This is a genomic window from Klebsiella sp. R445, assembly GCF_051131755.1.
GTDB lineage: Bacteria > Pseudomonadota > Gammaproteobacteria > Enterobacterales > Enterobacteriaceae > Klebsiella > Klebsiella lignicola.
In genome coordinates, this window is record NZ_CP180446.1 from 3,785,788 (window position 1) to 3,842,933 (window position 57,146).

Sequence of the window (57,146 nt, forward strand, 5' to 3'; positions counted from 1 at the left end):
CGGGATCCCTTAATTCATTTACGCTATTCGCCAAAGGCGTTTTTTAGCCATTGGATGTCGTTTCCGGTGAAGGCTACCACATCGAAACGGCAATCCACAGTGTCAAAGCTCCCATTATGTCGGGAGAGCCACAGACGGGCGGCCTGCAGGAGCCTTTGTTGTTTTCTTTGCGTGACGCTGGCGGCAGCATCGCCGTAGCTGGCGTTACGACGATAGCGCACTTCCACAAACACGGTGGTCACACCATCGCGCATGATGAGGTCAATTTCGCCGCCTCGCTCGCGGGCGTTGGCGGCGACAAACCGAAGTCCTTGATCTTCCAGCCATCGACGCGCCTGGTTTTCCCAGGCGTCGCCGGTCTGTTTGGTTAGTTGGCTGAGACGACCTGTCCGTGCTGGTACTTGAGCCATGACAATTTCCTGGTGATCACACAGTCAGGCGTGGCCGTCAGATCGCCGGTATTGCCGTTCAGCTCGAAGCCCGGAGTCTGGCGCATCTGGGAGAAATGGTTCGCCAGCGACCAGGCATCCGCGCCCATCGCATACAGGCGAGCCAGCGAATAATCGTTGCGTACGGCTGAGAGCGCCTGCTGCATCAGCGCCGGATTGCTGCCGGCCAGCATCGGGATCTCGCTAAACTGCAACCCTTCCATTTCCAGACGGAAATCAGGACCAGCGGTACCCTGAGCGCTACGGGAGCTGGCGTACAGGGTGGCACCGCTTTGGCTGCCGTTGCGCAGGGCGATCATCGGTTTGATGTAGCCAATCTGCTCTGGTGTGGCGAGGATCCAGGTTGCATCGACGCCGCCTGAGCGACTAACCGGCACATCTTCCGCGCTGCCGAGAGTGCTGTCCTGCGCTGACGGCAACGTTGACACCGGCGTACCGGTCAATGAAATGCCGCTGTTCACGCTGGATTTCAGCTCGGAGGTGGAGCCGAAACGCTGCTGCAGGACGGTCCCGCCGCCCAGTTTTAGCCATTCGTTAGCGAAAGCGCTTACCACGCGATCGCCGAGAGCGCCGCGCGGCGCCAGCAGCAGCGGCGTTTGTTTACCTTGATCGTGGATATGACGCGCCGCATCGCGGGCTTCATCTTCCGGCGACAGCGCGAAATAGCAGATATTGGCGCGGTTCTCGACTTTCTCCGGCTGGTTCAACGCCAGCACGTTCAGCGAGGTATTGCTCTTGATAACATCTTCGACGTTATTTTTGAGCAGCGGCCCGACGACGATGGTCGCGCCGTCCTGCTGCACCTGCGCCAACAGCTGGCTCATCGGCTGGGAGCTGGTGTCATAAATTTTCAGCTCTGCCGACGGGTTGGCCGGGGTTGCCGCCACGCCCTGAACCGCAGGCGTAGTGACCGCAGGTTGTTCGGTGGTCGCGGTGGCGTCGCTGGTGGTGGATGGCGCTGGTTGTGTTGTCGGCGGGGCCTGGTCAGCGGCTGGGGCCTGCACCGGCGCCTGGGTAGTACCGGTGGAGGTCAGGTCGTTTACTTCGGCCTGAGAAGGGCTGACGACGTCGTTGGTCGTGACATTCGCCGCCTGGGCGACCTGCGCAGGAACGGCGCTGCCGGCAACGGCAGGCGCGCCATTTTTAGCGGCTTCAAAACCTTGCTGAATAGTACGACCAAATACAGCGGCCTGGCCGTTTAAGGGCAGCAGCAGGGCAATCTTATTGATCGAGGCCGGCTGATAATTTTGCATATTCACCAGCGCCGTCGGCAGCATTTTGGCGCCCGGGTTCTGCGGATAACGGGTCTGCCAGTCTTTCACACCGGCTTTGAGCATGGTGGGATCGTTGCGGTTATCGAACCACATACGCTGCAGATCCAGCCACCCTTGCAGGACGTTTTCATCGGCGTTGATCACCAGGGCGTTGGCCTGATCCTGGGTCATGGTGGTGAGCGCTTTCCAGGTCGCGTCGATATTCTGCTGCTGCTGTTTCGGCTGAGTCAGCAGCGGCTGCTGGGCGATGAGCGCCCGCAGTAACGAAATAGACGGACGGCCCTGGCTGGCATCGATTTGCGCCTGCCAGTAACGTGACTGCTGATGTTGCTCCAGGCTGGCCGGATCAAGCTTGTCCAGCAGCGTCTGGGCGCCCTGGAAATCGTTCATCGCCAGTTTCACTTCCACGGCCAGCAGAGACTGCTCCCGGGCCTGTGCCGCATTGAGATTTGACGGCAGCTGGTTGAACAGGTCAACGGCCTGCTGCTTTTTCCCTTCCTGCAGCAGCGCATGAATGGCGAGTAATTGCCAGTTGGTCTTGCTATCATTCGAGCTTTGCTGCATTTGTTGCAGGTAATAACTGGAATCTGCCTGTGCTGTACCCTGTAAAAACGCCGTGCTTTGATCCGGGGTATGGGTGCCGCAGCCAGCAAAGATCAGAGCGGCCAGCATTACGGGCAGACAACGCGCGGGTTTAGAACGAAGAAATGTTGACGGTACCATATGTATCCAGTGATATTTTTTTGGCTCAATGCTCAATATTAATTCGGCAATACGGACGAGACAATGAAACAACACGAATCAGCAGATAATTCTCAGGGACAGCTCTATATTGTGCCCACTCCGATAGGAAATCTGTCTGATATCACGCAACGTGCCCTGGAAGTGTTGCAAGCTGTTGATTTAATTGCGGCAGAAGACACCCGTCATACCGGTTTGTTGCTCCAGCATTTTGCGATTAACGCCCGTTTATTTGCGTTGCACGACCATAATGAGCAGCAAAAAGCTGAAACACTTCTGGCGAAATTGAAAGACGGGCAGAACATTGCGCTGGTTTCGGACGCCGGGACGCCGCTTATCAACGATCCTGGCTACCATCTGGTACGCACCTGCCGCGAGGCGAATATCCGCGTGGTCCCGTTGCCGGGGCCGTGTGCGGCGATCGCGGCGCTGAGCGCGGCGGGCTTGCCCTCGGATCGTTTTTGCTACGAAGGCTTCCTGCCCGCCAAATCGAAAGGCCGTCGCGATACGCTGAAGGCGCTGGAAGAAGAGCCGCGCACCATTATCTTTTATGAATCTACGCACCGCCTGCTGGAAAGCCTGGAAGATATCTGTACGGTGCTGGGCGAATCCCGCTACGTGGTACTGGCGCGCGAGCTGACCAAAACCTGGGAGTCGATCCACGGCGCACCGATTGGCGAGTTGCTGGCGTGGGTGAAAGAGGATGAGAACCGTCGTAAAGGCGAAATGGTGCTGATCGTCGAAGGCTTTAAAGCGCAGGAAGAGGCGCTGCCCGCCGATGCGCTGCGCACCCTGGCGCTGCTGCAGGCGGAACTGCCGTTGAAAAAAGCCGCCGCCCTGGCCGCCGAAATTCACGGCGTGAAGAAAAACGCGCTGTATAAATATGCCCTGGAGCAGCAGGGGTAGGAGAGCGGCCCGGCAAAACCGGGCCGGTTCGCTTATTTCACCGGGGGTGCTTCAAAGACCAGTGTTTGTAACGGCTGTAGCGTCACCACGACGGCATCCTGGTCATTCTCCGGAAGCGTTGCGTTGCTGCCATAAACAGCTTTCATCGTGAAATGTTGAACCCCTAATCTCCGCAAATCACTCTGCAATTTTGCACAACTGAATCAGGCAGACGGCATTTATGTTCAGCTCGAGATCGACGGCCCATTGCGTACTCAGGCGCTCATCTCTGACGCTCAGGGTAGGTTCAGAACGCTGATTGATGTAAGCCATCGTTTCAGTATCGCGATCGTAGCTGGTCGGATGCAAACCGTACTGGTAATACAGCGCGCCATTTTTCTGATCAAAAAGCCATGTTTTGATTCTCCATATCCCGCAATCAGGTAGCTCTATCTGAAGTGAGTAGCGCTTACTATAATCGTTTAGCAGATGCTGCTGAACGGACAACAGCGGATTGATTGTGACCGGATTGAGCAACAGTACCGACAGCTTCTCTCTCTGACGTGTAGCCACCCAGCCAGGCCCAGAGCCGAAAACATCGCCATCAATACGCTGCTTAAGAGCCAGAATGTGAAAGACAGGACGCCTCGTATTGGCGCTAAAGAATAGCGAAAGGCTATTATTTTCAATAAAATTTGCGGCGCTGACTTCATTTTGCAACTGGGAGTTTAGCCATAATCCCAGCATCTGAACTTCTTGCGGCAGCGACAGCAGAATATCCATCAGCAGTGCACCGCGGAAAAACAGACCGTTGGTCATAAGTGTATTGCCTGTTAGTGTACTCCATGACTGTAAATAGAGTGGCCGGGCAATTCCCTGATTGCTAAGATTCCGCACCAATTCTTCCAACTGCTTAATAATGTATTGATTTTCTGGCGGATTGTATTCAGGTGCAGAGACTGGATCGAAACTTTCGTTCACCGCGACGGAGATGCCGATAAAATCAGCTTGCTGTAACAGATTCCCTGGAAACATATTGCTCTGGTGCCAGGCTATTCCAATGCGGCAGCCCGGCAATGCCTGGCGAATCTGTCTAAACAGCGCATCACAAAGCGCAGCACGGTTTTCCGGGGTGAGTAGTTGCGTTCTATCGATATCAAGAATAAATGTCCAGCGCTGGACGCTGACGTCTCCAAGTAACATCCGGTTATGTTGAAGAAATGCGGCCAGCCTGGCACTGTATGAACTGAGCGACAGCGATCCGGGTTCGAATTGAATGCGAATGACCGGCGAAACATCCAGCTTCTGAAGAAACTGACAAGCCAGATCGAGATCGCTCCAGGGAGACCAGGTCGGATTAATTTCGCCCGTCAACACCGTAGGTCCATCAAGGCCGCCGGTTATTGGGTCACCAACCTCAACGTCAAAGGAAGAAACGTTGCGTTTTAGCTGAAGCAACTGCTGTTGGACATGTTGTTTCAGCAACTCGCTAAAGCTATCTACCGCAATAATATAGTGTCGTGTCCGCGTTTTCTCACCGCCATGTGTTGGCTGCAGAGAAATATGCTCTCGTCTAACCGCATTCTTGAATTTTGTCTGTGCTAGCAAAGGCTGCGTATACTGTACCAACAGCGAGAATAGCTCCACTGGGTTGACTTTTTTCTTTTGATCGGGTGACGCGTGAGTTGTCTCCTGCCAGCTTACTTTTCCCGTTTTAACACCAGCGCGCCAACGGCCTGGTGAAAGAGCATAGCGATCGCGAAAGAGTTTATTAAAACGCTGCAGTGAACTAAACCCGCAGTCAGACACTACCTGACCAATGGTATGGCGCGTTAGTGCCAGCTCCTGTGCGGCCTGCCTCAGCCGCCGTTGAATAAGCCAGGTGCGGAAATTAACTCCCGTCTCTTGTGTGAATTGCCTCGAAAGATGGGCGTGACTGACATGCAACCAATCAGCCAACTGATATAGGCTGATATTATCCGTGAAATGATCTTCAATCCATGCCACTGCTTTCGCGATTCTAGGGCTAAGAGACGAACCGGTATTCCCCTCCGGGAGTGGAGTTTTACTGTACTGAAGTAGCAGACAAAACACATCAAGAAGCTTTTTGTTGACCTCCAGAGGCCAGATTTCACTGCTTTTCTTCAGCCAGAGCACCGCTACCTCGCATAGCTGCGATCCGATACGCTTTATTACATCTGGTGCAGTACTGTCTGCAATATGAAAATAAGCGTTCGAAAGTACCGGAGAACGAGCCAACAGCCACAACAGGGAGATATCCACGATCAAAACAATGTTGTCGGCATCGCTGATAATTCGGTATTCGGTATTCGGATTGATAATCTGCACATTCCCTTTGTACAGCCTCTGTGTTGCACTGGTCGCCATTTTCAGCTGGATCTCGCCTTTCAGCACCATAACCAACCTCGATTGCCCAACCGTTCGACCGCTGCAGCAAATCACATTCCAGAACTGCACATGAAAAAATTCCGCTTGTTCCTTCATTTTGACTCCTGGGTCTCCCTTTTTTTCAGATTATCAAATTCATATACATTCTCTTTTGATTTGGGTACAAGATCGAAGAAATAAGCCATAAACATAGTGCGTCAATACGTCACTTCTACCGCTTTTTTAACACCATAAATTGTATAACCATGAAAGGAATGATGATGAATGGCATATAACCCTGAAGGAGAAAATAACTATGTCTTTACAGAATTTTATAGAGACTCATCATTCTGAGTTTATTAATCTGCGGCGTGATATTCACCAACACCCGGAAATTGGCCTTGAAGAGATTCGCACCAGCGATATTGTGGCAAACTTACTGGAAAGTTGGGGCTATGAGGTCACTCGCGGATTTGCCAAAACTGGCGTGGTCGGTACGCTGCGTTCGGGAAACGGCATGGGAGTGTTGGGACTACGTGCTGAGATGGATGCTCTGCCAATGCAGGAGAATTCAGGCAAGTCCTGGAGCAGCACTGCAGACGGTAAGTTCCATGGCTGCGGGCACGATGGTCATACCGCAACATTGCTATTTGCTGCAAAATGGTTTGCGCAAACCCGCCGCTTTAACGGCACGCTACACCTGTTTTTTCAACCTGCCGAAGAGTTACTTTTTGGCGGCAAAATGATGCTGGACGATGGCGTATTCAGGCAGTTTCCTTGCGATGCCATTTTCGCATTACACAACATGCCGGGTCTGAAGGAGGGGAGTTTCCACTTCCGTAAAGGGGCGATGCTTTCATCATCCGACACGCTACAAATAGAAGTAAAGGGCGTTGGCGGCCATGGTGCTATTCCGGAAAAGACTATCGATGCAACGGTAGTCGCTTGCTACATCGTAACAGCATTACAAACGATCGTATCCCGTAATATCACACCGTTCCAGCCGGCGGTGATAACAGTAGGCAGTTTTAACGCAGGTAGTGTTGCCAACATCATTAATGATAGCGCCATGCTTAAGCTTAGCGTGAGAACGCTGGATCCTGATATCCGGCAGTTGGTGCTTCAACGTATCACTACTGTTGCCAAGGCTCAGGCTGAAAGCTTTGGTGCTACAGCCGTGGTTAGTCACATTCACGGTAGCCCTGTACTGGTTAATGATGCCGACATGACCGATTTTGCCATCGGAGTGGCTCGCGAACTATTTGATGAAAGCCTAATCATTGCAGACGGTAAACCCATAATGGCGAGTGAAGATTTCGCCTTTATGCTGGAAGAAAACCCTCGTGGAGCCTATTTCTTAGTGGGTGCCGGTGAAAGTTGTTCAGTCCACAATCCCGGCTATGACTTTAATGACGAGATAATGAAACCTGCAGTGGCATTCTGGGCTACGTTAGTTGAAAAATATCTGAAATAAACGATCCACTATCTACGCAGATAAAAACAATAAGCCTGCAACTGCATTTGGCAGATTTATTCTGCACCAGATTTATATTTTTAAGTTAAGGTCAATTCCATGAATAAGACTGTACTGAATTATCAGGGGAACGGAAGATTAATCCTTGGTATCGTTCTGCTGGTATTAACATTCTGGATGTTTGCACAATCCATGCAGGCTGCATTAATTCCAATTATTGCAAAGGACTTTAATATCAGTGACGATCCAGCCCAAATGGATTTACTAAACCTTGCTGCCTCTATCACCCCCCTTTTTTCTGCCGCATGCATCGTGGCTGCTGGTGGTCTTGCGGATCGCTATGGCCGAATGCGCTTTTCAATGATCGGTGTGATACTGAGTGTGATTGGATCTCTCATCGTTGCCACGGCGAGTAATGTTGAAATATTGATTATTGGTCGTGTACTTCAGGGGATTTCCGCTGCCTGTATTATGCCCGCAACCATTGCACTGATGAGAACCTACTTCGAAGGGAAGAGGCAGGCTACAGCGCTGACCTGGTGGTCGGTCGGCTCATGGGGTGGGTCGGGCTTTTGCGCCATACTGGTCGGATTGATAGAACCGAATTTCGGCTGGCAGGCTATTTTTTGGCTTAGCGCCATTGTAGCCATTATTGGTTTGATATTAATGGTCGGTACACCGGAATCAAAAGCACAGGTAAACGATAAAAAATTTGACACCCTGGGTTCGGCTATTTTTATTGCTTCGTTGATTTGTCTGGTTCTTGCCGTTTCTCGCGGGCGTAGTTGGGGATATGGAGACATCAGATTTGTCGGCACGTTGGCAATTGCTGTTATTGGTCTGGTGTCCTTTTATTTTGTCGAAAAACGGGCCCCGGAAAAGGGTATTTCTCAGCTAGTAGATTTTACACTGTTTAAATCACGCGGTTACTTTGGCGCCACGCTTTCAAACTTCTTGTTAAATGCGGTTGCCGGGGCAATGGTTATTGTGAATATCTATATGCTACAAGGCCGAGGTCTGAGCACTGGCGATGTGGCAACAATGACCATTACCTACGCCGTAGCCGTGCTTGTGTTGCTGCCCGTGGGGCAAAAAATCCTGTTTATTTTTGGTGGTCGCCTGCCCATGGTAATAGGGACTATTGTCACATTTATGGGCGTGATGCTGATGTCGTTTACCAGCATTGATGACCTGTCTCTTTACAAACTGCTGGTGAGCGTAGGTTATGCTATGTTCGGTCTGGGTTTGGGGATCTACGCCACGCCCTCTACCTATACTGCAGTTTCAGCCGCACCCCAGGAAAAAGCCGCTGTGGCAGCCGGTATCTATAAGCTTGCCAGTTCAATGGGGGGGGCAATGGGGGTCGCTCTCTCTCTGGCAGTGTACTCAGCTTTCCCTGATGTGCACGAGGCCGGAGCTGCGGGACTGTGGTTGAACGTTGGTTTTGGCGTTATGGCGCTGATTTCCATTCTGTTCATTGTGCCATCAGAAAAAAAGAAACTCACCCTGACCGCAGCACAATAATAATAGTCCTTGTAACAAGGAGGCCGAAGCCTCCTTGTCTACATTCCGACAGTTTCTTACGCATCCAGACATTTCCCGTGCTTTCATGAGTTGCATTTTCCCGCAGAGCTACGCGCGATCTTAAAAAACCAGAGTTTAGAATCCATACCGAAGCCAGGCAAAGAGAACATTGCCATTATTATAAGTTCCTGGAATATAGGTGAATTGAACATTAATATTTTTATAACCTGCTGAGAAAATAGGAAGCGCTATCGGTAATGGAATATAGTTTGCAAAATCCTTCCGTGCAGTGATACCTGCAGTTAGTCCAAATCCAAGACGATAATTTTTTTTATCATCAAGATACCAGATGGTCTCCCTTGCATAACCAACAATAGGTTGCCATTCGTTGTGTGAATCCTTAAACATCATAGCAAACAAAGCATTCCAGTTACCTTGAGCATTATAACCAGAAATACCTACCCCACCACCCCATGGCATTTCATTATACTTATCGGTTTTATCCTTGTCATACATAAATCGATTATGCCAACTGATAAATGGCAAATAAAAATCGTAGTGCTGCGGTCGTTGCCAAACATTTGATACATCATCGACAAACTGACTCCACCAACCCGTTTCAGACGCCACGTAATCAACATGTTCAGCAGCATAAGCAGGTACACCCCCTGTTAGCGCTATCGCCATTAATATTTTTAAAACGTAGTTCTTAACACAACTCCACGCCAAAACGATTGCTCCCAAATAATAACGACCTAAGTGACCGTTCTCATTTTACTGTATGGTTTTTTATAAAATATGAGCAAGAAGGAAAGAAGGCTGACTAAGTCAGCCTTTCAAAGTATAACTCAACATAACTTTATGCTAAGGCTTTATCTTTGAGCTTCTTATATTCGCTTTCCTTTATGATCCCTTGGTCCCACAGTTTCTTCGCTTCGATAATTTGCTCTACCGGTGATTGACCAACCATTCCCTGTACTGTGGCACTTATTTTTCTTGCGTGTACGCGCTGCCGCTCATTCATGCCTTTGCCACGAACAATAATATAAATCAACGAAGTCACTAACGGAATAAACAGTAAAAAGATGACCCATATGGTTTTATAAAAACCATTTAGCGTATTATCACGGAAAAGATCCGTAATGATTTGAAAAAGAATAAAAAGAGCTGCAATAAAAAAGAATAAGGAAAATGTTGTTGCTATAACATTCCAGAATGTTATTAAATGATATGTCATTTAAATCACCTCAAAAGAAAAAGCATCCTCTATTATATAGAGAGCTTTGGTAATTAAATTATTTATGCAGACTTGTTTAGTTCTGTGCCAGCATCGGAGAAATGATAACATTCCCCCCCTGCGAGAGAACATTCACACGTTGACCAACAAAGAATTGTATCTCCCCCATTCTCTGAACGACTGCAAAATCACGTCCTTCGTCAGGGCGGATAATTAACTCTACGCCATCGCTTCGGGTCCATCTATTTTGCACCGCATTGCCGGTAACAGCACCCGCCACAGCTCCTCCGGCAGTGGCCAGGCGACGCCCGCTTCCACCACCGAGGCTATTACCGGCAAAACCTCCGATTACCGCCCCTCCTACAGTACCAGCCACATTATTGCTACTGTCATCCTGAATTATCACTGGTCTTACCGATACTACACTCCCCTGGAACAACTGCATTGCGTGTCCGGTACGAGCAGCATTTATTCTGTTTGCCGAACCTGTCTGCGTATCTGCACAACCCGCTAATATGATTAATCCTAAGAGAGGTAATATTTTTCTATAGAACATTTTTCAATCCTTAATAATCTACCGCATCGCGAATTAACGGACAGGTCATGCAATGACCGCCACCGCGACCACGACCTAACTCGCTGCCCACAATTTCAATCACTTCAATACCTTCTCGGCGTAAGCGTGTGTTGGTCTGGGTATTCCGGTCGTAAGCCATCACCACACCAGGTGACATCGCGATCACGTTGTTTCCACTGTCCCATTGCTGTCGCTCGGCATCATACAAATTACCTTCCGTTTCAACGACGCGAAGTTTATCCAGGTTCAACGCACCTGCAACCACACTAGTTAGCCCATCCTTATGATGTTCCAGGCGCATACCTGAAGGCGTATCGGCTTTGTATAGAGAAAATACCTGAATCTTGTCGACAATCCCGGGATACAATGTCACCAGATCCTTGTCGCAAAAGGTAAATACTGTATCTAGATGCATAGCTGCACGTAGCTTAGGCATTGCTGCAATGATTACCCGCTCAACATCACTTTGCGGGTTGGAGAACAGTGACGAGGCTAATTGGGCAATGGCCTGATAGGAAGAACGTTCGCTCATACCAATCAGTACTGTTTTATTACCTATTGGCATGACGTCACCACCTTCTAACGTCGCTGACCCGTGGTAACGGGTAGGATCCCCCCACCAGACGTTGATATCCTCCATAGCAAAATCAGGGTGATAACGGTAAATAGCACTGGTAAGAAGGGTTTCTTCTCGTCGTGCTGGCCAATAGAGTGGATTGAGCGTCACACCGTTATAGATCCAACTGGTTGTGTCGCGTGTATAGAGCGTATTAGGTAACGGTGGCAACAGATATTCCCGCAATCCCGTTGCTTCACCAATCAGTTCCAGCTCTTCTTTATCGCATTGCCAGTTGCTTAGCAGGTCATGAGTAGACAAGCCTCCTATCATTATCTCTGCTAAACGACGTGGGAGAAGATTATCCAGATAGGAGCGCGTTTCATTTATCAGCCCCAGAGGGATTTCATCAGCCACAATTTGTTGGTCAAGCAGCCAACTACGAGCCTTTGGAATAGCCAACGTTTCTGCCAGCAAATTATGCATCTCAACAACTTCAACATCGCATTCACGCATATTTACGATGAAATCGTGATGGTCACGGCGGGCGCGTTCTACCCACATGACATCATCAAACAATAATCGGTCACAATTACCAGGGGTCAAGCGGCTATGCGCAAGTCCAGGGGCGCAGACCATTACCTTGCGCAATTGACCAACTTCCGAGTGAACACCGTAACGGGTATTTTTCATGGGTATCTCCATTATGATAATTAAATAGTGATGTTTCCGCTAAGGATGCCGACAATACCAGCCAACGCAGCGAAAATAATTAGAATGAATAACGAACGTTCTTTTCGCGTGAAGACAGAACGTAGCTGTTCTCGTTTGGCAATGAAATAGAGTATCGAACCTGGTGCATAGATAATGGCGGAGAGCAATAAGTATTTCAGGCCGCCAGCATAAATCATCAGGCAGGCATAAATAGTAGCCAATAACGCTATAATCAAATCTTTGCGATGTCCCTGGGGGTTACACATATATGTTTCACGAGTAACCGTCAGTTTCAGACCATAGCCTGCAACCAGTAAGTATGGGACGAGAGTCATCGCGCTAGTCAGCTCCAGAGACAACTGAAAAGCGTAGTTGCTAAACATCGTAATTATCAGAAATACCTGAATTGTGATATTAGTTAACCATACTGCAGAGGAAGGCACCGACCATTTGTTTTCTCGAGAAAAAATATCTGGCATACTTTTGTTTTTTGCGGCCGAAAAAATCACTTCTGCAGCTAACAGAGACCAGGACAAATAGGCACCCAACACAGAAACAATTAAACCCAGACTGATAACGATAGCACCCCAACGACCGACAATGCTTTCCAACACTCCCGCCATCGAGGGTTGGCGCAACTCGGCCAGTTCGGAACGAAGCATTACGCCGAATGAAAGCATAGTAACCAGCATTAAAAGGCACAGCACACCGATGAATCCGAATAACGTGGCCAGGCCGACATCTTTGCGACTTCGTGCATATCGAGAATAAATACTCGCACCTTCAATGCCCAGAAAAACAAATACCGTAACCAGCATGGTACTACGTACTTGTGAGAATAGAGATGGTGCATCAGAAACATTTCCTGGAGCCCCACCCCAAAAATTAAGCATGAACATATCGCTGCGGAAGGCGAAAAACAGAACCACGACAAACAAAAATATGGGGATTATTTTTGTGCAGGTTACAAGCGTATTAATAAACGCAGCCTCTTTTATCCCGCGCAGTACTAAAAAGTGGAACGCCCATAAAATAATAGATGATACCGTAATAGCCGGTAGTGTATTGCCTTCACCAAATATAGGGAAAAATGCACCTAGTGTGGATTTAATCAGAACAAAATATGATACATTACCAATACATGTGCCTGCCCAAAACCCTAGAGCAGAAATGAAACCAAGATATTCACCAAATCCTGCCTTGGCATAACTAAAGACGCCAGCATTAAGATGCGGCTTACGTTCGGCCAGGTTCTGGAATACAAATGCCAGCATCAACATACCACCACCGGCTATAGCCCAGGCGATCAATGCTCCCAACCCACCAGTTGCACGTCCAAATGTAGTAGGTAAAGAAAATATTCCGGCACCTATCATCGCCCCCACAACAAGTGCGGTTAGCGAGCCGAGCGATAGCGTATTATTCGCTGGCTTACTCATATATTCATCCCCTCATCACGCTAATTTCTTAACGTGAAAAAAGTAAAATAGATTACTTGACAATATTCAACAGTCATTTAAATTGAATATAAATCAGTATGTTGCTCATAAAAATAGAATCATGATGACAGTTCAAAACAACAACATAAAAATCATGCTCAGAGATAAATTCCATTAACGTGGGCCACCCACAAATAACAAGGTGGCCCATGCTAGTTAGAATTTGTATGCTGCACCAATATAGGCACCATCCAATAAAGTATGGTTTGCTGTTGAAGATTTCCCATTGACACCCATATAACGGTATCCTAGTTTGACGTCTAAATTATCTTTCGCTTTCAATGCCAAACCAGCATCAACTTCAGTGTAGTTTTCTACAACGTTATTTAATCCACGAGGGGCGACATAACCCTCACCATATGCGTAAACATTTTCACTAAGATGTACACGAACACCTGCGCCAATAGGCACGGCAAACCCATTATCACCTTTGCCTGGTGCGATATACATTGCTTTCAAACCTGTATATAAATCGAAATGATCGCGAGAAATCTGATAACCGATACCGATACCACCGGCATTCGGACCACTTTCGTAGTTTTTAGTCCAACTTCCTGTATAGAAAAGACCATTATCTTCCGGGGCAAACTTCGTATTCAGCTCCAGATACTCTGTACCCAGGCTCGCCCCCATTTCCAATGCTTGTGCAGAAAAAGACATAACAGAGAGAAGGGAAAGCGCAGCAACAGTTTTCTTTAACATAAGTTATTTACCTTATAAAAATAAATTCAAGTCAATTAACGAATTATCTAGTAGTCGGACAGATTTTAGGGGCGTAACTTATACACAAATAAAACGAGAGTATTTGCAGGAATTCATTACAGGTTGTACCTGCAATAAAATTGATCAATATCAAACCAGGTTGATTTCACACCATTTCGTTTAATATATATATAAATTACATCCTTACTCTCATCACCCAATACAAAAATGCATATTTAAAAGTGAGTTAGCTTTGAGTGAAATTCATGCCAGACGCATAAAACAAAAGAAATACGTGAGGATATTCCTCATATTCAATGCAATTCTTGCATTGTTCTTTGGGATCTTGGTTAAATTCGGCTGGGTATCATTTCCCAATACTTCAACATCTTTAACAAATGTTGTGTTTTGGTCTGGTGCAATTAAACACGCCATACTACTTAGTGGTATTTGGATTTTTGTTGATATTATGTTTGCTGCATTGCTTTATTATCAAATGAAACTCGAAAGCAAAAAATAAGGAAATTCCATGTTATTCACATCATGGCTCTTAGCAATAATAGCCAATGAGTTACTTCTCTGGGAAATTAGCTACTTAAATATAATTTCGCCTCTGGTATTTACCACCCTGGGTGGTATGTATCTGTATCAACGACAGAGAATAAAAAGCAAAATATGGATTGATGAGAATATGAGGAAAATAGAGTCACTGAACCTCAAGATTTTATTTCTTGTCGCTATGCTTACCCTGTTAGCTGTCTCAGTGAATATGAAATTCATGCTCGGCGTATTTAATTCATTAAATTAGCGCGTGTTTTTAGCATCATGCAAATTTACATTGTGAATTTAAACTTAGAAAACAGAAACTAACATCTGATTTAATAAAAACCACTCATTTATTTGGTGAATGATCATGATAAAAAAAGTAATCCGCTGGGGGTTAATTTCAACTAGTGTTGCTCTATTATTATTGGTGGGCACTTTAATTGCTAGAATATATGAAACTGAGAACAAGCTTCCCCTTGAGCTTTGGCATACATTTATCCCCACTGAAATGCGCCAGCGCGAAATTGATAGATCAGACTGGAATGCCTATCTGGAAGCTGAAGACAGGATTTTTACCGAAATAAAACATAACGTAGTGAGCAAAACGTTAGATAGTGGCGATACTGAATTTAATCGTTATAACAGCCACAGCCCGGTCTATCCAGAAAGCTTCACGGATAACTGGAATCGTTCCTATACGCTATATCCGGAGCAACCAGTGAAAGGTTCGGTGGTATTGCTGCATGGCCTGACTGATTCTCCTTACAGCTTACGCTATATAGCAGACCATTATTATCAAACGGGTTATGCAGTGGTCGGCATACGATTACCGGCACATGGTACATTGCCCAGTGCACTTACTGATATTGAATGGGAAGACTGGCTAGCAGCTGTGCGACTTGCAGTCCGCGAAGCGACAAGTCGAGCAGGTGAGCACCTCCCATTGCATATTGTAGGTTTTTCCAATGGTGGCGCTCTGGCAATGAAATATACACTGGATGCATTAGAGGATACCCGGTTAATCATGCCGCAACAGGTAGTTCTCATCTCTCCAATGATTGGCGTTACACAATTCGCCCGCTTTGCTGGTCTTGCAGGTCTGCCGGCTATTATGCCCGCATTTGCTCGCGCAGCCTGGTTGAACATCGTGCCAGAATTCAACCCGTTCAAGTACAACTCTTTTCCGGTTAATGCAGCACGGCAATCGTTTCTTCTGACTCAGGTGCTGCAAAAGCAGATAATCAACGCTAGCAGACAAAATAAGCTACATCACCTGCCACCAATACTCACCTTTCAATCGCTACTGGATTCAACAGTAAGCACCCGAGCGGTAGTGCGGTCTTTGTACGATTATCTGCCTGATAACGGCAGTGAACTGGTGATTTTTGATCTCAACCGCACGATAAATTTTCGCACATTGTTCAGCCGCTCTTCAGATATGGCACTTTCACGTTTACTGCCGCCCGCAGTACGACAATACAGCACTACCCTTGTCACCAATGACGGCATAAAAAATGGGCCAATGATCGCGAGGACCACAAAAGCGGGAAGTGTATTAATGCAGGACCAAAGGCTAAATTTAATTTACCCGGAGGATATCTTTTCGCTATCACATGTTGCTTTACCGTTTCCCGTCACGGATTCTCTGTATGGCCGGGAGCCTTCACAACCTAATCGCTACGGCATCAGTTTTGGCACACTTGTAGTACGCGGTGAAAGTTCAGTTTTGCATATAGGCATGGATACACTAATGCGGATATCTTCTAACCCTTTCTTTGACTATATGGCACAGCGGATTGAGGATGGTATCCGCCCTTTGCAGCTTCAGCATTGAAAAAATACCCTTTACCACGAGACGTAGCGATAATATTTTGACCATAACCAGCCAATTTCTTACGTAACCGACCGATAAGAATTTCTACTGTATTACATTCCCGGGCGATCCAGTCATCATAAATATGACACATAATCTTTTGCTTGGTCATAATTTTATTAACATTCTTCATCAGCAAATAAATTATTTTATATTCGTACGAAGTGAGTTTGATATCCTCACGTTCAGTACGTAATACTTTACGACATAGATCGAGATTTAACGCCCCGCAGGTGATAATCTTCGACGGTAATAAGCTATTCCGCCGCATTAAACAATGAATGCGAACGATTATCTCCTCGATGCGACAAGGTTTTTCGACATACATATCTGCTCCGACATTAAATGCCGTTACCTTCTCACTCAACCCATTTAGAGCACTTAATACTATTATCGGTGTCGTTATATTGTTATTACGCCATTTGCGAATGGTGACATTACCATTTACATCAGGCAAATCAATATCTATGATAATTACATCAGGGTTGTTTACACATATGTAATACTCGGCCTCTTTAGCATCGCTTGCACAGTCAACAATATAATTAGCATCTTGCAACTGTGAACTTAAATGATGTCTTTGAATATCGCTATTTTCAACAAGTAGAACTCGCATATAACCCTCTGTTTTATTCCTCATCAAATGATCCACACATCATCTTTTTTTGCGCATAAGAAATCCCATATTACAATCATGTAGATTAATAATATAAATTACGCATAAATATATCTAACAAAAATATATCGTGAATGATGTTCCCATTACGCAAGCTCTGCTCTCACGTATTTAAATGATGAAGTGATGAATTCAACATCCGGTCATATGCAGCTCCGTATAACCAAATGTTATGTGCTATAAGCTTCGCAACTTAAGTGAATAGAGGCAATACCTTAACGCCAGGTACACTAAATTCGGCAGATTACCCTGGAGGTTCAAAAATATAATAAAATTATTTAAACAAATTACACATCAGTAATGTTTTAATGCTAAAAATCACATATTATCAGGGATAATATCCTGAAAATGACCTCGTAAACGCCAGTAACAGGATTAAAATATCGGCAATCGTGCTTCACATGAGGGGGGCTGGAAGGGGTGTTAAATGATTTTTTTGGGAAAAAAACCTTAAGTTAACAATGTAAACCAAAAGTTCTAACACATCTTAAAAAAATTTACTGAAAATTAATGACGGCAAATAAATATAGTTCGCTGCTGATCGCTTATCTTCCAGGTAGCAGAATCAATTTTCTCTACTTTATAAAGTAATATTGGTTGACTGGAGACCAAATGTTCGATCAAAGAGGGCGGCACAGTTTCCTTCAAATTAGAAACGACGCTGTTTCTGGTAACTTCGTGGTATCCATTTTGTGTCTTTGATGACATAGTCATATTGACCAGACGGTCGAGAAAATACTCTTTCCCTTGAAATTTTATTGTGCCGTACTCAGTAACACGCATCTTTAAATCATCCTGAATATGAAAGACAAATTTAATAGATGCACGGAGGATATCTTCACGCTCTTTACTTTCTCCGCTGTTAACATATATCATTGCGGTACAGTCCATCGGAACAGGATCATGCTGCTCATAAAATTTAAACCAAATAACAGCACTAAACAGAGCAGCAACAAATGCTATCACTGAACTAATTATTGTTATAATTGATATAGTTTTTGCACTCATCATCAGCCTCTTTTTTTTCATCGCCACATAAAACCACATGAGTCTCGTAGGCACGATTACTTATTGGTATTTTATTATCATCAAAATAGATATTTTTTTTCTGAGTCTTACAGTTTTCTGAAATCCTCAGCCCGAGTGGTGACGTGAAAAAACTATCAACATGCTTAACGTTGATTTTTTTATCATTTAAAAAAACTTGACAACTCCCAATGTTTTTATATTTGACTAAGTCAACATTATCCTGGCTGGAGTGATGAATGCTAAAGTAAAGTAGGGTGATAAACAATAGGGCACAAAACATACTAATATAACATCGTATTAATCCCGCCTTCTTATTAACTGCCGTTGAAATAGTGACATCCTGCCCACTGATGATGTCTACTTTGCCGTGAAAGATATATCCTTGCTTTGGAACTGTTTCTATTTCAACCGAAACATCAAACTCCTGAAACGCTTTCCTAAGTAAAGAAATGTTCCTGTTAAGATTATTATCGGATGCGACCAGCCCCATATCATCCCAGACATTCTCTAATAATGTCATACGACTAACTTGCTGCCCATTGGAAGAAATTAGCTCCGCAAGTAATTTCGACGTAGCAACTGCAAGTTGAGTTTCTGTACTTTTATCCTTTAGTGTTCTCTTCTCATCATCAAAGTAAAGTGTATCATTAAGCAGATACTTCATATCCTCAGTCCAATTAATAGAAAGCACAGGTTATTTTAGTTTAGCGATTCACATCATGCAATTACTTATTTTTCATGGGATTTCCACCAGATTGTTCGGCTAGCAATGAATTCCGTGTCGGAATCACCTAAAACTACCCAGCCTGTGCGTACTGCTGCTTAGAGAAGAATACGATCGTGAGGGTTGTTCAGGGATTCATGCGGTCACTCGCTGCTATATTCCGTCAGCCAGCACTCTGCCAGCTCGGTTAGCATCTTGGTCACTGGTTCATCACGCCGGGTGTCGGGCTGGTAAAAATACACCGTTGCTGCTCAGCGATAACGTCTTTCAGGGCCTGGCATTCATGGCTGAGATCGGCAAACATCTGTTTGAGACGACGATTTTCGTCCTCGAGATCTTTCATTTTTTTGATATCAGAGGCTTCCATACCGCCAAACTTCGTTTTCCAGTTGTAATAGCTGGCTTCAGAGATACCGGTTTCACGGCAGACATCCTTTACGGTACATCCGGTTTCGACGGACTTCAGAACGGCAATGATCTGGTGTTCGGTGAGTCGGGCTTTACGCATGGTGATCTCCTCAGAGGACATAATCAGTATGTCGGAAGATCTCTAAAAGTGAATGGCTCGATTATGCGGGATACTTACAGTCTCTCCAGAGGAAATTTGATAACTTTACTAGTGAGAACATTCAACATTCACAGATAATTAGATGTTATAAGTTGTTATCACATTAAAAATAATCTCTAACCCACAGCCAATTGACTTGTATCAATTGAAATATTCATGATGACATTTATATTATTGGCTGTTTTTTGATTCAGCCTGACAGGCTTACGTAATTACTTACGCATTTACATATACTCTAAAAAACTTACGTTTACTTTAACAAGAGAGCTAATCCCTTTGTCATTTTTTTTTGTTACTTTTATCATTAAAACTATTTTATTGAAACTAGTGTTTCTCATAGCTATGGTCGCCAGAATCATATCCTTGTTTCACAACACAAATCTCACTCGGGGTTTGGTGCTCTCTTTTCACTTTCTGAAACGATTCCTCACCCAGGAAAATGATGTGGTCGGTGCAAAAGGATGGGGGGGAACTAAAAACATCTCTATATGTTACCCCCCTTCTTTTATGAAGCTAACATACAGACTAAAACTCCCTAATGACAACAGTTCATTACCATTCATGTTGCGGAAATTTATCATGAAAACATTTTACTCACTTACAAAAACAGATTATACCATTGATTTTAAAGGGCTATTAAATTTAAGAATATTGTCACTGGAAATTCCCCGTCATTTATTGATACTATTAATAAAACAAATTGTTGAAGTCAAATGGGGCTTGTATTCCTTATCACTTAAACTTCGTGTTATTTGCATGGGTTTACTTAATGTGCTTGCCAGGTTCACTTTTATTGATGTAAGCAATCAAAAATCACATCACTCATACGCCACTATCAGAGCATTTAAAAAGATTATATAAGGGAGTTGAAATGCGTATTGTCAATTTAATTGCATTACTAATATTGGTGTTCCCAGGAATCACCCTGGCAGCAACATGTAGCGTAACGGCTAAAACTAAAACTAATACATTATCAGGAACTATTACGGTCCCGAGAAATGTATCGCCAGGTGACGCAATAGGTGGTTTATATGGCCCATTTAGTGGTGGAACCAGTTCTGTATCTTGTACCGGTATACCGTATTTATATGTGTCTTTTGCTTCAACGCAACAATTATCATCTTTTACTGATATATATAAGACCAATATTCCTGGAGTGGGAGTGAAAGTCTGGAGCTCATTCAGCGGTAAAGTAATGGTTGGAAACGCAGATAAATATTGGTATAGATCGAATGCGAGTTCTGGTTCCTGGTGGTTAGCAAGTGTTTATTTACAGTTTTATGCTATCGACAGTAATATAGGACAAGGAAAAATTTCTTTGTCTTCCCCTTTTGTAAGAAGCAGGGCAGGCGATTATCGGACGACCTATTCTTACTTATCCTTTAACTCATCCCTCACTATTAATCCAGAGAAGGGGTGTTCAGTGACAAATTCCAGCCAGACTGTTACCTTATCCGAGGTCAAAAAAAATGAGTTACGTAATAGTCCAGGCAGGCATTCGGACGGAAAAGGCTTTAATATCGGGTTGAATTGTACACCTCAGACAAAAGTGTCAGTGGCGTTTGAAGGCCCCACTATGTCTGGCCATGATAGCGTCCTCGCTAATCAAACTACCGGTAACAATTCTGCCGGTTCATCCGTTGGGATCCAGATGTTATATGACAATAGCCCTGTTATTTTAGGGAAACCTTTACAGGTTGTCACTGATGCGCAGTCATCAGAAACGATACCGTTCACAGCACACTATTATTATAATGGAGGGGCAGACATTCAGGCGGGTAACGTTACAGCCGTGACTACATTTACATTCACTTACCAGTAAATGTCCAACTGGACTACCCGGTTTTTACCGCAGGTTTCCGCGCTTTCATGCAGATCGCCATGAACCCGGTGGTAGCCGTACACGCCTGCGCTCGGTGAATACGAGTCACAGATGAGCGCCAGCAGGCGCTGGTTATCTTTATTCCTCGCAGCGACCGGGTTATGCAGCCACGCATACAACTCCACCCGGGCGACACATCGTCATGACACCCCATACAGAACCTGGCTTGCGGCAGACTTCGGGCACGGACGTACCCGGTTCAGCCTGCTTCAGCCAGTTGCGCACGGTCCCAAAGTCGACACCCGGAGCAATCGGTAATAATGAAACGCGTTCTGGTGAATTCTGCAGGGGAATGATGCTGTTCATCTGTTATTTTTCACGTAGCGCACGCACTGGGTATGGATACAGGCATTCTGGCCTGAAACGCCGGCTCCTGCCATGCCAATAAATCGCAGCACGCGGATCCTTTTTGCGCTCAGATCCCTGCTGAAGCCAGTCATGGCAAGGCCTGCAGACAGTTTGGTCATTTTGGGGAGAATAGGGGTAATGCCAGGACAGATGGAAAAGTTCTGAAGAAGGGGGGCTCTATACAAAATCTGATGGGTAATAACCCCTGTCATTTTGTCAGCTTTCACGCAACTAAATGGGGGAAATGTTCTGTCAATAAAGATCGCTGTCTTCATCCGGGATGTAGACACCAGATGTGGAGAATCATTTCTAATTCGACTAAACTCAATGTTTAGATGAGCCCAGCTGTTATTAAACATTCTATAATTAAAACTGTCTTTTGTTTTTTGTAGGAAACGAGACGAAACAGTCGTCTTATAAAAATGTCATATATATATTTTTTAATTCTGTATGTTCTTGATTTTAAAATTAAATTTTTAATTTATTTTTTTATCACTTGATGGGCATGAAAGAGCCTTGTTAATATTCTTAAGTATTAATTTTTGATATTTATTGCTATCATCTTAAACAAGACTTGATTTTTATCTATGTATGGTACGCATGGGACGAAGATAGATATTCCTATATTATTTTCGATAATAGATTGTTTCCTCCATATTTATGGATAGGGTTTTCTGTTTTAAGCAGGGCAGTGAATTAATGCCTCACTAATTATGTAAACATGGTCGTTTAAGTATAAATAAGGTAATGTATGAGTAGATTAGCACAACGAATTAGAAAAATAAAAAACGCACAAGCAAAAGAAAACGAGCGATGTGAGCTTGTAAATAATTCAGCATCTGTTCTATATACCTCGATTATTGATTTTTTCAAAAAAGGGAATGTAAAAATTAAAGAGGGCAAGCATGGCATATCATCAATTGCAACTTTGCATATCGATGACTACTTGTTCCATTTGTCATGGAGGTTTGTCCATGATGGCATCATTCACATGTCATTTTATTGTGATAACGCCATGAACAGAAAGATTTTTATTCGGTTGCATTATTTTAGGTTAATCGACAAATGGTTTATATGTAATTCAAGTATAAGGAAATATAAGTATCTACTCAGAGAAGCGAAACCAGAAACTATAGAGAAAGTAATTGCAGATTTAATCCGTGAAAATTAATGCTTTCTTGTCTTGGGAGTGGTGACCATCGACCAGTCATAATAATATTAATCGAGACATTTCTTTAAATGCCTCAGTATTTTACTATTGATAGTCAGGGTGCCTTAAATATCTCAACAAAAAACCTTCACAGTGCCGTTTTTCTCTTAATTTTTTATTAATTAGATTGTCATGCCATTGAATCTAAAGGGTTTTTTATTTGATGTTTTTATTAGTAGGAGATTTAATTTCGTATCCATTAAGATGATTTCGTGGATTAACTTCTCACGCAAAAATACTGTTTGGTGCATTGGTTTTTGACAAGAAGGTCAAGAAGGTCTTGGCCCTTAGCATAAGCCGCATTTATTTAAACATCCTTAATTGTTATTACAAGGAACCATAAAAAATGGTTAAGTTGAAAAAATTAGTTTTTATTCCTCTGGCGATCTTCTCTCTGACTTCTGCAGTGGCTTTTGCTGCTACTACTGTAAATGGCGGTACCGTTCATTTCAAAGGTGAAGTTGTCAATGCCGCCTGTGCGGTTGATGCTGGTTCTATTGATCAAACTATTCAGTTAGGCCAGGTTCGTTCAGCGAAACTTGCTACTGCTGGCAGCACCAGCTCCGCTGTCGGTTTTAACATCCAATTAAATGAATGTGATACTACCGTTTCAAATAAAGCCTCTATTGCGTTCTCCGGAACTTCAGTTGATTCCAATTCTGATGTCCTGGCTTTACAAAGCTCCGCTGCCGGTAGTGCAACTAATGTTGGTGTGCAGATCCTTGACAGCACGGGCACTCCGTTGACTCTGGATGGCGCGTCATTTAGCGCGGCAACCACGCTAAATGACGGCACCAACATCATTCCTTTCCAGGCTCGTTATTATGCTACTGGTGTGGCTACGGCTGGTACTGCTAACGCAGACGCTACTTTCAAAGTGCAGTACGAGTAATCCAAACATAGGACAGGGAAGTATTTTGGGCCAGGATGGCCCATTTCCACAACAGGGGGCCTGGGGTGATATCGATGCAAGGAGTAAAGACAGGTCTGCTGATGTTTTTGCTACCTCCAGTGCTGCTGGCCGGCGATCGCTTGAATATGACCTCAGCAGGAGGAAGCATGCGTTTTCAGGGCGTTATCATCGCTGAGCCATGCCGTGTTGAGGCAGGGGATCAGAAAATGGCGGTCAATATGGGGCAGCTCAGCAGTAATCGCTTTCATTCTCTTGGGGAAGAAGTGAATCCCGTACCGTTTGATATTCACCTTCGCGATTGCAGTGCCACAGTAATTCGACATCTCAATGTGTCGTTTCATGGGGTAGCTGACGGTAAAAACCCGAACGTGCTATCGGTTGGTGAAGGACCAGGTATTGCCACTGGTGTAGGTATCGCGCTGTTCGATAAACAAGACCTATTGATTCCACTGAATAGTCCGCCAGATGCATGGAGGAGGTTGCGAAATGGTCCGAGCTCTATGCATTTCGTAGCCAGGTATCGGGCTACGGGAAAACAAGTAACAGGGGGCGCGGCAAGCGCGCAAGTTTGGTTCTCTCTGACCTATCAGTAATTAACCAGCAGACATGCCAGAAACAGGAAATAACGGTGAGTACAAAAAGGGTTAATGTGAAAAATATACTGGGGATGATGCACGGATTACTGATGATAGCCGCATTATCATATTCCTCCTGGGGGCAGGCTGGCGTAGCGCTAGGTGCTACGAGGGTTATCTATCCGGCAGGACAAAAACAGGTACAACTTGGCGTTACCAATAATGATGATAGCAGCACCTATCTGATTCAGTCATGGGTGGAAAATGCAGACGGCGACAAAGATGGAAGTTTTGTTATTACACCACCACTGTTTGCCATGCAAGGAAAGAAAGAGAATACCCTGCGTATTATTGATGCCACTAATAACCAACTGCCGCAGGATCGCGAAAGCTTGTTCTGGATTAACGTCAAAGCTATTCCTTCGATGGACAAAACGAAAATCAGCGAGAACATCTTGCAGCTGGCTATTATCAGCCGCATCAAGCTCTACTATCGCCCAACGAAACTGGCGCTGTCACCTGATCAGGCGGCAGAAAAATTGACCTTTAGTCGTAGCGGCTCATCGTTGGTGTTGAATAACCCAACCCCTTACTACCTGACGGTTACCGAACTTAATGCCGGAATCCGGGCTCTGGAAAATGCATTGGTGCCGCCAATGGGTAATGCATCCGTTAAGCTTCCTCCGGATGCCGGTAGCGACATCACTTATCGCACAATTAATGACTATGGCGCATTGACTCCACAAATGAAAGCCGCGTTGCGTTAACACAGGAACGGTTCGGCGACAGGACCACTCTGTACATAACAATAAGAACTGACAGCCGGGTGACTTCAGACCGGAGGGACTATGTCACATCTCAAATATGGACTGGACCGTTTTGGTTCCCGAAGCGCCAGGCAACAATCTCGCTACAAGAAAGCTTTTGCTATGGTGACAATTCCCATGGTGATCTGTTTTGTTTTTCCGGTTTGTCAGGCGCAAGCTGAGCTCTATTTCAACCCTCGATTTCTGGCCGATGATCCCGCTGCGGTAGCGGATCTTTCCAGTTTTGAAAACGGGCAAGAGGTTCTCCCAGGAACTTACCGTGTGGATATCTATCTTAACGACGGCTTTATGGCTACTCGCGACGTTACTTTTAAGCACGGCGAAAACGGTCACGGGCTCAGCCCTTGCCTGACCCGTAGTCAGCTGGTTTCTATGGGGGTTAACACCGCAGCGGTCATCGGGATGAACGCACTGGCTGTCGATGCTTGCATGCCTCTGACTACTATGATCGAAGATGCAACTACCCGGTTCGATGTCGGGCAGCAGCGCCTGTATCTCACTATTCCTCAGACCGTTATGAGGAACCGTGCGCGCGGATATATTCCACCAGAGTTGTGGAATGACGGCATCAATGCCGGACTATTGAACTACAACTTAACAGGTAACAATGTTCATCATGATGCTGGTAGCAGCAATTACGCCTATCTAAACCTGCAAAGCGGTCTTAATCTCGGAGCCTGGCGGCTGCGCGATAATTCCACCTGGAGCTACAGTAGCGGCAGAGGCTCCAGCAATGAAAATAAGTGGCAGCACGTTAACACCTGGGTGGAACGTGGTATTACGCTGCTTCGCTCACGCCTGACGCTCGGTGATAGCTTTACCAACGGTGATATCTTCGACGGCATCAATTTCCGCGGAGCCCAACTTGCGACCGACGATAATATGCTTCCGGACAGCCTGAAGGGCTTTTCGCCGGTGATCCACGGCATAGCCCGCAGCACAGCCCAGGTGTCGATCAAACAAAACGGTTATGAGGTTTATCAAAGCACGATGCCGCCAGGCCCGTTCACTATTAACGATTTATACGCAGCGGGTAATGGGGGGGATCTGCAGGTAAATATTAAAGAAGCCGACGGTACTAACCAGGTTTTTAGCGTTCCATGGTCAACGGTGCCGGTTCTTCAGCGTGAAGGGCATACCCGCTACGCGCTGACCGCAGGTGAATACCGAAGCGGTAACGATTTTCAGGAGGCACCGAGGTTCTTTCAGAGTACGGTACTACGCGGCCTGCCCATGGGCTGGACGCTATACGGTGGTTCGCAACTTGCTAGTCGCTACCGTGCCTTTAACCTCGGGGTTGGTAAGAACATGGGGGGACTCGGTGCTGCGTCGCTTGATCTTACCCAGGCCAACGCTACGTTATCCGATGACAGCGATCATCAGGGGCAATCAATCCGTTTTCTTTATAATAAATCGCTGAGTGATATCGGCACTAATATCCAGTTAGTGGGCTATCGCTACTCCACTAAAGGTTATTACAGCTTTGCTGATACAACATACCGACGAATGAGCGGTTATGACGTAGAGACTCAGGATGGAGTGATTCAGGTGAAACCTAAATTCACCGATTACTATAATCTCGCCTACAACAAACGCGGTAAGGTTCAGGTCAGTGTCACCCAACAACTGGGGCGTACCGCCACGCTTTATTTAAGTGGAAATCATCAGACTTACTGGTCGACCGGTAAAACGGATCAGCAATTACAGGTTGGGTTGAACGCGGCAGTTGACGATATCAACTGGACTCTGAGTTATAACCTGACCAAAAACGCCTGGCAACAGGGTCGTGATCAGATTCTGGCAGTCAACGTCAATATTCCATTTAGCCACTGGCTGCGCTCCGACAGTAAGTCTGCGTGGCGACATGCTAGTGCCAACTATAGCATGTCGCATGACCTGAACGGTCGGATAACCAATATGGCGGGGCTTTACGGCACGTTACTGGAAGACAATAACCTTAGCTATAGCATGCATACTGGTTTTGCCAATGGCGGTGACGTCGGGAGCAATGGGACCGGCTATGCCTCGCTGAACCATCGCGGCGGCTATGGTAACGCCAACGTTGGCTACAGTCGCAGCGATGGTTTAACACAGCTGTACTATGGCGTCAGTGGTGGGGTACTGGCGCATGCCGACGGCGTGACATTAAGCCAGCCGTTAAACGACACGGTGGTTCTGGTGAAAGCTCCTGGCACCGATAACGTAAAGATCGAAAACCAGACCGGGGTCAGAACTGACTGGCGCGGCTATGCGGTGCTGCCATACGCCACCGAGTACAGGGAAAACAGAGTAGCACTGGATACCAATACCCTCGCCGATAACGTTGATTTGGATGAGGCGGTGGTGAGCGTGGTGCCGACGCATGGCGCGATTGTGCGGGCAGACTTCAAAACCTACATCGGTGTTAAGTTACTGATGACCCTCACCCGGGACGGCAAACCAGTACCTTTCGGGGCGATGGTCAGTTCAAATAGCAACCAGGGCGGCAGCATTGTGGCCGACAACGGGCAGGTCTATCTGAACGGAATGCCGCTCACTGGCAGCGTGCAGGTGAAATGGGGAGAAGGAGTGGACTCCAGCTGTGTGGCCAGCTATAGCCTGCCAGAAGAGAGCCAATGGCAGGCGCTGAGTAAGCTATCAGCAGAGTGCATTTAAGGAACTGATGATGAATAAACTATCGAATTTGTTGGTCACTGTGCTGATGCCGGTCTGCGCTAACGCCTTCTCGGCGGACAGCACCATCACCATTAGTGGCTACGTTCGTGATAACGCATGCGCGGTCGCGGTCGAGTCAAAAGAGTTCACTGTCGACTTGATGGAGCATGCTGCCAAACAGTTCAATGCAGTAGGCGCTACCACGCAACTGGTACCATTTCGCATCGTACTGTCACCTTGCGGTAGCTCGGTGACGGCGGTAAAGGTCGGTTTTACCGGAACCTCTGATAACGACAATACTGAACTGTTAAAAATTGATGGCGGTGCGTCTGCGGCGACAGGTATGGCGGTGCAGATCCTGAATAGTCAGAAGACAATACTACCGGTCAACACTCAATCCTCTTCTCTCTCGTGGACCTCACTCATGCCTGGGCAGACAAATACACTAGGCTTTTACGCCCGTCTGATGGCGACCCGCGTGCCGGTCAGTGCCGGACGCGTGTATGCCACCGCGACCTTTACGCTTGAATTCCAATAATCGGGGCTAAGATGAAAAAAACTTATACCAGATGGCTTCTGACAGTTTTTATGGCGTTAAATATTACGACATTACAGGCCGCTGACATCACTATTACAGTTAACGGCAAAGTGGTAGCCAGGCCATGCACGGTCTTCACTACCAACGCTAACGTTGAATTAGGCGATCTCTATACCTTCAGCCTGGCCTCGGCTGGCAGCACTTCCGCCTGGCACAGCACCGTGCTCGATTTAACCAACTGTCCGATTGGCACCTCTCGTGTGGTCGCCACCTTCAGTGGAACAGCAGATAGCACCGGTTATTACAAAAACAAAGGTACTGCGGGCAATATCCAACTCGAACTACGGGACGATAGCGACACTACACTCAACAACGGCGCAAAAAAAACGGTACTGGTGGATGATAGTTCGCAATCAGCCCGTTTTACGTTGAAGGTCAGAGCATTATCTGTCAACGGTGGTGCCACCCAGGGAACTATTCAGGCAGTGATTAGCGTTACCTATATCTATGCCTGAATCAGGAGAGTTTTTTAATGAAAAAAATCATCGTTATGCTTACCACAATGCTATTAATGGGATGGTCTATTAACGCCTGGTCCTTTACATGTAAGACTCGGAGTGGTCAGGCTGTTGGTACCGAAGGTTCAGGAACAAATGCTAATGTCTACGTTAACCTGACTCCTTCAGTCTCGGTTGGTAGTAATTTAGTGGTCGACCTGTCGTCGCAAATTTTTTGCCATAATGATTATCCAGAGACACATACAGATTATGTTACCCTACAGCAAGGGTCCGCTTACGGCGGTGTACTATCTAGTTTCGCCGGTACCGTCCGATACAATGGATACTCATATCCATTTCCGCTTAAGGCGGAAACAGCTTATGTTGTTTATAATTCAAGGACAGATAAACCATGGCCCATCGCACTTTATTTGACGCCTTTAAGCACCGCCAGCGGAGTTGCTATTAAATCAGGCTCACTTATTGCCAAGTTAGTTCTGCATCTACGCAACAATTTCAATGAGCATGTTACGTTTAACTGGATGATATATGCCAACAATGATGTGGTCGTACCGACCGGTGGTTGCGATGTTTCATCACGAAATATAACTGTAACGTTGCCCGATTATCCAGGGACGAAGCCATTACCTGTAGCTGTTCACTGCGCGAAAAATCAAAATCTAGATTTCTATCTGTCTGGCACTACCACTGATAGTGCTAATTCAATTTTTACTAATACAGCACCCACCACGCCAGCGCTAGGGATTGGCGTACAGATATCTCGTAATGGGGAGGTTGTATCAGCTAACAGTAAAGTGTCGTTGGGTACAGTGGGTACATCCCCGGTAAACCTGGGGTTAACCGCTACCTATGCTCGTACTGGTGGTCAGCTTACCGCTGGTAATGTAACGTCGCTTATTGGATTGACGTTTGTTTACCAATAAATTCAAAGCCTTGTTAATTAAAATGTCGATTTACTATGGGTGATTGAAATGTGGAGATGGATGGGGGGTGACTACGCTGCCGTAAATTTTATGTGATTGGGAAGGGGGTATTTAAATTGGTATAGACAGCCATGTTCTGCATCACATCAAAACCCCTCTGTTATGGAGAAGAAAGAAGGACTGCATAGCATAGCTGGCTATTATTAATAGGTGGTGTTATTAGTAATCAATGCAAATAAAATACGGCGTTCGAGATGTGGAGAAAACCCATGCCCCAGAGTTTATCTTTTCAATGTTAACATAGTAGTACAAAGGGGTTTTTTTAATGAAAAAGTCAGGCAGAAATTGACTCAACAATTTCGCCTCGTCAGCACTCACATCAAACACGTTACTTTTGGCTTGCTCAAAAATAAACCCAGTGCCTTTTTTATAAAATGAAAAATTCTTTTTTATATTTACATTGGTTTTATTTTTGTCACTATCCAGAATAAATCCATTAATATTGACAAAACCTTTTCCGGATGACAGGTTAAAGCTAAACGAAGCCTCAAGAACATTTTTGCCTGAGTGAATTTTGGTATTTGACGTACAAAGAATAGAACTTTCTTTGTCTTGAATATGCATTTGCAATCCGGCGCCAAATAGCAAACATGCTATAAAAATAGCTATGTAAAAAAAACGTTTATTTTTACTTGTCACTCCCCCCCCCAACACCATCTAAATAATAATTTGACAAACACAACGCTTTCCCGTTATCTGCAGCAAAAAAAAGAGGTTTATTGCATCGAATTAACGATACTTTATGTGAAGGTGGATAATTAATTATATACACCCACTCTGGCTTGGTACAGTTAATATTGTTTTCCTCAATAAACCTGTAATAAAATGAATCAGGCATAAGTGTTTTGTTTCTGAATACGTTACATTTTCCTGCATTAGATAACTGAATGTAAACAGGGGCAACATATGTTGGGATTTTCTCTTTGTAAAAATAAGTAGTTACAAAAGATGATAAGGAGATTGAAATGGTCACCATCAACATCATTAATATTGCCACTTTTACATAAAGCAATGGTTTCTTTTTAGTTGAATCTATATTGTTGTCAAGTGGGAGAGTAGCGTTATCACTCGATTTATGCTGTGTTTCATTATCCTCTCGAATCATCTTTATATCCGGAGAGTCTTTAATCATAAACCCACGTTTAGGGATGGTTTTAATAAAATCATCCGCAATACCGAAGCTTGACAAAGCTTTACGCAATATAGAGATATTCTGGTACAATGTGTTAGATGTTGCATTAACGCCACGAACTTCCCATACTGCTGAATAAAACTCAGCATGAGAAACGACTTCGCCTTTGTTTTCCAGTAATAATAAAAAACACAGACTTGCAGGTAAAGCAAGCATAACTCGAGAATCAATATCATCACACCTGGATACACAATGAAGGTCTGGTCTGTAGATAATATCATCCTTTAATAGGACCTTGATGAGATTCATTATTATTCCGGAAATTAAAGGTTGTGATAATAATCTTTAATTATAGATGTAAGGATTTTTTTTGCAATTAAAACAAACCTTTTGCACATGTTTTTTAAAAGGATTTACTCATTATTTGAAATCTAAATCATTCTTTATAACATTAAAAAATAGCCGGCTGTTTATAATGAAGGTCATATAGAATTTAATAAAGCTAGAGTAATTAAACTTCATTGCAATATCATTCCTGACTCTATAGATGGATTTTTCACTAAACTGAAATGATTTGGCTATTTCACGTATTGGCCGTTGATTCGCAATCATTTTAAGAACAATAACTTCCCGCACTGTTAACTTCGGTGTTATACCTGCGCTAACCTCACTGAGTTCAATGTTAATAGTATGTATTATGCTGTTTAAACTAATGTTGCGGTGTTCCAGATGCTTGAAGTTTATCCCTCCCCACTGTCTGTTTACCTTAAAAGCATTCATAAACAAATGCATTAATAAGGGTTCGACAAATACAAAATCAAGATTCAAACAGGGGTTGGATTTTCTTTTTGAAGAATAAATATCCTTAAGATAATCCAGAGTTTCCAGAGAAATAAATTTCCTGGATGCATAAACGATGATGTCACGATTAAAGTCAAAACAATTAATAACATCTGTATTTAGTTCAGTAAATGAGATAAAGTCAATAACATCAACCATTAAGTCCAGTTTATATCTCATCCCTTCCGACAACCATACATTGTCGCTAATGAAAACTATCCGTTTTCTTAATGAAAGATTAGATACAATTACCAAAGGAGCATCCTGTTCTGTGTTGAGCTCTTCCATAAATGTTTTCATCGTTATTGGTATGTGAAATTAAATGTTGTTGTTGCGGTAACATTACCAGCCTGAATATCGGCTCCACCATTGTAATAATAGTGTGCGGAAAAAGGTAATTGCTCTGATGATTGCGCGTTCGAAAGCACCTGTAATGGCTGCCCTAATGTAACAGGATTGTTGTCATACAACATTTGGATCCCAACGGATGCGCCAGCTGAACCATCACCAGTAGTCTGATTAGCGAGGACGCTATCCTGGCCCGGCATGGTGGTTCCTTCAAACTTAACAGATACTTTTGTCTGTGGTGTACACTCCAACTCGATATTAAAGTCTTTTCCGGATGGGTACCTTCCTGGGTTATTTAGCAATGCATTTTTTTTGACTTCTGACAATTCAACTGTATTATTCGGATTATTTACTTTGCATGTTTTCGCTGGAATAACCATCGGGTTGTTTAAAACAAATGACCAAGTTATAGGCCATGACCACTGCAGAGGACCTGAAGAATTCCCCATATTAGAGCGTTGCTCTACTCTTAAGCTTGCTATTTCTGTTCCGGCAGGAATGTTTATACCTGCCTGACTTGTTGGATTAATTTGGCGCATGCCGATTGCTAATCTTAAAGGAAACCAACCTGTTGGCGGTGGTGAGCATGCAGTATCTAACCATACACATCTATATCCTACTGGCATAAGATATGTATCGTTAAATATTTTCACAAACCCTTTATATCCCAAGTTTTTGAGTTCAGGTGAAATGTATGTTGATGTACTTGTAGTTCGCAGCGCATCCTTGTAGGAAGCAATGCCACTGCAAGAAACATTTTCACTTAGGTCTTTTATTATAATATCATCTGTTGCGTTAGACAGATTGACATCAACATAAACAACTCCTCCAGAAGGAACACAACGAAAAGCCATCGCTGCATTTGGTAAAATAACAAAACACAATATCAGACATTTGATGATATTCACTATAACCCCTTTATTATAAACATTGGGCATTCAGGTTCTGGATACCCGTTGCAGCATCTTCACTTTTAACTTGATATGTTGCCTGGCATTTTTGCCCGGCTCCTTTGCCCCATTTAACGTCCAGAGTCCCACTCTTATCCAGCCCGCTCAGATATACCTGACCACTATCCCCCACAATAAATCCCTGGTCGGTATTATCACCTCCATGCGTGACTGTCGCGCCAAAGGGTACTGGTCGTCCGTCCGACCGCGCCAGCACCATCAACGCTCTGACACCTACGCTTGCCTGGTATGTTGCTTTCGCCACCGCACCACGGGTCGGGATGACGGTTTGCGTGTTCACTGCAACTTCCGTGTCATCGCCCATCGTTTCAGTATTTAGTGCGATAGTATTTCTGCGGTACGGGCTGGTATATGGCACGACCGTGTACCCTCTGAAATCTGTTTTTACACCAGTCTGATTACTTACGGAGACTCCTTTCGCCCCAGGAGCCGCAATCAAAGTTACCGTTTCTCCTAGCGGCTGGGAAAGCGTCACTCCTTCTGAATGAGCCACTAACCCGCCTTGCAGGCCGTAGTTGAGGCGACGGGAGTTTTTGTCATAGCTGTACCCACCGGTGACTTCCCCGTAGGTAGCCCGCCAGTCAGCATTAACAGCCGCGCTATTTCCCTGGCCTTTAGTGCCATATCCTTGTTGAACGCCCCAGCTCAGGTTGTTGCCATCCAGTGTTGTTCCACTGATACTGGCGCTATGGGTGGTATTACCTTTTTTGCTACTGTTGACCATGTAGCTGGCATAAAGAGAATTACGGCTATGTCGACCAAACAACGTGTCCAGCGGAACACTGACATTGAAAGCAAATACATGATCTCTATTGTCTACGCTCCCTTTCGCTCCCACGTTATGGCTGAGGTTTCGGCTATAGGTGTAATTCAGTCCGTAGCTGATATTATTCCAGGAGTTGTAATAACTCGTACCTAAAGATTCCTGATGTCGGTTACTGTTCCAGTAATCCTCCCGAATGGCTGTTAATGACACACTGCCCATCTCTTGCCCTAAGCTTTGGGTCATTGTCATTTCTGCCCGGTTACGTCGGCGGTCCTGATCATGGTAAAAATATTCCCCACGCTTGGTATCCATAACCTCAGACATACTCCAGTATCCGTCAGTGGCATATCGATAACCGGCAATAGAAAAGTTAGTCCCGGTACTTATAATGTTCTTGCTATAACGAGCACGGAAAGAACGACCATCTTCTTTTTTCTGTTGGTGCCGTTTTGACCATGCCTGGGTCATATCAATGGAGATGGCACCTAATTGCCCTAAGTTTTTACCCACTCCCAGAGCCAGTGACTGATATACACTAGAAAACTGACCGCCTCCGTAGCCCGTAAAGCCGAGAGGAAGTCCGTAGATTAACGTTGCTTGTGTAAAAGGAGTTTTGTCCACCTGACTATCGTATGAACGATAGGCAGCAGTCGTTATGCTGTATTTCAGACGCCCCTCACGTTGTAATACGGGTAGGGAGGCAAATGGAATAACCAGTTTTTGCTCGCTACCGTCGGATTCTTTTATAGTGATATTTAAATCACCAGAACCACCTGTGGGGTACATATCATCAATCTCGAAGCTACCGGGTGAAACATAGGTCTGATAAATGATATATCCGTTCTGACGGACCGTGACCTGAGCATTTGTCCGGGCTATACCACGCACTACTGGTGCATAACCGCGCAGGCTTTCTGGCAACATGTCATCATCGGATGCCAGCTGGATGCCTCGAAACGGGACGCTGTCAAATACGTCTGATGGACTGGTACTATCCCCAAGGATAAATTGACTCTTAAGCACCCGGATATCGCGCTGAAGATAGGTGTAAACGGTATTCCACTTGTTTGTGGTTACGCCGCCTGATTGACTTGCGCGTGACCAGGTCGTGTAGTTTCGTAAACGCCACGGACCGATATTAAAACCTGGCCGCAGGTTAACGAACTGGCTATTGCTGTCGTTCCTGGAACTGCTTCTGGCTGAGTTATTGGCCCCGCTAATACTGTAGTTCAGTAGTGCGGCAGGAACACCATCATCCCATATTTCGGGGTCTACCCAGCCACGTGCAGAATTGTTCATGGCTGATTGGGGAAAATGCAGCAAGAGTTGTTGCTTATTAAAGCGGAATTCACTGCTCGCCTGAGGAATGGCTGACAAGCGGGCACAGAATATTCCATCGGCTCCCAGCTCCGGATATTTTACGACCAGAACACCCCATTTGGCGAGGTCATCGACCGCAATACAGGGGAAAAGACGGTTATTACCTTCTTCATCATTGACTGCCTGAAATGTAACAGTTTGCGTGTCAGCTTTTTCATTATTGACAAAAATATCTACCCGGTAATCTCCTGGGGTCTGTCCATCTTCGTCTTCGAAAACCGAAAGGTCAATTGTATCCTTTGTATCCTTTGCTGACATTACTCGTTCCAGTAATGCGGGGTTAAAATAGTCCCTGCCATAAGCACTCGAAATAATACCAGTTGGCAGAAATAGTATAGTTGCCACACTCAAAATCACTTTGCTCGGCAGATTATGGTAATAGTAAGTTCCTTTCATCCGATATATTCCACTCTGTATTATTACCGGCAAATTTTCTTCGGGCCGTTAATGTATTGTTGTATGTTCTGGGCCAATACCACCGTAATCGGAGATCAGCTTCCAGCTCACGGTTCCGGTGGCTCCTGAAGGTGTTGTAAATGTTGCCTGGCTCATCGGAAGCACGAAAGTGGCATCCTTAATATCCCGCCCACCGACTTTCACCTCTTTGAAATTCATAACAAACGGTGTTGGGTTATTGACAGTCAGTTTGTTGCCGGAAATACTCCACTTGAGTTTGTTGGCCACATCCTCCGGTACACCAGAAAGTGCTGCTGGACGATATATCAGTTTGATACGACTCTTGACTGCAATTTGCAGAGTATTGGCATCGCTCTGCTGCTGTCCTCTGGGTATGGATTTAACACTGAGCCAGTACAGTGATTCACGATCTTCCGGTAGATTACCGCCCGTCCGGACAATCCTCAGAACGTTCTGCTGATTACCCTCAAGTCGAAACAGCGGTGGAGTCACAATAAAAGGGACTTTCTCAGCTCCACCGTCTTGATTTTCTGCCCATGACTGAATGAGATATGGGGATTTATCAGAATTGGTGACGCTCAGAGAGGCCTCTTTCCGGCTGCCATCATAAATCAGGCGGGTACCACCAATAGTTACGCCACCAGGGCTGGCGTATAACAACTGACAACCCATAACAGTGAAAAGGGCCAAAGCTTTAAACCAAATATTCATGTAATAATTAACTCTCAAATCGTGGTCGAATCAAATAAACCGCCTCCCGACATATGAAAGTCAAAGAGGCGGAATACTCACCCAGTTTAGTTATAAACTATTGTGAAATTACTGGTGGAGTTTGCCGGCCCAGCAGTTACGGTGTCTGAAGTTGCATAATAACGCGCCATAAAGTCGAGGTTGTTACTACCGCCCCCAAGTGAATATGGTTGAGACGCTGTGTAAAGAGGGATGGTATTGTTGTTGACATCCGCTAACTGGATACCAACGCCGGTCGCTACGCCGGGATCATCATTTAGAGCCAAAATGGTATTCTCCACTGCATGTGAAACTCCGTCAAACTTTACTGTGGCGGAGGTGACAGTATCCGGACATTCGGTTAATGCAATCGTGAATTTAGTTGGGGCTGCTGTTGAACCTGCACCAGTAAATACAGTACGGGACACATTTCCCAGTGTGACGGTTAGTGGATTGCTGACATCATTTGTCACGGTACAAGCAACGTCGGTAATGCTGCCGACGAAGTTAATTTTCCCGTCATCAGCAAATGCAACGGAAGACAGAGTTAATGAAGAGATGATGGCTGCGGAAATAGCTAACTTTTTCATATGAAATCCTTAAACGATGTTTTCTCAAGTTGTAAATGATGAGTTTCTATCTAAAGTGGATAATGAACTCACGTTTAAAAATTTATCAAAATACAATAATCGCTCCTACTAATAAATTGATGAATAAGAAAAACACTTTAAAATCATAATCTTAAGATTAATATTAAGAATGGGAAAAGGTTTTTTTGAGAAATAAATAGCATCCTTACTTGCATTGGAATGATCACAGCTTTCCAGGGACTCAATAAAATAACGGAGTAATGGCGTTGGTATTTAACGAATAGCTGCGTCCACTAACGCTTCCAATGAAATCGTCATCCAGGCCTACTGAAACCACTTTAGCTTTCAATTCCCGAACCGTTCGCCATAACAGCTGGCTGGATGCGCTCATGCCATAATCCTCCCAAACCTCTTTCAAAATGACTTTTTTCGGTACGTTAAGTTCACCACTAACAGTTTTGGTTAACAGGCATCGTAAAAAACGTACTAAAGTTTCATTAAGCAATGCGGCACCAAAAATAACAGTGCGTTCGGAATGTACCGCGCTTATTCTGACCAGTCTTCTGTTGGAAATATCAAACTGGACATCATGGTTGATAATGAATCCAAAGAGTTCCTTCTCCATAACATGTCTCTTCCAAATACAAGAATTTTTTATCATCCATCCAGGATGGAAACGAAATAATATAACTCAGTGATACATGCATGCAATCAAACAGAAAAAAGAACTATTTTGTATGCGCAATGTTAAATGCAGCATATAAACCTGATTATCATTTAGTTTATGGAAGATATGACCACTCATATTGGAATTGCAATAACATGCAACTTAAAGTCATATCATCGAAAATGCCAACCTAAAAACCCACTTACCGCAAGTTTGTCAGTGTATTATGCTGTTTTATACAATAACACCATGATTAATATGGCACCATCATAAGGGAGTGAAGATATGTAAAGTCAGAGACACGCCCCAGATTGATTGATAATGCAGCACATGTTGCCATTGGGTTAATTTTCGAATCAGTTTATATCTCCTTATATCACCGCGTGCTTCCTTCGCTCCCCCCCCATCATCATTTTCCTGATGTGACTGGATAAGACAAAGACTAGGGCAACATTAGGAATATTCATACTTAACTTTTTTTATTTAAGTTTATTAGTGCGCTTGTTTGCCGAAACTTAAGGAGTAAAGCCCCTGACAGGGAGGGGTGAGTCGGGGGCTGGGCCATGCATTGTTTGAGGTTGTTGTATCTTGTTGTATTTAATGCATAAAATAATTATTAAGAAAAAACAACGGGCCTTATTAAGGTCTTGTTTACATTTGTGCTGAATACTATAGAGATTGATTGGTAGCCTTATTAGATTGCATATTAGGATATTGAAATGAAAGGAAATTATATAATAAACGAGAAAGTGATTTTTTTTCCAGACGAACATCGGCTGGAGCCCCTGGGAAATCAAGGGGTAGCTCTTACCTTGAATATTCCGGTCAGCCGTTGTCTTTTGCTGTTACTGCAGCGTGAAGGTGAAGTTGTCGGCCAGAACGAGATTATTGCTGAGGTGTGGGAGAATAATGGCCAATATGCCAATTCTAATACTTATTTCCAGAATATACATATTTTGCGTAAGTCTTTGAAAATATCGGGAATTGAGGAAAGTGTTATCATCACTGTGCCAAAAGAAGGATTGCGCTTTACCGGGATGGTGGCATTTGATCATCCTGATATCCCCCCTGAATCTCCCGAGGTTAAGGCGGAACCGGTTGATGGTGCTTTACAGGAAAGCACCCCGGAAGTAAAAATCACATCCACACCATTCTTGAGTGGTAGGTGTAAAGCTTATGTCAATTTAACATTGATACTGTGTTTGCTGGCTACGTTCATTATGTTTTCGCATCGTTTCTATGCTAACTATCGACAGAATACTGATTTCTTTTCTGATTACCGATTTCTTGGTGAAATGAACCAGTGTCAAGTATATGCCAGCGGAGGGAGTATGTTCCGCCAGCATGTTGAATACCTGGATTTTATCCAACAGAAAAACATTCAGTGTCAATCCGGGCAGATGGCCTATATGTCAATAAATAATGTAGAAACGCGAGTTCTCGTGCATCTTTGTGATAAAAATATGAAGGATGCAATGTCCTGCCTGACAAAACTGTATATGGTTGATAACAAAAATGAAGAGTAAATCGGCAAATCTATTTATTGTAATTTTAACAATGCTAATCATATTAATTTATCTCGCACAGATGGTTTATAATTATCGTCATAACCATTTCTCCTGCGGCGGGAATATCACCTTTTCTGATGATAAGCGGAGTTATTCTGTTCAGGTGAAATACATCTTTAACGGCGGGGGAGGTAAAGTTATTGCGCGTGGGGAATACCATGAAGCAGGAATGAAAAATGTGCGATTGTTGCATCAACTTGCTTTTGATTACATGCGTCGTGATGATAGCATCGTCATGTTTTCAACAACGCCTGCATTAAGTGATACCCAGGCAAGAATGCTTGATACGTTGGTGCCCGATTTTTATCTCTATAAAGACCGTGGTTTCCGGGTTCGTATTTTTAAACAAGGTAAGTCAGGCTACATATTTACTAACCTCGGGATCCCCGTTTTTATCTGCACTAAAATTTGATTACCATCGTGTTACGTCAAAATTAAAACTGATGGAATAGAATGTTTCGTAAGTTACTACAGTTATGAAATGGTTAACCTGATGGAGCTGAGTGGCATATAAATAACATTTAAAATCAATAAGATAGCCATTCATAGATTATGTTTAAAATGGATTTTAACGGCAGTGCGGTACAACTACAACTAAGAAATAAAAAGATTTATTTAAGGGTTTTTCCTGTAAAACAAAAGCCCACATTATTGTGAATAAAAATAACATAAATTTAATTGATGAAAAAAATATCTTACATATAACATTAGGCCTTAACTTTTGAGGGGGTATGGTTTATAGTTATATGTAAACACATTCCCTAAAAGGATTATTGGTAATGTCATTAGTTAAAATCCCATTGAAGGAGTCCGTTCTGGAGGCAAGTCAGCAGCGTATTCTTTGGGTATTTGAAAACTTCTCACGCATCTGCATTTCTTTTTCCGGTGGAAAAGATTCTACCGTAATGCTGCATCTTGCCGCACTTTGTGCCAGGAAAATGAGAAAAAAAATCAGTGTGCTATTTATTGACTGGGAGGCTCAATTTTCTTGCACAATTAACCATTGTGAAAAAATTCATGCTGAATACCAGGATGTAATTGAAAAGTTTTATTGGGTGGCCCTGCCCTTAACTACTCAAAACGCACTCACTCAGTTTTCTCCAGAATGGCAGTGCTGGGAACCTGGAGCTAACTGGGTGCGTCAGCCCCCCGTCGAAGCTATTACTGATCCAGCCTATTTCCCTTTTTATACTACCGGTATGAGTTTTGAAGAGTTCGTTCGTAGCTTCGCCGACTGGTTTTCGCAAAACCGACCAGCTGCGATGATGGTTGGTATCCGCTCCGATGAATCACTCAATCGTTTTCGAACGATCTCTTCGCAGCGTAAGCAGCGCTTCGCAGACGATAAACCCTGGACCACTATGGCCCCTGGAGGCCACACCTGGTACGTGTACCCAATTTATGATTGGAAAACCGCCGATATTTGGACTCTATTTAGCAAGAATGGCTATACCTATAATCCTCTCTATGACCTGATGTACCAGGCGGGCGTGCCGCTGCGTTATATGCGAATCTGCGAACCCTTTGGCCCAGAACAACGTCAGGGATTATGGCTCTATCATGTACTTGAGCCTGAACGCTGGGCCGCTATCTGCCAGCGAGTAAATGGAGTTCATAGTGGTGGTGTTTACGCCGGGTATGACAACCAGTTTTACGGCCACCGTAAGCTCGATAAACCTTCGCACCATAGCTGGAAACGCTATGCACTGTTTTTACTCGACAGCATGCCCCGGAATACTGCGGAGCATTATCGTAATAAAATTGCCGTCTACCTTCACTGGTATCAAAAACAAGGAATGGAGGATATTCCCGATAGTCAGGATGGCGATACCAGCTCCCGGGATATACCGTCCTGGCGGCGAATCTGCAAAGTGCTGCTAAATAATGATTACTGGTGCCGTCAGCTATCTTTTAGTCCAACTAAGGCCACTAACTATAAAAAATACTGTCAGCGAATGAACAAAAAGCGTCAACAATGGGGGATATTATGAAACAAAGGCTAATTGCACAACTTGAAGAATATATGGCTGCACTGCCAGAAGAAGAAAAAATCAGTGCATTAAACGAATTTCGTCAGGCTTTGCATCGCCACAGTCCGTTTCGAACTCAGCCGGTCGATTGTGTATTGTGGGTCAAGGTGGAAGAGGTTATGCCCAATGACTACAATCCAAATAACCTTGCTCCACCGGAAAAGCGTCTGCTATTTACCTCCCTTGAAGCGAACGGCTTCACACAGCCAATTGTCGTACTGAAGCAGCAACCAAAACAGTATACTATCGTTGATGGTTTTCATCGCCGCGAGCTAGTGAACGGCAAAACGGCCCTAAAAAAAGAGTTAAAGGGATATCTGCCAGTTACCTGCCTGACAGAAAGCAGCACCCAGCGCGATGCGTTGATGGCTGCAACCATCCGCCATAACCGGGCTCGTGGGCGCCATCAAATTAACTCAATGTCGGAAATTGTCCGGGAACTGGCGAACCTGGGCTGGAGTAACGAAAAAATCAGCAAAGAGCTGGGTATGGATGCGGATGAGGTTTTGCGCCTGAAGCAAATTAGTGGTTTGACCGAGCTATTTAGCGATCGGCATTTCTCCCAAGCCTGGACGGTTAAATAATATACAGGGCGACCCGCTGTTAAGAGGTCTGCGCATCGTCCGGGACACGCTATTGAGAAGAAATACGCGTTTAGTCTCTTCCAGACGGATAACAAACGTGCGTGATGCATTAAGATGCTGTATAGCTGCAGCTATTCGTTGTCTGGATGCTTCCTGGAAAGCAGGCTTTATATTTCGCAGGTCAAGGTATACTGACGGGATGGCAGATGAAGCGGGAAGTGAACATTAACTTCACCAGCCAGAAGTTTGAGTCGTCATTCAACGATCACCCGGACTTTAGGTTTGGATAACAAAATCTTTGTTAATTCAGCGAAAGAGACAGGTTTGAAGAAATAGTATCCTTGCATAAATGTGATTTTTTTCCGACTTAGATACTCGAGTTGCTCCTGCGTTTCCACTCCTTCGGCAACGATGCTTATTGAAAGTTTATGTGCCAGATCGAGCACGGAATCCAGTATAAGAGTCGAGTACTCGTGTTCATTTACCCTGCTAACAAAGCTTTGATCAATTTTGATGTAATCGATGTGGAGCTTCTGCAAGTAAGAAAGCCCAGAGTATCCGGTCCCAAAATCATCTAGCGCAATATAAAATCCTTTTTTATGAAGTTTATTCAAGGTTTGAATAAGTGTTTTATCGATATTAAGAGGTTCACGTTCCGTCACCTCAATTATCAGATTCAAATCATGACGGCTGAAACTACTCTTATATTTCAAACATTCTTCAATGAATGTAGGTACCGCGATATGGCAAGCGCTATAATTAATTCCAACATGAAAGCCTTCCGGTAACTTACTGGCAATGGTGTTCATATTGGACGCAACCTGAGTCATCAGACTTTGCGTTAGCGGCACTATCAATCCTGACTTTTCTGCTAAAGATATAAATGAACCTGGTGATATGTACCCTTTTATTGGATGATTCCATCTGGCCAGCACTTCAACACCACGGAGCGTTCCTTCTGCGCCATTTACGATGGGCTGGTAAAAGGGGACGATCTCACCTTTCTCAATTGCCCGTTGGAGTTCATCTTCAGGGAGCGTATTTGTATTGAGATATTTATGCAGAATGTAAGCAGTAAGATAGGATATCAGCAGTAAAAACAATAAGACCCCCCAGGAGCGGCTTATCATTTTCGGCAGGTTTTGCAGACTGAAAAAAGCGGGTGCGTCGTATTCAATGCTGAAGGGATATTCTGTCGCCACCATGTGTACAGGATGATGCTGTGTTTCATTTATTGCAGTTACATCACCAAACATACCGATAACATTATTTCCTACCCTCAGTACGTACCTCACATCTTTTATCGGGATGTCCAACGCATCCCGGATATGACTATCGCTCACGGTAACCATGATACGACTGTCAGCGAATACAGTCTGAACTAAAAGAATAGGAAGTCCATTTACTGTGCCGCCAGAAGGTATAAGTAACAATGGTGAAATTGGCAGTCTGGAGGCATGAATCAGTAGCACGCGATTCCCTGGCAGGGATGAGCACCAGACTGTTTCGTCCCTGAGAATAATGATAGTCCTGAGATGGGGTTGAAGCGATGCTTCGGTACCGAGACGATATTGTTCTTCCGGGCCACAGCCTTTTTCGACAATATCTATTGCTGTTCGGGTGGCAAGGCGGGCTTCATTAAGAATCATATTCATATTCTTTAGAGCATACTTTGCCCCGGCAAGGCTGTCTGCGCGTGCAGCATACCAAAATTGAGTATTCAAAATAAAGGCACCCAATACAAACATTGTCACGGCTGCTACGATGGATATGAGCCTGTTGTGCATTTGTATACCTTGGGCAAGGAAGAATCGATTACACTGGTGGTATCGGAAGCACTTAATTTTATATTAAAAATAATATGGTCGATAAAGTTAAAATTATCAAGTAATTAACATCTAACTGTTTCATAGAAACAAATTCTTATCCTGAGACATTCCGTTATAGCACAAAGTAGTCAAACATCTGGTGATCTGTCTCCTGGATTAGAAACAACCTTCAGTTAGTAATGTCAGTTGATGAAGGGATCCCAACCGAAAGCCTTGAAGGGCTAAAGATAGCCCTCTCCTTGCAGGAGAGGGGCACAATGCTACGCTGCCGGTAGTTAATCAGGTCACCGGCGCTGGGTTAAACACCGCCAGCTGATTATGCAGGCCCCAGCGGTCAGAGAAGGTCTTCTTGCGACCGCTCGCCACATCAAGAATAAACTCAAACAGTTTCAGGCCGACGTCTTCGATGGTCTCTTCGCCGGTGGCGATGGTCCCGGCGTTGATGTCCATTAAGTCATACCAGCGGTTTGCCAGTTCGGTGCGGGTCGCCATTTTAATAACCGGCACCGCCACCAGACCGTATGGCGTGCCGCGCCCGGTGGTAAACACCTGCACGGTAATTCCCGAGGCCACCTGTTGTGTGCCGCAGACAAAATCGCTGGCCGGGGTGGCGGCGAAGATCAGGCCGCGTTTCGTCGGGCGCTGGCCCGGAGACAACACTTCCGCAATCGCGCTTTTACCCGATTTGGCGATAGAGCCCAGCGCTTTTTCTACCACGTTCGCCAGACCGCCTTTTTTATTGCCCGGAGAAGGGTTGGCGCTGCGGTCGGTTTTCCCCAGGTCGAGGTAGTTATCGTACCAGGCCATCTCTTCGAGCAGACGCTTGCCGACCTCTTCGTTGATCGCCCGTGGCGTCAGCAGATGAATGGCGTCGCGAACTTCGGTTACCTCAGAGAACATGACGGTTGCGCCGCAGCGAACCAACAGATCGGAGGCATAGCCCACGGCCGGGTTAGCGGTCACGCCGGAGAAGGCATCGCTGCCGCCACACTGCATGCCGACCACCAGTTCAGAGGCCGGGCAGGTTTCGCGCTGACGGGCGTTCAGTTTTGCCAGATGACGCTCGGCAACCTGCAGGATATCTTCCACCATCGATTCAAAACCGACGTGATGTTCGTCCTGTAAGCGCACGATGCTGGCGCTGTCGACGGCAATCGGCTGAACATCCTCGGTTCCCTGCAGCAGACGTTCAGGCTGGAGTTTTTCACAGCCCAGACCCACCACCATCACTTCACCGCCAAAGTTTGGGTTCAGCGAAATATTATGGATGGTGCGGATAGGGATCACCGCGGCGGGGGCGTTGATCGCGACGCCGCAGCCATACAGATGATTAAGGCCAACCACGCCATCGACATTCGGATATTTTGGCAGCAGATCACGTTCAATAATTTTCACGACATAATCCACGACCCCAGCCACGCAGTGAACGCTGGTGGTGATCCCCAGCAGGTTCTTGGTGCCGACGCTGCCATCCGCATTGCGGTACCCCTCGAAGGTGTAGCCGGTAAGCGGCGGTAGGGGCTCCGGCACTTTTGTTGCCAGTGGTAGCGTGTTTAATGGCGGCGCGCTCGGCAGCTCAACCATGGATTCATCAATCCAGCTACCGCGTGCGATATCGCGTACGGCGTAACCAATCACCTCGCCGTAGCGGATGATTTCGCCGTGTACGGGAATATCGACCAGCGCCACTTTGTGACCTTGCGGGATATGCTCGATCAACGTCAGCCCATCAGGGAAACGCGTTCCGGCCGTTAAACCTCGATCGTTAACAATAATCGCCACATTATCGGTATCGTGTACTTTTATATAAAACGCCGTCGGCGATTCTTGTCTAATTTCAATGTCAGCCATTGTCCAGTATTCTCCAGCAAGGTGCGAATAATTAAATAAATCGGTTATTCAAAGAGTGCCACTGTGATTTGTTAAATAAAGAATGTCAGGTGTTCAGGATTTAAAATGTGATCTAAATCACTCATTGTGGCGAGAGCCAGCCTGACAACAAGGGAAAACGCCGGAACTGTGCATCAGCGCCCATTTGTTATTGCATTTGCACAGTAATAACTGGTTTTTGTCGCTGCTTATGGGTTATATGCACAGTGTTCAATGAGCGCCGGCTGATTATACTGAATCATGCTTGCAATGCACCGGATGAGTAAATCGAGGAAGTTTGATATCGATTTCTGAATAATTAAAAATCACACCAAAAATAAATAATGGTAGGTGTGCTGTACCTGAGGAATATTAAATGAGTCTGGATGCAACGATAGAACAAAGAAAAGGTATACCAACCCGGTATTTAATTCTACTTATTATATTTATTGTTACCGCCGTTAACTATGCCGACCGTGCAACATTATCTATTGCCGGGACGGAAGTGGCGAAAGAGCTGCAGCTCAGTGCCGTATCAATGGGCTATATTTTCTCCGCTTTTGGCTGGGCCTACCTGCTGATGCAGATCCCCGGCGGCTGGCTGCTGGATAAATTTGGCTCGAAGAAAGTCTACACCTATAGCCTGTTCTTCTGGTCACTGTTCACCTTCCTGCAGGGCTTTGTGGATATGTTCCCGCTGGCCTGGGCGGGTATCTCCATGTTTATCATGCGTTTTATGCTTGGTTTCTCGGAAGCGCCTTCCTTCCCGGCAAACGCCCGTATCGTAGCGGCCTGGTTCCCGACCAAAGAACGCGGCACCGCTTCGGCTATCTTTAACTCCGCGCAGTACTTTTCCCTCGCGCTGTTCTCACCGCTGCTGGGCTGGCTGACGTTTGCTTGGGGCTGGGAGCATGTCTTTACCGTGATGGGCGCCATCGGCTTCGTACTGACCGGTCTGTGGGTCAAGTTGATCCATAACCCGACCGACCATCCGCGTATGAGTAAAGAAGAGCTGAAGTTCATCTCTGATAACGGCGCAGTAGTCGATATGGACCATAAAAAGCCGGGCAGCGCGGCGGCCAGCGGTCCTAAACTTCACTATATCAAGCAGCTGTTGAGCAACCGCATGATGCTGGGCGTGTTCTTCGGCCAATATTTTATCAACACCATCACGTGGTTCTTCCTCACCTGGTTCCCGATTTACCTGGTGCAGGAAAAAGGGATGTCGATTCTGAAAGTGGGGCTGGTGGCCTCAATCCCGGCGCTGTGTGGTTTTGTCGGGGGCGTACTGGGTGGCGTGTTCTCTGACGCTTTGATTAAACGCGGTTTTTCTCTCACCGTGGCGCGTAAATTGCCGATTGTTCTCGGTATGCTGCTGGCCTCAACCATTATTCTGTGTAACTACACCGATAACACCGCGCTGGTCGTGACGCTGATGGCGCTGGCGTTCTTTGGTAAAGGGTTTGGCGCACTCGGCTGGCCGGTGATTTCGGATACCGCGCCAAAAGAGATCGTCGGTCTGTGCGGTGGGGTCTTCAACGTCTTCGGCAACATTGCCTCCATTGTGACCCCGCTGGTTATCGGTTACCTGGTGAGCGAGCTGCACTCATTCAACGCTGCGCTGGTCTTCGTCGGCTGTTCGGCTCTGATGGCGATGGTTTGCTATCTGTTTATTGTCGGCGACATCAAGCGTATGGAACTGCAGAAATAATTAACGGTTAAGTGACAAGGTATAAGCGATGAACAACGATATCTTCCCGAACAAATTTAAGGCTGCTCTGGCGGCACATCAGATTCAGATTGGCTGCTGGTCAGCGCTGACCAGCCCGATTAGCACCGAAGTGTTAGGCCTGGCTGGTTTCGATTGGCTGGTGCTGGACGGTGAACATGCGCCGAACGACATCTCAACCTTTATCCCTCAACTGATGGCGCTGAAAGGCAGCGCCAGCGCGCCAGTGGTGCGTGTACCGACCAACGAGCCGGTCAATATTAAACGCCTGCTGGATATCGGTTTCTATAACTTCCTGATCCCGTTCGTTGAGAGCAAAGAGGAGGCGGTCAATGCGGTGGCTTCCACCCGCTATCCGCCAGAAGGCATCCGCGGCGTGTCCGTGTCGCACCGCGCCAATATGTTTGGCACCGTGCCGGATTACTTCGCGCAATCGAACAAAAACATCACCATCCTGGTGCAAATCGAGAGCCAGCAAGGGGTGGATAACGTGGATGCGATTGCCGCTACCGACGGCGTCGACGGTATTTTTGTCGGCCCAAGCGATCTGGCTGCTGCCTTAGGGCATCTGGGCAACGCGTCGCATCCGGAAGTGCAGAAAGCTATCCAGCACATCTTCGCCAGTGCGAAAAAGCACGGTAAGCCTAGCGGGATTCTGGCACCGGTAGAGGCGGATGCACGCCGTTATCTGGAGTGGGGCGCGACATTTGTGGCCGTCGGCAGCGACCTTGGCGTATTCCGCTCGGCGACGCAGAAATTAGCTGATTCCTTTAAAAAATAATCACCATCGATACGAGAGAGATAACGTTATGACAATGAAAGTTGGTTTTATTGGCCTGGGCATCATGGGTAAACCAATGAGTAAAAACCTCCTGAAGGCGGGTTACTCGTTGGTGGTTACCGACCGCAATATGGAAGCGATTGCCGACGTGATTGCCGCTGGCGCGGAAACCGCCACCTCGGCGAAGGCGATTGCTGAACAGTGTGACGTGATCATCACTATGCTGCCGAACTCACCGCACGTTAAAGAGGTGGCGCTGGGTGAAGGCGGCATTATCGAAGGCGCGAAGCCGGGTACGGTGCTGATCGACATGAGCTCAATTGCTCCGCTGGCGAGCCGCGAAATCAGCGATGCTCTGAAGGCCAAAGGCGTGGATATGCTCGATGCGCCGGTCAGCGGTGGTGAACCGAAGGCCATCGACGGCACCTTGTCAGTGATGGTGGGTGGCGATAAAGCGATTTTTGACAAGTATTACGACCTGCTGAAAGCCATGGCGGGCTCCGTGGTGCACACCGGCGATATTGGCGCGGGCAACGTGACCAAGCTGGCCAACCAGGTGATTGTGGCGCTGAACATTGCCGCGATGTCTGAAGCACTGACCCTGGCAACGAAAGCCGGCGTTAACCCGGACCTGGTGTATCAGGCCATTCGCGGCGGCCTGGCCGGCAGCACCGTGCTGGATGCCAAAGCGCCGATGGTGATGGATCGCAACTTCAAGCCAGGTTTCCGTATCGATCTGCATATCAAAGATCTGGCGAATGCGCTGGATACCTCCCATGGGGTGGGCGCACAGCTGCCGCTGACCGCGGCGGTGATGGAGATGATGCAGGCGCTGCGTGCCGACGGTCTGGGTACCGCCGACCATAGCGCACTTGCGTGCTACTACGAAAAACTGGCGAAAGTGGAAGTCACTCGCTAACAAGAAGGGCGCGGGCGCGCGCCCTGTAATTCTTGCCTTGCGCGGCACTGTCAGGCTACATAACTATGAAAATCGTAATCGCCCCAGACTCTTATAAAGAAAGCCTCTCGGCGACTGAGGTTGCACAGGCTATTGAAAAAGGTTTTCGGGAAATTTTCCCCGATGCGCAGTACGTGAAGGTTCCTCTTGCCGACGGCGGCGAGGGTACCGTTGAAGCGATGATCGCCGCGACCCAGGGAACCGAGATGAGCGCCTGTGTGACGGGGCCATTAGGGGTTCCTGTTGATGCCTGCTGGGGGCTTTCCGGCGACGGTAACACGGCGTTTATTGAAATGGCGGCGGCCAGTGGCCTGGCGCTGGTGCCACCGGCGCAGCGCAATCCGTTATTGACGACGTCACGTGGTACCGGCGAGCTGATTTTGCAGGCGCTGGATCACGGGGCGAAAAATATCATTATTGGCATTGGCGGTAGCGCGACTAATGACGGCGGCGCGGGGATGGTACAGGCGCTGGGCGCGCGTCTTTGCGATGCCGAAGGTGCCGAAATTGGCCACGGTGGCGGCAGCCTGTGCCATCTCAATTCGATCGACGTTTCCGGGCTTGATGCCCGACTGCAGGATTGCGCGATCCGCGTGGCCTGCGATGTGACCAACCCGCTGATCGGCGAGAGCGGTGCATCGCGGATATTTGGGCCACAGAAGGGGGCGACCGAAGCGATGATCTGCGAGCTGGACGATAATCTGGCGCATTACGCGCAGATCATTCAGGCCGACCTGCAGGTGGATGTGAAGCAGGTGGCTGGCGCCGGGGCAGCCGGTGGGATGGGCGCGGCGTTGATGGCGTTCCTGCATGCCGAATTACGCAGTGGGATCGAGATAGTGACCCAGGCGTTGAATCTGGAAGAGCATATCCTCGATTGTTCGCTGGTGGTGACCGGCGAAGGCCGGCTGGATAGCCAGAGTATTAATGGCAAGGTGCCGGTTGGCGTGGCGAGCGTCGCGAAAAAATACCATAAGCCGGTGATTGGTATTGCTGGCAGCCTGACCAGCGATGTGGGCATCGTTCACCAGCATGGTATTGATGCGGTGTTCAGCGTGCTGACCGGTATAACGACGCTGGAAGAGGCATTTCGCGGTGCGTCGGACAATATTTACCATGCGTCGCGGAATATTGCGGCGACATTGCAGGTGGGGATGGCGACGGAGGGATGACAAGCGGGTGCAAACCCTCTATACTGCGCGCCGAAGCTGACCAGACAGTCGCCGCTTCGTCGTCGTCCTCTTCGGAGGAGACAGACGGAGGGGAGGAAAGTCCGGGCTCCATAGGGCAGGGTGCCAGGTAACGCCTGGGGGGCGCAAGCCCACGACCAGTGCAACAGAGAGCAAACCGCCGATGGCCCACGCAAGTGGGATCAGGTAAGGGTGAAAGGGTGCGGTAAGAGCGCACCGCGCGTCTGGTAACAGTTCGCGGCACGGTAAACTCCACCCGGAGCAAGGCCAAATAGGGGTTCACAAGGTACGGCCCGTACTGAACCCGGGTAGGCTGCTTGAGCCAGTGAGCGATTGCTGGCCTAGATGAATGACTGTCCACGACAGAACCCGGCTTAACGGTCAGCTTCACCATTCAAAGAAAACCCCGCTTCGGCGGGGTTTTTGCTTCAACGTGTACGCTCAACCGTTAAGAAAAATGTTCCTGCAGCTTTATCTTTTATTCCCGAATATTCACCCACGCCAACCAATGTATAAATTTAAACGTTTTTTGGGCTGTGTTTAACGGAACTCTCGGTGATACTGTCAGAATAAGTGTTGGTCTGTTCTATCCGTTGTGCGCAATGATTTCTGGGATGAATTCTGCCGTCTTACAGGTTAATGGATAGTATTTTTATTCTTTGCTGCCCGGCAGGAGCGTGGATGATATGAAAAATTTTGTTTTATTTCCACAAGTGAAATTTGCCATTGAATGGTTGAAAGGTCATGGCGATACTATTTTTCAATTCGGCTGGAATATTGCTGCGGCAATAATACTGCTGTTTGTCGGCAAGATAATATCGAAACTATTATCCAAGGCCATTGAAAAAATTCTGGTACGGCGAAACGTCGACGCCACGGTGGTGCATTTCTTTGCGGCAATTGTTCGTTATATCACCATGGCATTTGCGATCGTGGCGGCCCTGGGGCGGGTCGGGATTGAAACCTCATCTATCATCGCCGTCATTGGTGCCGCTGGCTTAGCGATTGGCCTGGCGCTGCAGGGCTCACTCTCGAACTTTGCCGCCGGCGTGCTGCTGGTGACGCTGCGCCCTTTCCGTGCCGGTAATTTTGTTGAAGTAGGCGCCGTCTCCGGGGTAGTACAAACGGTGCATGTCTTCTCGACAACCTTGTTGACGGTAGATAACAAAGAAGTGGTGATTCCCAACGGGAAAATTATTGCCGACAGTATCGTCAACTATTCACGTCACCCGTGGCGGCGTATCGATCTGCTATTAGGCGTTGCTTACCAAAGCCGTATCAGTGAAGTGAAAACGGTTATTCAGGATATTATTGATAATGAGCGGCGAATCGATAAATCCCGCGGCACCACGGTACGACTTATTGAGCTTGGACCATCAACGCTGAATTTCACCGTGCGCGTGTGGGTGAAAAACAGTGAATACTGGGATACCTATTTCGACTTGCTGGAAAATATTAAAGACTCGTTAGATGAACACCAGATCCTGTTGCCAGGGCCACGCATGGACGTGCGTTTGATGAGTCCGGCGGGGAATCCACTGATCCAGCCCCACGGCTAGGCCTGGCGACACAATCGGCCCCTTCTGGGGCCGAATCTAGTGTATCAGGCGGCGTTTTCTTCATCCTGAAGCCGCGTGGCGGCGTCTGCAACGATAGCTTCCAGTTCACTGAGCATCTCGTCATAGCCAAAACTGGCGACCTTCGGTGCGTCTTGCTGCAGAGGTTGAGACGACGGTACGGCTTTTACTGTTTTCTTCTTATGCTTACTCACTGACAGACTCCATCACTGCTGTAATTACACTGGTAAATCTATCAGTAAAGCGCGTAAAGGCGTATCGGCAACAAGGGTAATGTTAGCTTCGTCACGAATAAATGCGCCGTCTCCACAGGTCAACGCCTGCTTCTCTTCTTCACAAGCAACGGCATGCACCGTGCCATGAATCGATTGCAGATAGGCACGCGGCCCGTGCAACTGCACATTGATGTGTTCGCCGGCGGCGAGATCGAGCTGGTGGATCCACACCTGCTGACGAAGCTGCAAACTGTTCTGCGCGCCGTCCGGGGACGCGAGCAGCTGATATGGAGCATCGGCGATGGCCAGCTTTTGTATTTGCGGGTTTTCCCGCTGCGGGCAAGCATCCAGCCAGAGCTGCATCCGGGTCAGCGACCCCTCTTTACTCAGGTTATGTTCGCTGTAGCTGATCCCTGGCTGAGTCGATATCAGCAGCGCTTCACCGGTCTTTGCCTGCACATGGTTGCCGTCACTGTCGCGATATTCCGCTTCCCCTTCCAGAATCAGGTTCAGAATATCGACTTTCGGGTAGGTCCGCGGCTGAAACGACGCGCCGGGGGCCAGAACTTCCTGGTTGAGCACGCGCAGGGAGGCGTATCCTAACAGTTTAGGGTCAAAGTAGTGTCCAAAGGAAAAGGTGTAGCGGGCCTGCAGCCAGCCGAAATCTGCTTGTCCACATTGTTTGGCTGTTCGGGTAGTAATCATTTTTTTGACCTCTCTTTACACTAAATCAATGGTAAAGGTATGGACGCTGTATTGTTAGCCAGATATTCTGCCTGGTATGTTCAAATTTCCTGAATGAGAGTCTTATGGCTAAAGAGAGAGCATTAACGCTGGAAGCGTTACGTGTAATGGACGCTATCGACAGGCGCGGGAGCTTTGCTGCTGCGGCTGACGAGCTCGGTCGGGTGCCCTCCGCCCTTAGCTACACGATGCAAAAGCTGGAAGAGGAACTGGATGTGGTGCTGTTTGACCGCTCAGGTCATCGGACAAAATTCACTAACGTTGGTCGCATGTTGCTGGAGCGCGGACGCGTGCTGCTGGAAGCGGCAGATAAGCTCACCACCGATGCCGAAGCCCTCTCGCGCGGCTGGGAAACGCATCTGACCATCGTGACAGAAGCGCTGGTCCCGACGCAGGATTTCTTCCCGCTGATTGAAAAGCTGGCGACCAAATCCAATACCCAACTGTCGGTGATAACCGAAGTACTGGCCGGGGCATGGGAGCGCCTGGAGCAGGGGCGGGCGGATATCGTCGTGGCGCCGGATATGCATTTTCGCTCCTCGTCGGAGATTAACTCCCGTAAGCTCTATTCGGTGATGAACGTCTACGTTGCCGCGCCGGATCACCCGATCCATCAGGAGCCTGAGCCACTTTCTGAAGTCACTCGGGTTAAGTATCGCGGCGTTGCGGTGGCGGATACCGCCCGTGAACGTCCGGTGCTGACGGTGCAATTACTCGATAAGCAGCCGCGTCTGACGGTCAGTACCATTGAAGATAAGCGGCAGGCGCTGTTGGCGGGTTTAGGGGTGGCGACGATGCCCTATCCGCTGGTTGAGCAGGACATTGCCGAAGGGCGCTTACGGGTAGTCAGCCCGGAATACACCAATGAGATCGACATTATCATGGCGTGGCGCCGCGATAGCATGGGCGAAGCGAAATCATGGTGTCTGCGAGAGATCCCGAAGCTGTTTGCCAGGAAGTAAGTTGACGGTGCGCTCCTGCCGCAGAAGGAGCGCAGTCATTATAAGGATGACGTTTTAGGTTCCGGCCCGAAACGGTTCGCTCCCGGCGTGCCGTTCTGGCAGTTGAACACCAGGATAACCAGCCAGCCAATGACCGGGATCAGCATCAGCAATAGCCACCACGCTGAGCGATCGGTGTCGTGCAAACGGCGAAACTGCACCGCCCACCATGGCAGAAAGACCAGCACGCCATAAATCGTCGTCAGGATGCCTTCCCCACCCGCGCGCTGCCAGCCTAACATCTTGTCGATGATACCCAGGACAACGGTCAGAACGATGTTGACCAGAATAAACATCCAGTATTCTTTGCGCCGAGCGCGGCCACCAAATCCAATATAGTTTTTCAGTACTTTTAAATACCAGTCCATTTTTACGCCTCGATTAACGGTCAATCACTTGTTTTTTAAGCGATCGAAATAAGAATAGCCGTGAATGGAAGGCGGGTAAATATATTCACCAGATGAAATATCAGGCGCCGCAGCGGGCGCCTGAATGTTTAGCTGAAGAGACGATCCCGGCCGTGCGGTTCGCTGAGATCCTGATGCGGGCCGACGGAGATAATTCCGGTGGGGTTGATCGTTTTATGGCTGCGGTAGTAGTGGTTGCGGATATGGGCAAAATTTACCGTCTCTGCGATGCCTGGCATCTGGTAGATATCGCGCAGGAAACCATACAGATTAGGGTAATCGCTGATGCGGTGTTTATCGCACTTAAAGTGGGTCACGTAGACCGGGTCGAAACGCACGAGAGTGGTCCACAGCCGAATATCGGCTTCCGTGAGCTGATTACCCGTCAGGTAGCGGTGCTCACCAAGGATCTTCTCCAGGCGATCGAGCGATACAAATACTGCCGTTACTGCCTCATCGTATGCCTGCTGGCTGGTGGCGAATCCGGCTTTGTAGACCCCATTATTGACGTTGTCGTAGATCCAGGCGTTCAGTTCATCGATGGTTTCGCGCAGGGCTGGCGGGTAGTAATCGCCGGCTGTGGCCCCCAACGCGTCGAAAGCGCCATTGAACATACGGATGATATCCGCCGATTCGTTGCTGACGATGGTGTTCTGCTTTTTATCCCACAATACCGGCACCGTCACGCGCCCGGTATAGTGCGGATCGGCGTGCAGATAGAGCTGATAGAGAAAGTCGTGTTGATACAGTGAATCGCCGGTTGCGTCGGGGAAATCGTGAGCGAAGGTCCAGCCGTTTTCCAGCATCAGGGGGTGAACCACCGAGACGGAAATAAACGGGTCCAGTCCTTTGAGCTTGCGCATGATCAGCGTGCGGTGCGCCCACGGACAGGCAAGGGAAACGTACAGATGATAGCGGTCTTTTTCGGCAGCAAAACCACCGCTACCGGAGAGGCCTGGCGCGCCATCGGCGGTCAGCCAGTTGCGAAATGCCGACACCGAGCGCTTGAAACGTCCGCCGGTGGATGCGGTGTCATACCAGGTATCCTGCCAGACGCCATCGATTAATTGTCCCATTCTCTCCTCCTTCAGACTTCAGATAGCAAAAGCGAGGAGATGTCTCCTCGCTTTATTGTTCATTCAGTATATACCCTTCATCCTGCAAGTTGCCTGGGTGTTGGCTGTACACCCCAGTCACTTACTTCAGTAAGCTGCTGGGAATGATGGGCCTCATTGATGATGAGGCTCACCCTACGGGCCAGCGCTTGCCGGCTACAAGTAACTCGAATTATTTAGGGTATAGTGCGCTTACCACTTTTTATTCAGCACGCGGTCGATGCTGAATGCGCCTGGACCGGTGATAGCCAGCAGCAGGAAGCCGCCTGCAATTGTCAGGTTTTTCATGAACATCAGCGAGTTCACGCCTTCAGCAAAGTTGCTGTGGAACAGGAACGCGGTCAGCAGAGTAAAGCCTGCGGTGAACAGCGCGGTGGTACGGGTCAGGAAACCGAACAGGATAGCCAGACCGCCGCCAAACTCCAGAAGAATGGTTAACGGCAGCAGTGCGCCCGGTACGCCCATGGCTTCCATATACTGTTGCGTGCCCGCATAACCGGTAATTTTTCCCCACCCTGCGGTGATGAACAGGATTGGCATCAGAATACGCGCTACCAGTACACCAACATCTTCTAATTTTTTCATTTCTTACTCCAGTAAACCCAAAGGGCGGCGATTTTGTTTTTTAGTGCAATCCTGCATAGTTACGCGGGCTTGCTGTCGATGGAGTGGATATTAGCGAGGCTCTGGAGTAATTGTTAGCAAGGAAAACTGTAGATCTTTATCAAAGAATCTGAGTAAGTGATGGGGGGAAGGCCAAATGAACGTATCTGCACGCAGCGGCGACCCGCTGGCACAGAGAAAGAACGTCAGGGATTGTGAGGAGTGTCAGCCGTAAAGCGGCGCTGTTGCGCCTGAGGGGGATCAGTGAGTGGATGGCTGGCGCAGCAGGCGTTTGACCATACGCCAGGTGCTCCAGAGGCCGACGCCGCGTTTTGTCCAGCGCAGTAAAAACCGCGGATGGCGCACTGACCACACCGCCATGATACCGCTGCCGACCATCGCCCATGAGCGGAGATGCTGGAACGTCTGCCAACCGCGATCGATCGGTGCGGTGGCCTCAAGCCAGTCACGACGGCTGGCGCTTAAATCCAGCCGTTGTTGTTGGATCTGGCGCAGCAGCAGCGCTTTTTGCCGTTCACGTTCCTGCTTATTGCTCATGACCGATCGTCCTCCAGCAGCGCCCGGTCTTCGGCCAGTTCTTTGCGCGTCATGCGCAGGAACGTCGAACGACGGGCTTTGCGTAGCGTCCAGATCCCGCCTATCAGCGAGCTGAGCAGCAGTACGGCGGTGGTGGCAATCATGACGTTCAGTCGGTATTGCGGATCGATGGCCCAGATAATCAGCACCAGCAGGCTCATCAGGCCAAAGGCGGCAAACAGCAGCGTCAGTCCCAGCATCAGAAACAGCTGGAAGAGATTGGCTTTCTCTTCTTCCAGCTCCACGACCACCAGGCGCAGGCGCGTTTCCAGCATTTCGACCAGCAGGCTAATTATCCGCTGACCAATACCGAAAACGCTCTTGCCTGGGCCTTGCGTGTGTTGAGTATCCGCCATAATTAACGACGCGTCAGCAGGACACCCAGCACCAGCCCGACGGCTGCGCCAATCCCGACACCGGTCCACGGATTTTCGCGGACATAGTCGTCGGCGCGAGCAGCGGTTTCACGGGTTTGTCTGACGATGGCGTCGCTGGTTTCACCGAGGCGAACGCGGCTCTCTTTCAGCGCGCTTTCCGCTTTACTACGCAGTTTGCCCACTTCTTCTTTTGACTTATCCGCTGAGGAGTTCAGCACTTCTTCCAGGGTATCCGCCAGCGTTTTCA

55 protein-coding genes, 1 other RNA gene and 3 pseudogenes (2 of these 59 only partly in view) are annotated in these 57,146 nt (G+C 46.9%); 25 read left to right on the forward strand and 34 right to left on the reverse strand.

The features are described from left to right. The 3 genes in view from diaA to ACMYSN_RS17785 are tightly spaced (at most 22 nt apart) and all read right to left on the reverse strand, a layout consistent with a single transcriptional unit that may run on beyond the window. Position 1, reverse strand: partial view of a DnaA initiator-associating protein DiaA gene (gene diaA / locus ACMYSN_RS17775; protein WP_002918211.1) — a 1-nt sliver only. 590 nt of this gene lie to the left of the window's left edge; just 1 of its 591 coding nucleotides falls inside the window; only part of the start codon is in view: it crosses the left edge, with 1 base visible at position 1; its stop codon lies off the left edge, out of view. 22 nt (positions 2-23) lie between these two features. Beyond that, on the reverse strand, positions 24-410 hold the full coding sequence (locus ACMYSN_RS17780) for a PDDEXK family nuclease (protein WP_462495634.1): 387 nt from the start codon (positions 408-410) through the stop codon (positions 24-26). Further along, on the reverse strand, positions 368-2,446 hold the full coding sequence (locus tag ACMYSN_RS17785; protein WP_462495635.1) for a penicillin-binding protein activator: 2,079 nt from the start codon (positions 2,444-2,446) through the stop codon (positions 368-370). The genes ACMYSN_RS17780 and ACMYSN_RS17785 overlap by 43 nt, the downstream gene beginning before the upstream one ends. 63 nt (positions 2,447-2,509) lie before the next feature. On the opposite strand from ACMYSN_RS17785, the gene rsmI reads away from it, so the two are divergent. Next, positions 2,510-3,370 carry a 16S rRNA (cytidine(1402)-2'-O)-methyltransferase gene (gene rsmI, locus ACMYSN_RS17790; protein WP_462495636.1) on the forward strand — a complete coding sequence of 287 codons (861 nt, stop codon included), beginning with the start codon at positions 2,510-2,512 and terminating at the stop codon, positions 3,368-3,370. Between the two features lie 177 nt (positions 3,371-3,547). On the opposite strand, the gene ACMYSN_RS17795 is transcribed toward rsmI, so the two are convergent. After that, positions 3,548-5,854, reverse strand: a complete 2,307-nt coding sequence (locus ACMYSN_RS17795; RefSeq protein ID WP_462495637.1) for a helix-turn-helix domain-containing protein — start codon at positions 5,852-5,854, stop codon at positions 3,548-3,550. Positions 5,855-6,047: 193 nt separating this feature from the next. On the opposite strand from ACMYSN_RS17795, the gene ACMYSN_RS17800 reads away from it, so the two are divergent. Both ACMYSN_RS17800 and ACMYSN_RS17805 read left to right on the forward strand, forming a co-directional pair. After that, complete coding sequence (locus ACMYSN_RS17800; RefSeq protein WP_462498279.1) at positions 6,048-7,211, forward strand: M20 aminoacylase family protein; 1,164 nt, start codon at positions 6,048-6,050, stop codon at positions 7,209-7,211. Positions 7,212-7,310: 99 nt separating this feature from the next. Beyond that, positions 7,311-8,735: an MFS transporter gene (locus tag ACMYSN_RS17805; protein ID WP_462495638.1), complete on the forward strand. Its 1,425-nt coding sequence runs from the start codon at positions 7,311-7,313 to the stop codon at positions 8,733-8,735. 135 nt (positions 8,736-8,870) lie between these two features. Here the strand turns inward: ACMYSN_RS17805 and pagP are convergent, their stop codons facing one another. From pagP to ACMYSN_RS17835, 6 genes are all read right to left on the reverse strand, one after another. Further along, complete coding sequence (gene pagP / locus ACMYSN_RS17810) at positions 8,871-9,422, reverse strand: phospholipid:lipid A palmitoyltransferase (RefSeq protein WP_462498280.1); 552 nt, start codon at positions 9,420-9,422, stop codon at positions 8,871-8,873. 172 nt (positions 9,423-9,594) lie between these two features. Continuing rightward, entirely contained in the window at positions 9,595-9,972 is a 378-nt protein-coding gene (locus ACMYSN_RS17815; protein ID WP_462495639.1) for a PLDc N-terminal domain-containing protein, read from the reverse strand. A 76-nt stretch (positions 9,973-10,048) separates the two neighbouring features. Further along, the gene (locus tag ACMYSN_RS17820; protein WP_462495640.1) at positions 10,049-10,528 is read right to left on the reverse strand and encodes an outer membrane lipoprotein; all 480 of its coding nucleotides are present in this window, start codon (positions 10,526-10,528) and stop codon (positions 10,049-10,051) included. A gap of 10 nt (positions 10,529-10,538) precedes the next feature. Beyond that, a complete protein-coding gene (locus ACMYSN_RS17825) occupies positions 10,539-11,798 on the reverse strand; it encodes an arginine deiminase (protein ID WP_462495641.1) in 1,260 nt (419 codons plus the stop codon). A 20-nt stretch (positions 11,799-11,818) separates the two neighbouring features. Next, complete coding sequence (locus ACMYSN_RS17830) at positions 11,819-13,258, reverse strand: basic amino acid/polyamine antiporter (protein WP_462495642.1); 1,440 nt, start codon at positions 13,256-13,258, stop codon at positions 11,819-11,821. Between the two features lie 216 nt (positions 13,259-13,474). Further along, positions 13,475-14,020 (reverse strand): YfaZ family protein, encoded by a 546-nt coding sequence (locus ACMYSN_RS17835; RefSeq protein WP_462495643.1) that lies wholly within the window; start codon positions 14,018-14,020, stop codon positions 13,475-13,477. Between the two features lie 913 nt (positions 14,021-14,933). On the opposite strand from ACMYSN_RS17835, the gene ACMYSN_RS17840 reads away from it, so the two are divergent. After that, a complete protein-coding gene (locus tag ACMYSN_RS17840) occupies positions 14,934-16,400 on the forward strand; it encodes an alpha/beta hydrolase (protein WP_462495644.1) in 1,467 nt (488 codons plus the stop codon). Here ACMYSN_RS17840 and ACMYSN_RS17845 read toward each other — a convergent pair. The 4 genes and pseudogenes from ACMYSN_RS17845 to ACMYSN_RS17860 form a co-directional block, all read right to left on the reverse strand. Beyond that, positions 16,330-17,079, reverse strand: a complete 750-nt coding sequence (locus ACMYSN_RS17845) for a response regulator (protein WP_462495645.1) — start codon at positions 17,077-17,079, stop codon at positions 16,330-16,332. The genes ACMYSN_RS17840 and ACMYSN_RS17845 overlap by 71 nt on opposite strands. Positions 17,080-17,622: 543 nt before the next feature. Continuing rightward, positions 17,623-18,126 carry a hypothetical protein gene (locus tag ACMYSN_RS17850; RefSeq protein ID WP_462495646.1) on the reverse strand — a complete coding sequence of 168 codons (504 nt, stop codon included), beginning with the start codon at positions 18,124-18,126 and terminating at the stop codon, positions 17,623-17,625. Beyond that, on the reverse strand, positions 18,086-18,808 hold the full coding sequence (locus ACMYSN_RS17855) for a winged helix-turn-helix domain-containing protein (RefSeq protein ID WP_462495647.1): 723 nt from the start codon (positions 18,806-18,808) through the stop codon (positions 18,086-18,088). Before ACMYSN_RS17855 ends, ACMYSN_RS17850 begins: the two co-directional genes overlap by 41 nt. A gap of 233 nt (positions 18,809-19,041) precedes the next feature. Further along, positions 19,042-19,376 (reverse strand): annotated as a pseudogene (locus tag ACMYSN_RS17860) (transposase); the annotation flags it as partial. Between the two features lie 639 nt (positions 19,377-20,015). Here ACMYSN_RS17860 and ACMYSN_RS17865 point away from each other — a divergent pair. Together ACMYSN_RS17865 and ACMYSN_RS17870 are read left to right on the forward strand one after the other, a co-directional pair. Beyond that, complete coding sequence (locus tag ACMYSN_RS17865; RefSeq protein WP_462495648.1) at positions 20,016-20,297, forward strand: hypothetical protein; 282 nt, start codon at positions 20,016-20,018, stop codon at positions 20,295-20,297. A gap of 10 nt (positions 20,298-20,307) precedes the next feature. Further along, positions 20,308-21,258 (forward strand): fimbrial protein, encoded by a 951-nt coding sequence (locus ACMYSN_RS17870; RefSeq protein WP_462495649.1) that lies wholly within the window; start codon positions 20,308-20,310, stop codon positions 21,256-21,258. A 14-nt stretch (positions 21,259-21,272) separates the two neighbouring features. Here the strand turns inward: ACMYSN_RS17870 and ACMYSN_RS17875 are convergent. Next, positions 21,273-21,477, reverse strand: a pseudogene (locus ACMYSN_RS17875) (IS3 family transposase); the annotation flags it as partial. 65 nt (positions 21,478-21,542) lie between these two features. Further along, a pseudogene (locus ACMYSN_RS17880) lies at positions 21,543-21,624 on the reverse strand (tyrosine-type recombinase/integrase); the annotation flags it as partial. A 793-nt stretch (positions 21,625-22,417) separates the two neighbouring features. Here ACMYSN_RS17880 and ACMYSN_RS17885 point away from each other — a divergent pair. The 8 genes from ACMYSN_RS17885 (at position 22,418) to ACMYSN_RS17920 (ending at position 29,825) form a co-directional block, all read left to right on the forward strand. Continuing rightward, positions 22,418-22,837, forward strand: a complete 420-nt coding sequence (locus ACMYSN_RS17885) for a hypothetical protein (protein WP_462495650.1) — start codon at positions 22,418-22,420, stop codon at positions 22,835-22,837. A 385-nt stretch (positions 22,838-23,222) separates the two neighbouring features. Continuing rightward, positions 23,223-23,768, forward strand: coding sequence for a fimbrial protein (fimA, locus tag ACMYSN_RS17890; RefSeq protein WP_462495651.1), 546 nt, complete (start codon positions 23,223-23,225; stop codon positions 23,766-23,768). Between the two features lie 74 nt (positions 23,769-23,842). Next, entirely contained in the window at positions 23,843-24,382 is a 540-nt protein-coding gene (locus tag ACMYSN_RS17895; RefSeq protein ID WP_462495652.1) for a fimbrial protein, read from the forward strand. A gap of 74 nt (positions 24,383-24,456) precedes the next feature. Next, a complete protein-coding gene (locus ACMYSN_RS17900) occupies positions 24,457-25,131 on the forward strand; it encodes a fimbria/pilus periplasmic chaperone (RefSeq protein WP_462498281.1) in 675 nt (224 codons plus the stop codon). 81 nt (positions 25,132-25,212) lie between these two features. Further along, positions 25,213-27,846 carry a fimbrial biogenesis usher protein gene (locus ACMYSN_RS17905; RefSeq protein ID WP_462495653.1) on the forward strand — a complete coding sequence of 878 codons (2,634 nt, stop codon included), beginning with the start codon at positions 25,213-25,215 and terminating at the stop codon, positions 27,844-27,846. Positions 27,847-27,853: 7 nt separating this feature from the next. After that, positions 27,854-28,384, forward strand: a complete 531-nt coding sequence (gene fimF / locus ACMYSN_RS17910; protein ID WP_462495654.1) for a fimbrial protein — start codon at positions 27,854-27,856, stop codon at positions 28,382-28,384. Between the two features lie 11 nt (positions 28,385-28,395). Further along, on the forward strand, positions 28,396-28,899 hold the full coding sequence (gene fimG / locus ACMYSN_RS17915; protein WP_462495655.1) for a fimbrial protein: 504 nt from the start codon (positions 28,396-28,398) through the stop codon (positions 28,897-28,899). A gap of 17 nt (positions 28,900-28,916) precedes the next feature. Then, positions 28,917-29,825 carry a fimbrial protein gene (locus ACMYSN_RS17920; protein ID WP_462495656.1) on the forward strand — a complete coding sequence of 303 codons (909 nt, stop codon included), beginning with the start codon at positions 28,917-28,919 and terminating at the stop codon, positions 29,823-29,825. Between the two features lie 219 nt (positions 29,826-30,044). Here ACMYSN_RS17920 and ACMYSN_RS17925 read toward each other — a convergent pair whose 3' ends face one another. The 8 genes from ACMYSN_RS17925 to ACMYSN_RS17960 form a co-directional block, all read right to left on the reverse strand. After that, positions 30,045-30,449: a hypothetical protein gene (locus ACMYSN_RS17925; protein WP_462495657.1), complete on the reverse strand. Its 405-nt coding sequence runs from the start codon at positions 30,447-30,449 to the stop codon at positions 30,045-30,047. A gap of 64 nt (positions 30,450-30,513) precedes the next feature. Continuing rightward, positions 30,514-31,326 (reverse strand): winged helix-turn-helix domain-containing protein, encoded by an 813-nt coding sequence (locus ACMYSN_RS17930; protein ID WP_462495658.1) that lies wholly within the window; start codon positions 31,324-31,326, stop codon positions 30,514-30,516. A 111-nt stretch (positions 31,327-31,437) separates the two neighbouring features. Then, positions 31,438-32,145, reverse strand: coding sequence for a hypothetical protein (locus tag ACMYSN_RS17935; protein ID WP_462495659.1), 708 nt, complete (start codon positions 32,143-32,145; stop codon positions 31,438-31,440). A 14-nt stretch (positions 32,146-32,159) separates the two neighbouring features. After that, positions 32,160-33,113, reverse strand: coding sequence for a fimbrial protein (locus ACMYSN_RS17940; protein ID WP_462495660.1), 954 nt, complete (start codon positions 33,111-33,113; stop codon positions 32,160-32,162). Positions 33,114-33,126: 13 nt separating this feature from the next. Then, on the reverse strand, positions 33,127-35,718 hold the full coding sequence (locus ACMYSN_RS17945) for a fimbria/pilus outer membrane usher protein (RefSeq protein ID WP_462495661.1): 2,592 nt from the start codon (positions 35,716-35,718) through the stop codon (positions 33,127-33,129). 48 nt (positions 35,719-35,766) lie between these two features. Further along, positions 35,767-36,450, reverse strand: coding sequence for a fimbrial biogenesis chaperone (locus ACMYSN_RS17950; RefSeq protein ID WP_462495662.1), 684 nt, complete (start codon positions 36,448-36,450; stop codon positions 35,767-35,769). Between the two features lie 86 nt (positions 36,451-36,536). Continuing rightward, positions 36,537-37,058, reverse strand: coding sequence for a fimbrial protein (locus tag ACMYSN_RS17955; protein ID WP_462495663.1), 522 nt, complete (start codon positions 37,056-37,058; stop codon positions 36,537-36,539). A 241-nt stretch (positions 37,059-37,299) separates the two neighbouring features. Further along, positions 37,300-37,683, reverse strand: a complete 384-nt coding sequence (locus ACMYSN_RS17960; protein WP_462495664.1) for a hypothetical protein — start codon at positions 37,681-37,683, stop codon at positions 37,300-37,302. Positions 37,684-38,444: 761 nt separating this feature from the next. On the opposite strand from ACMYSN_RS17960, the gene ACMYSN_RS17965 reads away from it, so the two are divergent. From ACMYSN_RS17965 to ACMYSN_RS17980, 4 genes are all read left to right on the forward strand, one after another. Next, entirely contained in the window at positions 38,445-39,251 is an 807-nt protein-coding gene (locus ACMYSN_RS17965) for a winged helix-turn-helix domain-containing protein (RefSeq protein WP_462495665.1), read from the forward strand. Next, positions 39,241-39,705, forward strand: a complete 465-nt coding sequence (locus tag ACMYSN_RS17970) for a hypothetical protein (RefSeq protein ID WP_462495666.1) — start codon at positions 39,241-39,243, stop codon at positions 39,703-39,705. Before ACMYSN_RS17965 ends, ACMYSN_RS17970 begins: the two co-directional genes overlap by 11 nt. A 367-nt stretch (positions 39,706-40,072) precedes the next feature. Then, on the forward strand, positions 40,073-41,284 hold the full coding sequence (locus ACMYSN_RS17975) for a phosphoadenosine phosphosulfate reductase (protein ID WP_462495667.1): 1,212 nt from the start codon (positions 40,073-40,075) through the stop codon (positions 41,282-41,284). Further along, positions 41,281-41,907 carry an IbrB-like domain-containing protein gene (locus ACMYSN_RS17980; protein WP_462495668.1) on the forward strand — a complete coding sequence of 209 codons (627 nt, stop codon included), beginning with the start codon at positions 41,281-41,283 and terminating at the stop codon, positions 41,905-41,907. Before ACMYSN_RS17975 ends, ACMYSN_RS17980 begins: the two co-directional genes overlap by 4 nt. Positions 41,908-42,161: 254 nt before the next feature. Here the strand turns inward: ACMYSN_RS17980 and ACMYSN_RS17985 are convergent, their stop codons facing one another. Continuing rightward, a complete protein-coding gene (locus tag ACMYSN_RS17985; protein WP_462495669.1) occupies positions 42,162-43,694 on the reverse strand; it encodes an EAL domain-containing protein in 1,533 nt (510 codons plus the stop codon). Between the two features lie 321 nt (positions 43,695-44,015). Further along, positions 44,016-45,587, reverse strand: a complete 1,572-nt coding sequence (garD, locus tag ACMYSN_RS17990; RefSeq protein WP_462495670.1) for a galactarate dehydratase — start codon at positions 45,585-45,587, stop codon at positions 44,016-44,018. Between the two features lie 394 nt (positions 45,588-45,981). Between garD and garP the strand changes: the two genes are divergently transcribed. The 6 genes from garP (at position 45,982) to mscS (ending at position 51,822) form a co-directional block, all read left to right on the forward strand. Further along, positions 45,982-47,316, forward strand: a complete 1,335-nt coding sequence (garP, locus tag ACMYSN_RS17995; protein ID WP_462495671.1) for an MFS transporter — start codon at positions 45,982-45,984, stop codon at positions 47,314-47,316. 28 nt (positions 47,317-47,344) lie between these two features. After that, entirely contained in the window at positions 47,345-48,115 is a 771-nt protein-coding gene (gene garL / locus ACMYSN_RS18000; RefSeq protein WP_462495672.1) for a 5-keto-4-deoxy-D-glucarate aldolase, read from the forward strand. A gap of 28 nt (positions 48,116-48,143) precedes the next feature. Next, positions 48,144-49,034: a 2-hydroxy-3-oxopropionate reductase gene (gene garR / locus ACMYSN_RS18005; RefSeq protein ID WP_123756367.1), complete on the forward strand. Its 891-nt coding sequence runs from the start codon at positions 48,144-48,146 to the stop codon at positions 49,032-49,034. A 65-nt stretch (positions 49,035-49,099) separates the two neighbouring features. Beyond that, positions 49,100-50,245 (forward strand): glycerate 2-kinase, encoded by a 1,146-nt coding sequence (gene garK, locus ACMYSN_RS18010; protein ID WP_462495673.1) that lies wholly within the window; start codon positions 49,100-49,102, stop codon positions 50,243-50,245. Between the two features lie 32 nt (positions 50,246-50,277). Next, positions 50,278-50,656: RNase P RNA component class A (rnpB, locus tag ACMYSN_RS18015), an RNA gene on the forward strand. Between the two features lie 293 nt (positions 50,657-50,949). Continuing rightward, positions 50,950-51,822 (forward strand): small-conductance mechanosensitive channel MscS, encoded by an 873-nt coding sequence (gene mscS, locus ACMYSN_RS18020; protein WP_123756369.1) that lies wholly within the window; start codon positions 50,950-50,952, stop codon positions 51,820-51,822. Positions 51,823-51,866: 44 nt separating this feature from the next. Here the strand turns inward: mscS and ACMYSN_RS18025 are convergent, their stop codons facing one another. Further along, entirely contained in the window at positions 51,867-52,034 is a 168-nt protein-coding gene (locus ACMYSN_RS18025; RefSeq protein ID WP_462495674.1) for a hypothetical protein, read from the reverse strand. Positions 52,035-52,058: 24 nt separating this feature from the next. After that, positions 52,059-52,760: a pirin family protein gene (locus ACMYSN_RS18030; protein WP_462495675.1), complete on the reverse strand. Its 702-nt coding sequence runs from the start codon at positions 52,758-52,760 to the stop codon at positions 52,059-52,061. Between the two features lie 104 nt (positions 52,761-52,864). Between ACMYSN_RS18030 and ACMYSN_RS18035 the strand changes: the two genes are divergently transcribed. Next, positions 52,865-53,761, forward strand: coding sequence for a LysR family transcriptional regulator (locus ACMYSN_RS18035; protein WP_123756371.1), 897 nt, complete (start codon positions 52,865-52,867; stop codon positions 53,759-53,761). Between the two features lie 38 nt (positions 53,762-53,799). Here the strand turns inward: ACMYSN_RS18035 and ACMYSN_RS18040 are convergent, their stop codons facing one another. The 6 genes from ACMYSN_RS18040 to ACMYSN_RS18065 all read right to left on the reverse strand — a co-directional run. Then, positions 53,800-54,168: a DUF805 domain-containing protein gene (locus ACMYSN_RS18040; protein ID WP_462495676.1), complete on the reverse strand. Its 369-nt coding sequence runs from the start codon at positions 54,166-54,168 to the stop codon at positions 53,800-53,802. 128 nt (positions 54,169-54,296) lie between these two features. Next, complete coding sequence (locus tag ACMYSN_RS18045; protein ID WP_462495677.1) at positions 54,297-55,283, reverse strand: glutathione S-transferase family protein; 987 nt, start codon at positions 55,281-55,283, stop codon at positions 54,297-54,299. Between the two features lie 231 nt (positions 55,284-55,514). Continuing rightward, positions 55,515-55,907, reverse strand: a complete 393-nt coding sequence (locus tag ACMYSN_RS18050; protein ID WP_004867955.1) for a DoxX family protein — start codon at positions 55,905-55,907, stop codon at positions 55,515-55,517. A gap of 279 nt (positions 55,908-56,186) precedes the next feature. Next, the gene (locus tag ACMYSN_RS18055; RefSeq protein WP_462495678.1) at positions 56,187-56,483 is read right to left on the reverse strand and encodes a YqjK-like family protein; all 297 of its coding nucleotides are present in this window, start codon (positions 56,481-56,483) and stop codon (positions 56,187-56,189) included. Then, positions 56,480-56,878, reverse strand: a complete 399-nt coding sequence (locus tag ACMYSN_RS18060) for a phage holin family protein (protein WP_462495679.1) — start codon at positions 56,876-56,878, stop codon at positions 56,480-56,482. Before ACMYSN_RS18060 ends, ACMYSN_RS18055 begins: the two co-directional genes overlap by 4 nt. Positions 56,879-56,880: 2 nt before the next feature. Next, positions 56,881-57,146, reverse strand: partial view of an ElaB/YgaM/YqjD family protein gene (locus tag ACMYSN_RS18065; RefSeq protein WP_123756376.1) — the 3' portion only. Its footprint extends 40 nt past the window's final position; 266 of the gene's 306 nt are visible here — the last part of the coding sequence; the start codon falls outside the window, past its right edge; it ends in the stop codon at positions 56,881-56,883.

What these genes read in the sequence shown, in the direction of transcription:
- ACMYSN_RS17950 (WP_462495662.1), bottom strand. Translation starts at nt 36,450, where the DNA reads ATGAATATTTGGTTTAAAGCTTTGGCCCTTTTCACTGTTATGGGTTGT.
- ACMYSN_RS18040 (WP_462495676.1), bottom strand. Translation starts at nt 54,168, where the DNA reads ATGGACTGGTATTTAAAAGTACTGAAAAACTATATTGGATTTGGTGGC.
- ACMYSN_RS17885 (WP_462495650.1), top strand. Translation starts at nt 22,418, where the DNA reads ATGAGTAGATTAGCACAACGAATTAGAAAAATAAAAAACGCACAAGCA.
- ACMYSN_RS18035 (WP_123756371.1), top strand. Translation starts at nt 52,865, where the DNA reads ATGGCTAAAGAGAGAGCATTAACGCTGGAAGCGTTACGTGTAATGGAC.
- rsmI (WP_462495636.1), top strand. Translation starts at nt 2,510, where the DNA reads ATGAAACAACACGAATCAGCAGATAATTCTCAGGGACAGCTCTATATT.
- ACMYSN_RS17965 (WP_462495665.1), top strand. Translation starts at nt 38,445, where the DNA reads ATGAAAGGAAATTATATAATAAACGAGAAAGTGATTTTTTTTCCAGAC.
- ACMYSN_RS17835 (WP_462495643.1), bottom strand. Translation starts at nt 14,020, where the DNA reads ATGTTAAAGAAAACTGTTGCTGCGCTTTCCCTTCTCTCTGTTATGTCT.
- ACMYSN_RS17780 (WP_462495634.1), bottom strand. Translation starts at nt 410, where the DNA reads ATGGCTCAAGTACCAGCACGGACAGGTCGTCTCAGCCAACTAACCAAA.
- garR (WP_123756367.1), top strand. Translation starts at nt 48,144, where the DNA reads ATGACAATGAAAGTTGGTTTTATTGGCCTGGGCATCATGGGTAAACCA.
- ACMYSN_RS17855 (WP_462495647.1), bottom strand. Translation starts at nt 18,808, where the DNA reads ATGAAGTATCTGCTTAATGATACACTTTACTTTGATGATGAGAAGAGA.
- ACMYSN_RS17955 (WP_462495663.1), bottom strand. Translation starts at nt 37,058, where the DNA reads ATGAAAAAGTTAGCTATTTCCGCAGCCATCATCTCTTCATTAACTCTG.
- ACMYSN_RS17805 (WP_462495638.1), top strand. Translation starts at nt 7,311, where the DNA reads ATGAATAAGACTGTACTGAATTATCAGGGGAACGGAAGATTAATCCTT.
- garP (WP_462495671.1), top strand. Translation starts at nt 45,982, where the DNA reads ATGAGTCTGGATGCAACGATAGAACAAAGAAAAGGTATACCAACCCGG.
- fimG (WP_462495655.1), top strand. Translation starts at nt 28,396, where the DNA reads ATGAAAAAAACTTATACCAGATGGCTTCTGACAGTTTTTATGGCGTTA.
- ACMYSN_RS17785 (WP_462495635.1), bottom strand. Translation starts at nt 2,446, where the DNA reads ATGGTACCGTCAACATTTCTTCGTTCTAAACCCGCGCGTTGTCTGCCC.
- ACMYSN_RS17925 (WP_462495657.1), bottom strand. Translation starts at nt 30,449, where the DNA reads ATGCATATTCAAGACAAAGAAAGTTCTATTCTTTGTACGTCAAATACC.
- ACMYSN_RS17975 (WP_462495667.1), top strand. Translation starts at nt 40,073, where the DNA reads ATGTCATTAGTTAAAATCCCATTGAAGGAGTCCGTTCTGGAGGCAAGT.
- ACMYSN_RS17970 (WP_462495666.1), top strand. Translation starts at nt 39,241, where the DNA reads ATGAAGAGTAAATCGGCAAATCTATTTATTGTAATTTTAACAATGCTA.
- fimA (WP_462495651.1), top strand. Translation starts at nt 23,223, where the DNA reads ATGGTTAAGTTGAAAAAATTAGTTTTTATTCCTCTGGCGATCTTCTCT.
- ACMYSN_RS17895 (WP_462495652.1), top strand. Translation starts at nt 23,843, where the DNA reads ATGCAAGGAGTAAAGACAGGTCTGCTGATGTTTTTGCTACCTCCAGTG.
- ACMYSN_RS18055 (WP_462495678.1), bottom strand. Translation starts at nt 56,483, where the DNA reads ATGAGCAATAAGCAGGAACGTGAACGGCAAAAAGCGCTGCTGCTGCGC.
- ACMYSN_RS17930 (WP_462495658.1), bottom strand. Translation starts at nt 31,326, where the DNA reads ATGAATCTCATCAAGGTCCTATTAAAGGATGATATTATCTACAGACCA.
- ACMYSN_RS17865 (WP_462495648.1), top strand. Translation starts at nt 20,016, where the DNA reads ATGAAAACATTTTACTCACTTACAAAAACAGATTATACCATTGATTTT.
- ACMYSN_RS17960 (WP_462495664.1), bottom strand. Translation starts at nt 37,683, where the DNA reads ATGGAGAAGGAACTCTTTGGATTCATTATCAACCATGATGTCCAGTTT.
- garL (WP_462495672.1), top strand. Translation starts at nt 47,345, where the DNA reads ATGAACAACGATATCTTCCCGAACAAATTTAAGGCTGCTCTGGCGGCA.
- garD (WP_462495670.1), bottom strand. Translation starts at nt 45,587, where the DNA reads ATGGCTGACATTGAAATTAGACAAGAATCGCCGACGGCGTTTTATATA.
- ACMYSN_RS17905 (WP_462495653.1), top strand. Translation starts at nt 25,213, where the DNA reads ATGTCACATCTCAAATATGGACTGGACCGTTTTGGTTCCCGAAGCGCC.
- ACMYSN_RS18045 (WP_462495677.1), bottom strand. Translation starts at nt 55,283, where the DNA reads ATGGGACAATTAATCGATGGCGTCTGGCAGGATACCTGGTATGACACC.
- garK (WP_462495673.1), top strand. Translation starts at nt 49,100, where the DNA reads ATGAAAATCGTAATCGCCCCAGACTCTTATAAAGAAAGCCTCTCGGCG.
- ACMYSN_RS18050 (WP_004867955.1), bottom strand. Translation starts at nt 55,907, where the DNA reads ATGAAAAAATTAGAAGATGTTGGTGTACTGGTAGCGCGTATTCTGATG.
- ACMYSN_RS17795 (WP_462495637.1), bottom strand. Translation starts at nt 5,854, where the DNA reads ATGAAGGAACAAGCGGAATTTTTTCATGTGCAGTTCTGGAATGTGATT.
- ACMYSN_RS17845 (WP_462495645.1), bottom strand. Translation starts at nt 17,079, where the DNA reads ATGAGGAATAAAACAGAGGGTTATATGCGAGTTCTACTTGTTGAAAAT.
- ACMYSN_RS17820 (WP_462495640.1), bottom strand. Translation starts at nt 10,528, where the DNA reads ATGTTCTATAGAAAAATATTACCTCTCTTAGGATTAATCATATTAGCG.
- mscS (WP_123756369.1), top strand. Translation starts at nt 50,950, where the DNA reads ATGAAAAATTTTGTTTTATTTCCACAAGTGAAATTTGCCATTGAATGG.
- ACMYSN_RS17980 (WP_462495668.1), top strand. Translation starts at nt 41,281, where the DNA reads ATGAAACAAAGGCTAATTGCACAACTTGAAGAATATATGGCTGCACTG.
- ACMYSN_RS17830 (WP_462495642.1), bottom strand. Translation starts at nt 13,258, where the DNA reads ATGAGTAAGCCAGCGAATAATACGCTATCGCTCGGCTCGCTAACCGCA.
- ACMYSN_RS17870 (WP_462495649.1), top strand. Translation starts at nt 20,308, where the DNA reads ATGCGTATTGTCAATTTAATTGCATTACTAATATTGGTGTTCCCAGGA.
- ACMYSN_RS17815 (WP_462495639.1), bottom strand. Translation starts at nt 9,972, where the DNA reads ATGACATATCATTTAATAACATTCTGGAATGTTATAGCAACAACATTT.
- ACMYSN_RS17920 (WP_462495656.1), top strand. Translation starts at nt 28,917, where the DNA reads ATGAAAAAAATCATCGTTATGCTTACCACAATGCTATTAATGGGATGG.
- fimF (WP_462495654.1), top strand. Translation starts at nt 27,854, where the DNA reads ATGATGAATAAACTATCGAATTTGTTGGTCACTGTGCTGATGCCGGTC.
- ACMYSN_RS17900 (WP_462498281.1), top strand. Translation starts at nt 24,457, where the DNA reads ATGATGCACGGATTACTGATGATAGCCGCATTATCATATTCCTCCTGG.
- ACMYSN_RS17825 (WP_462495641.1), bottom strand. Translation starts at nt 11,798, where the DNA reads ATGAAAAATACCCGTTACGGTGTTCACTCGGAAGTTGGTCAATTGCGC.
- ACMYSN_RS18060 (WP_462495679.1), bottom strand. Translation starts at nt 56,878, where the DNA reads ATGGCGGATACTCAACACACGCAAGGCCCAGGCAAGAGCGTTTTCGGT.
- ACMYSN_RS17935 (WP_462495659.1), bottom strand. Translation starts at nt 32,145, where the DNA reads ATGGAAGAGCTCAACACAGAACAGGATGCTCCTTTGGTAATTGTATCT.
- ACMYSN_RS18030 (WP_462495675.1), bottom strand. Translation starts at nt 52,760, where the DNA reads ATGATTACTACCCGAACAGCCAAACAATGTGGACAAGCAGATTTCGGC.
- pagP (WP_462498280.1), bottom strand. Translation starts at nt 9,422, where the DNA reads ATGGCGATAGCGCTAACAGGGGGTGTACCTGCTTATGCTGCTGAACAT.
- ACMYSN_RS17850 (WP_462495646.1), bottom strand. Translation starts at nt 18,126, where the DNA reads ATGATGAGTGCAAAAACTATATCAATTATAACAATAATTAGTTCAGTG.
- ACMYSN_RS17840 (WP_462495644.1), top strand. Translation starts at nt 14,934, where the DNA reads ATGATAAAAAAAGTAATCCGCTGGGGGTTAATTTCAACTAGTGTTGCT.
- ACMYSN_RS17985 (WP_462495669.1), bottom strand. Translation starts at nt 43,694, where the DNA reads ATGCACAACAGGCTCATATCCATCGTAGCAGCCGTGACAATGTTTGTA.
- ACMYSN_RS17945 (WP_462495661.1), bottom strand. Translation starts at nt 35,718, where the DNA reads ATGAAAGGAACTTACTATTACCATAATCTGCCGAGCAAAGTGATTTTG.